The organism is Burkholderia sp. BCC0405 (genome assembly GCF_902833075.1).
In the GTDB taxonomy this organism is placed as follows: Bacteria; Pseudomonadota; Gammaproteobacteria; order Burkholderiales; family Burkholderiaceae; genus Burkholderia.
On record NZ_CADFEO010000017.1, the window covers coordinates 111,755 to 167,921 of the forward strand.

The 56,167-nt window shown below is 66.6% G+C and carries 54 protein-coding genes and 1 other RNA gene (2 of these 55 cut by a window edge); 41 read left to right on the forward strand and 14 right to left on the reverse strand.

The genetic code is table 11. The annotated features are described in order from the left end of the window. The 3 genes in view from glp to HWX36_RS25845 are tightly spaced (at most 19 nt apart) and all read left to right on the forward strand, a layout consistent with a single transcriptional unit that may run on beyond the window. Window positions 1-989 carry the 3' portion of a gephyrin-like molybdotransferase Glp gene (glp, locus tag HWX36_RS25835; RefSeq protein WP_175955954.1) on the forward strand. It extends 259 nt beyond the left edge of the window, so the window shows 989 of its 1,248 coding nt (coding positions 260-1,248); its start codon lies beyond the left edge, outside the window; it ends in the stop codon at window positions 987-989. A gap of 19 nt (window positions 990-1,008) precedes the next feature. Continuing rightward, window positions 1,009-1,266, forward strand: a complete 258-nt coding sequence (moaD, locus tag HWX36_RS25840) for a molybdopterin converting factor subunit 1 (protein ID WP_175955956.1) — start codon at window positions 1,009-1,011, stop codon at window positions 1,264-1,266. Between the two features lie 10 nt (window positions 1,267-1,276). Further along, the gene (locus tag HWX36_RS25845; RefSeq protein ID WP_175955958.1) at window positions 1,277-1,753 is read left to right on the forward strand and encodes a molybdenum cofactor biosynthesis protein MoaE; all 477 of its coding nucleotides are present in this window, start codon (window positions 1,277-1,279) and stop codon (window positions 1,751-1,753) included. A gap of 66 nt (window positions 1,754-1,819) precedes the next feature. Here the strand turns inward: HWX36_RS25845 and HWX36_RS25850 are convergent, their stop codons facing one another. Then, entirely contained in the window at window positions 1,820-2,380 is a 561-nt protein-coding gene (locus HWX36_RS25850) for a group III truncated hemoglobin (RefSeq protein WP_175955960.1), read from the reverse strand. Between the two features lie 250 nt (window positions 2,381-2,630). On the opposite strand from HWX36_RS25850, the gene HWX36_RS25855 reads away from it, so the two are divergent. Both HWX36_RS25855 and clpB read left to right on the forward strand, forming a co-directional pair. Then, a complete protein-coding gene (locus HWX36_RS25855) occupies window positions 2,631-3,146 on the forward strand; it encodes an Rrf2 family transcriptional regulator (RefSeq protein WP_175955962.1) in 516 nt (171 codons plus the stop codon). Window positions 3,147-3,303: 157 nt separating this feature from the next. Continuing rightward, entirely contained in the window at window positions 3,304-5,901 is a 2,598-nt protein-coding gene (gene clpB / locus HWX36_RS25860) for an ATP-dependent chaperone ClpB (RefSeq protein WP_175955964.1), read from the forward strand. A 93-nt stretch (window positions 5,902-5,994) separates the two neighbouring features. On the opposite strand, the gene HWX36_RS25865 is transcribed toward clpB, so the two are convergent. Both HWX36_RS25865 and HWX36_RS25870 read right to left on the reverse strand, forming a co-directional pair. Next, window positions 5,995-6,432 (reverse strand): YidB family protein, encoded by a 438-nt coding sequence (locus HWX36_RS25865; protein WP_175955966.1) that lies wholly within the window; start codon window positions 6,430-6,432, stop codon window positions 5,995-5,997. Between the two features lie 88 nt (window positions 6,433-6,520). Beyond that, window positions 6,521-7,129 carry a helix-hairpin-helix domain-containing protein gene (locus tag HWX36_RS25870; RefSeq protein WP_175955967.1) on the reverse strand — a complete coding sequence of 203 codons (609 nt, stop codon included), beginning with the start codon at window positions 7,127-7,129 and terminating at the stop codon, window positions 6,521-6,523. Between the two features lie 286 nt (window positions 7,130-7,415). On the opposite strand from HWX36_RS25870, the gene HWX36_RS25875 reads away from it, so the two are divergent. After that, window positions 7,416-7,877: a MerR family transcriptional regulator gene (locus HWX36_RS25875; protein ID WP_175955969.1), complete on the forward strand. Its 462-nt coding sequence runs from the start codon at window positions 7,416-7,418 to the stop codon at window positions 7,875-7,877. Next, entirely contained in the window at window positions 7,861-8,310 is a 450-nt protein-coding gene (locus HWX36_RS25880) for a carboxymuconolactone decarboxylase family protein (RefSeq protein WP_175955971.1), read from the forward strand. Before HWX36_RS25875 ends, HWX36_RS25880 begins: the two co-directional genes overlap by 17 nt. 20 nt (window positions 8,311-8,330) lie before the next feature. Here the strand turns inward: HWX36_RS25880 and HWX36_RS25885 are convergent, their stop codons facing one another. Then, window positions 8,331-10,247, reverse strand: coding sequence for a sigma-54-dependent Fis family transcriptional regulator (locus tag HWX36_RS25885; protein WP_175955973.1), 1,917 nt, complete (start codon window positions 10,245-10,247; stop codon window positions 8,331-8,333). A gap of 534 nt (window positions 10,248-10,781) precedes the next feature. On the opposite strand from HWX36_RS25885, the gene HWX36_RS25890 reads away from it, so the two are divergent. From HWX36_RS25890 to lipA, 6 genes are all read left to right on the forward strand, one after another. After that, entirely contained in the window at window positions 10,782-11,840 is a 1,059-nt protein-coding gene (locus tag HWX36_RS25890) for an NAD(+)/NADH kinase (RefSeq protein WP_175955975.1), read from the forward strand. 59 nt (window positions 11,841-11,899) lie between these two features. Further along, window positions 11,900-12,676 (forward strand): SDR family NAD(P)-dependent oxidoreductase, encoded by a 777-nt coding sequence (locus HWX36_RS25895; protein WP_175955977.1) that lies wholly within the window; start codon window positions 11,900-11,902, stop codon window positions 12,674-12,676. A gap of 77 nt (window positions 12,677-12,753) precedes the next feature. After that, window positions 12,754-13,737 carry a thiamine pyrophosphate-dependent dehydrogenase E1 component subunit alpha gene (locus tag HWX36_RS25900; protein ID WP_175955979.1) on the forward strand — a complete coding sequence of 328 codons (984 nt, stop codon included), beginning with the start codon at window positions 12,754-12,756 and terminating at the stop codon, window positions 13,735-13,737. A gap of 54 nt (window positions 13,738-13,791) precedes the next feature. Continuing rightward, window positions 13,792-14,796, forward strand: coding sequence for an alpha-ketoacid dehydrogenase subunit beta (locus HWX36_RS25905; RefSeq protein ID WP_175955981.1), 1,005 nt, complete (start codon window positions 13,792-13,794; stop codon window positions 14,794-14,796). Between the two features lie 4 nt (window positions 14,797-14,800). Beyond that, the gene (locus HWX36_RS25910) at window positions 14,801-15,916 is read left to right on the forward strand and encodes an acetoin dehydrogenase dihydrolipoyllysine-residue acetyltransferase subunit (protein ID WP_175955983.1); all 1,116 of its coding nucleotides are present in this window, start codon (window positions 14,801-14,803) and stop codon (window positions 15,914-15,916) included. A gap of 2 nt (window positions 15,917-15,918) precedes the next feature. Beyond that, on the forward strand, window positions 15,919-16,884 hold the full coding sequence (lipA, locus tag HWX36_RS25915) for a lipoyl synthase (protein ID WP_175955985.1): 966 nt from the start codon (window positions 15,919-15,921) through the stop codon (window positions 16,882-16,884). Window positions 16,885-16,895: 11 nt separating this feature from the next. On the opposite strand, the gene HWX36_RS25920 is transcribed toward lipA, so the two are convergent. The 8 genes from HWX36_RS25920 to trxA form a co-directional block, all read right to left on the reverse strand. After that, a complete protein-coding gene (locus HWX36_RS25920) occupies window positions 16,896-18,257 on the reverse strand; it encodes an MATE family efflux transporter (protein WP_175955987.1) in 1,362 nt (453 codons plus the stop codon). Between the two features lie 2 nt (window positions 18,258-18,259). After that, entirely contained in the window at window positions 18,260-20,092 is a 1,833-nt protein-coding gene (locus HWX36_RS25925; protein ID WP_175955989.1) for a glycosyltransferase family 39 protein, read from the reverse strand. Window positions 20,093-20,236: 144 nt separating this feature from the next. Beyond that, the gene (locus HWX36_RS25930) at window positions 20,237-20,497 is read right to left on the reverse strand and encodes a type B 50S ribosomal protein L31 (protein ID WP_006753671.1); all 261 of its coding nucleotides are present in this window, start codon (window positions 20,495-20,497) and stop codon (window positions 20,237-20,239) included. A gap of 157 nt (window positions 20,498-20,654) precedes the next feature. After that, complete coding sequence (locus tag HWX36_RS25935) at window positions 20,655-21,488, reverse strand: M90 family metallopeptidase (protein ID WP_175955991.1); 834 nt, start codon at window positions 21,486-21,488, stop codon at window positions 20,655-20,657. Window positions 21,489-21,526: 38 nt separating this feature from the next. After that, complete coding sequence (locus HWX36_RS25940) at window positions 21,527-23,083, reverse strand: MFS transporter (protein ID WP_175955993.1); 1,557 nt, start codon at window positions 23,081-23,083, stop codon at window positions 21,527-21,529. After that, window positions 23,080-23,580, reverse strand: coding sequence for a MerR family transcriptional regulator (locus tag HWX36_RS25945; protein WP_175955995.1), 501 nt, complete (start codon window positions 23,578-23,580; stop codon window positions 23,080-23,082). Before HWX36_RS25945 ends, HWX36_RS25940 begins: the two co-directional genes overlap by 4 nt. 131 nt (window positions 23,581-23,711) lie before the next feature. Beyond that, entirely contained in the window at window positions 23,712-24,974 is a 1,263-nt protein-coding gene (gene rho, locus HWX36_RS25950) for a transcription termination factor Rho (RefSeq protein ID WP_006478662.1), read from the reverse strand. A 193-nt stretch (window positions 24,975-25,167) separates the two neighbouring features. Then, complete coding sequence (trxA, locus tag HWX36_RS25955) at window positions 25,168-25,494, reverse strand: thioredoxin TrxA (protein WP_006402348.1); 327 nt, start codon at window positions 25,492-25,494, stop codon at window positions 25,168-25,170. Window positions 25,495-25,899: 405 nt separating this feature from the next. On the opposite strand from trxA, the gene ffs reads away from it, so the two are divergent. From ffs to HWX36_RS26005, 10 genes are all read left to right on the forward strand, one after another. Next, window positions 25,900-25,998: signal recognition particle sRNA small type (gene ffs, locus HWX36_RS25960), an RNA gene on the forward strand. 127 nt (window positions 25,999-26,125) lie between these two features. Continuing rightward, window positions 26,126-28,480 (forward strand): DNA polymerase III subunit gamma/tau, encoded by a 2,355-nt coding sequence (locus HWX36_RS25965; RefSeq protein WP_175955996.1) that lies wholly within the window; start codon window positions 26,126-26,128, stop codon window positions 28,478-28,480. Window positions 28,481-28,572: 92 nt separating this feature from the next. Further along, the gene (locus HWX36_RS25970) at window positions 28,573-28,899 is read left to right on the forward strand and encodes a YbaB/EbfC family nucleoid-associated protein (RefSeq protein ID WP_014896896.1); all 327 of its coding nucleotides are present in this window, start codon (window positions 28,573-28,575) and stop codon (window positions 28,897-28,899) included. A gap of 31 nt (window positions 28,900-28,930) precedes the next feature. Next, entirely contained in the window at window positions 28,931-29,527 is a 597-nt protein-coding gene (recR, locus tag HWX36_RS25975; RefSeq protein WP_006478665.1) for a recombination mediator RecR, read from the forward strand. 48 nt (window positions 29,528-29,575) lie between these two features. Continuing rightward, entirely contained in the window at window positions 29,576-30,781 is a 1,206-nt protein-coding gene (locus HWX36_RS25980; protein WP_175955998.1) for a CaiB/BaiF CoA-transferase family protein, read from the forward strand. A gap of 222 nt (window positions 30,782-31,003) precedes the next feature. After that, the gene (surE, locus tag HWX36_RS25985) at window positions 31,004-31,765 is read left to right on the forward strand and encodes a 5'/3'-nucleotidase SurE (RefSeq protein WP_175956000.1); all 762 of its coding nucleotides are present in this window, start codon (window positions 31,004-31,006) and stop codon (window positions 31,763-31,765) included. Continuing rightward, the gene (locus HWX36_RS25990; protein WP_175956002.1) at window positions 31,762-32,694 is read left to right on the forward strand and encodes a protein-L-isoaspartate(D-aspartate) O-methyltransferase; all 933 of its coding nucleotides are present in this window, start codon (window positions 31,762-31,764) and stop codon (window positions 32,692-32,694) included. The genes surE and HWX36_RS25990 overlap by 4 nt, the downstream gene beginning before the upstream one ends. 5 nt (window positions 32,695-32,699) lie before the next feature. Continuing rightward, window positions 32,700-33,602 carry a peptidoglycan DD-metalloendopeptidase family protein gene (locus tag HWX36_RS25995; protein WP_175956004.1) on the forward strand — a complete coding sequence of 301 codons (903 nt, stop codon included), beginning with the start codon at window positions 32,700-32,702 and terminating at the stop codon, window positions 33,600-33,602. Between the two features lie 11 nt (window positions 33,603-33,613). Continuing rightward, window positions 33,614-34,702, forward strand: a complete 1,089-nt coding sequence (rpoS, locus tag HWX36_RS26000; protein WP_175956006.1) for an RNA polymerase sigma factor RpoS — start codon at window positions 33,614-33,616, stop codon at window positions 34,700-34,702. A gap of 3 nt (window positions 34,703-34,705) precedes the next feature. Beyond that, complete coding sequence (locus HWX36_RS26005) at window positions 34,706-35,482, forward strand: 3'-5' exonuclease (protein ID WP_175956008.1); 777 nt, start codon at window positions 34,706-34,708, stop codon at window positions 35,480-35,482. Window positions 35,483-35,512: 30 nt separating this feature from the next. Here HWX36_RS26005 and HWX36_RS26010 read toward each other — a convergent pair whose 3' ends face one another. Further along, complete coding sequence (locus HWX36_RS26010; RefSeq protein WP_175956010.1) at window positions 35,513-36,367, reverse strand: endonuclease/exonuclease/phosphatase family protein; 855 nt, start codon at window positions 36,365-36,367, stop codon at window positions 35,513-35,515. Window positions 36,368-36,588: 221 nt separating this feature from the next. Here HWX36_RS26010 and rlmD point away from each other — a divergent pair, with 221 nt between their 5' ends. After that, window positions 36,589-37,986 carry a 23S rRNA (uracil(1939)-C(5))-methyltransferase RlmD gene (gene rlmD, locus HWX36_RS26015; RefSeq protein WP_175956018.1) on the forward strand — a complete coding sequence of 466 codons (1,398 nt, stop codon included), beginning with the start codon at window positions 36,589-36,591 and terminating at the stop codon, window positions 37,984-37,986. A 64-nt stretch (window positions 37,987-38,050) separates the two neighbouring features. Here the strand turns inward: rlmD and HWX36_RS26020 are convergent, their stop codons facing one another. After that, the gene (locus HWX36_RS26020) at window positions 38,051-38,749 is read right to left on the reverse strand and encodes a Bax inhibitor-1/YccA family protein (RefSeq protein ID WP_006761414.1); all 699 of its coding nucleotides are present in this window, start codon (window positions 38,747-38,749) and stop codon (window positions 38,051-38,053) included. Between the two features lie 250 nt (window positions 38,750-38,999). Here HWX36_RS26020 and ndk point away from each other — a divergent pair, with 250 nt between their 5' ends. The 17 genes from ndk to HWX36_RS26110 form a co-directional block, all read left to right on the forward strand. Further along, window positions 39,000-39,425, forward strand: a complete 426-nt coding sequence (gene ndk, locus HWX36_RS26025) for a nucleoside-diphosphate kinase (protein WP_006478674.1) — start codon at window positions 39,000-39,002, stop codon at window positions 39,423-39,425. 55 nt (window positions 39,426-39,480) lie between these two features. Further along, complete coding sequence (gene rlmN, locus HWX36_RS26030) at window positions 39,481-40,620, forward strand: 23S rRNA (adenine(2503)-C(2))-methyltransferase RlmN (protein WP_089445762.1); 1,140 nt, start codon at window positions 39,481-39,483, stop codon at window positions 40,618-40,620. 164 nt (window positions 40,621-40,784) lie between these two features. Continuing rightward, entirely contained in the window at window positions 40,785-41,804 is a 1,020-nt protein-coding gene (locus HWX36_RS26035; RefSeq protein WP_175956020.1) for a helix-turn-helix domain-containing protein, read from the forward strand. A gap of 112 nt (window positions 41,805-41,916) precedes the next feature. Continuing rightward, entirely contained in the window at window positions 41,917-43,221 is a 1,305-nt protein-coding gene (gene ispG, locus HWX36_RS26040; RefSeq protein ID WP_175956022.1) for a flavodoxin-dependent (E)-4-hydroxy-3-methylbut-2-enyl-diphosphate synthase, read from the forward strand. A gap of 16 nt (window positions 43,222-43,237) precedes the next feature. Then, on the forward strand, window positions 43,238-44,578 hold the full coding sequence (gene hisS, locus HWX36_RS26045) for a histidine--tRNA ligase (RefSeq protein ID WP_175956024.1): 1,341 nt from the start codon (window positions 43,238-43,240) through the stop codon (window positions 44,576-44,578). Between the two features lie 54 nt (window positions 44,579-44,632). Further along, the gene (locus tag HWX36_RS26050; protein ID WP_174941083.1) at window positions 44,633-45,262 is read left to right on the forward strand and encodes a tetratricopeptide repeat protein; all 630 of its coding nucleotides are present in this window, start codon (window positions 44,633-44,635) and stop codon (window positions 45,260-45,262) included. Window positions 45,263-45,303: 41 nt separating this feature from the next. Next, window positions 45,304-46,449: an outer membrane protein assembly factor BamB gene (bamB, locus tag HWX36_RS26055; protein WP_175956025.1), complete on the forward strand. Its 1,146-nt coding sequence runs from the start codon at window positions 45,304-45,306 to the stop codon at window positions 46,447-46,449. A 247-nt stretch (window positions 46,450-46,696) separates the two neighbouring features. After that, complete coding sequence (gene der / locus HWX36_RS26065; protein WP_175956026.1) at window positions 46,697-48,034, forward strand: ribosome biogenesis GTPase Der; 1,338 nt, start codon at window positions 46,697-46,699, stop codon at window positions 48,032-48,034. Between the two features lie 154 nt (window positions 48,035-48,188). Next, window positions 48,189-48,428 (forward strand): RNA chaperone Hfq, encoded by a 240-nt coding sequence (gene hfq, locus HWX36_RS26070; protein ID WP_006399927.1) that lies wholly within the window; start codon window positions 48,189-48,191, stop codon window positions 48,426-48,428. Between the two features lie 72 nt (window positions 48,429-48,500). After that, entirely contained in the window at window positions 48,501-49,676 is a 1,176-nt protein-coding gene (hflX, locus tag HWX36_RS26075) for a GTPase HflX (RefSeq protein ID WP_175956048.1), read from the forward strand. A gap of 47 nt (window positions 49,677-49,723) precedes the next feature. Continuing rightward, window positions 49,724-51,064, forward strand: a complete 1,341-nt coding sequence (gene hflK, locus HWX36_RS26080; RefSeq protein ID WP_175956027.1) for an FtsH protease activity modulator HflK — start codon at window positions 49,724-49,726, stop codon at window positions 51,062-51,064. A 15-nt stretch (window positions 51,065-51,079) separates the two neighbouring features. Further along, window positions 51,080-51,979: a protease modulator HflC gene (hflC, locus tag HWX36_RS26085; RefSeq protein WP_175956028.1), complete on the forward strand. Its 900-nt coding sequence runs from the start codon at window positions 51,080-51,082 to the stop codon at window positions 51,977-51,979. A gap of 36 nt (window positions 51,980-52,015) precedes the next feature. Next, a complete protein-coding gene (locus HWX36_RS26090) occupies window positions 52,016-52,207 on the forward strand; it encodes a DUF2065 domain-containing protein (protein WP_011352254.1) in 192 nt (63 codons plus the stop codon). Window positions 52,208-52,309: 102 nt separating this feature from the next. Further along, entirely contained in the window at window positions 52,310-53,458 is a 1,149-nt protein-coding gene (locus tag HWX36_RS26095) for an ATP phosphoribosyltransferase regulatory subunit (protein ID WP_089440226.1), read from the forward strand. 113 nt (window positions 53,459-53,571) lie between these two features. After that, window positions 53,572-54,918 carry an adenylosuccinate synthase gene (locus tag HWX36_RS26100; protein ID WP_175956029.1) on the forward strand — a complete coding sequence of 449 codons (1,347 nt, stop codon included), beginning with the start codon at window positions 53,572-53,574 and terminating at the stop codon, window positions 54,916-54,918. A 7-nt stretch (window positions 54,919-54,925) separates the two neighbouring features. After that, window positions 54,926-55,522 (forward strand): phosphoribosyltransferase, encoded by a 597-nt coding sequence (locus HWX36_RS26105; RefSeq protein WP_011352251.1) that lies wholly within the window; start codon window positions 54,926-54,928, stop codon window positions 55,520-55,522. A gap of 261 nt (window positions 55,523-55,783) precedes the next feature. Next, window positions 55,784-56,167, forward strand: partial view of a potassium transporter Kup gene (locus HWX36_RS26110; protein ID WP_175956030.1) — the 5' end (the start) only. 1,533 nt of this gene lie beyond the right edge of the window; the window shows 384 of its 1,917 coding nt (coding positions 1-384); it begins with the start codon at window positions 55,784-55,786; its stop codon lies beyond the right edge, outside the window.

Sequence of the window (56,167 nt, forward strand, 5' to 3'; positions counted from 1 at the left end):
TTCCGGCAGGCCATCCTGCCGCGCCACTGGCTGCCGGCACGGCCGCGCGGATCTTCACCGGCGCGACGGTGCCGCCCGGCGCCGACGCCGTCGTGATGCAGGAACAGACGTCGGCCGACGGCGATGCGGTCGAGATCCTGCACACGCCGAAGGTCGGTGAATGGATCACCGCACAGGGCGCGGATATCCGGCAGGGCTCGGTGATCCTGCCGGCCGGCACACGGCTCACGCCGCAGGCGCTCGGCCTGGCCGCGTCGGTTGGCTGCGCGCAACTGCCGGTCGCGCGGCGGATTCGCGTCGCGGTGTTCTTCACCGGCGACGAGCTGACGATGCCCGGCGAGCCGCTGAAGCCCGGCGCGATCTACAACTCGAACCGCTTCACGCTTCGCGGGCTGCTGGAGCGGCTCGGCTGCCACGTGACCGACTACGGGATCGTGCCCGATTCGCTCGCCGCGACGCGCGACACGCTGCGCGAGGCCGCCCGCGATCACGACGTGATCCTGACGAGCGGCGGCGTGTCGGTCGGCGACGAGGACCACGTGAAGCCGGCCGTCGAGGCCGAAGGGCGGCTCGCGCTGTGGCAGATCGCGATGAAGCCCGGCAAGCCGCTCGCGTACGGCGCGGTGCGCCGCGGCGACGATCGCGCCGACGCGCACTTCATTGGATTGCCCGGCAACCCGGTGTCGAGCTTCGTCACGTTCCTGCTGTTCGTGCGGCCGTTCCTGCTGCGCTTGTCCGGCGTGCGCGACGTCACGCCGCGCGCGCTGTCGCTGCGCGCCGACTTTTCGCAAAACAAGGGCGACCGGCGCAACGAATTCCTGCGTGCGCGCGTGAACGCGGCCGGTGGCCTCGACCTGTTCCCGAACCAGAGTTCGGCGGTGCTGACGTCGACAGTGTGGGGCGACGGCCTGATCGACAACCCGCCGCAGCACGCGATCAGCGCTGGCGAGACCGTGCGTTTCATTCCGTTTTCCGAACTGCTGTCGTAACGCGACGGCCTCCCGAACCATGAAGATTCAACTGAAATTCTTTGCAAGCGTACGCGAGGCGCTGGGCGTCGCCGACGAGCAGGCCGACGTGCCGGACAGCGTCACGACCGTCGGCGACGTGCGCGCGTGGCTGCGCGTGCGCGGTGGCGCGTGGGCCGAGACGCTCGCCGAAGGGCGCGCACTGCGCATGGCGTGCAACCACGAGATGACCGATGCCGACACGCGGCTCACCGAAGGCTGCGAAGTCGCGTTCTTTCCGCCGGTGACGGGCGGTTGAGGCACGGGCGATGACAACGGTACGAATCCAGTCCGACGACTTCGACCTGAACGCGGAAGTCGCGGCACTGCGCGCACGCAACCCGAAGATCGGTGCGCTCGCGTGCTTCGTCGGCACGGTGCGCGACCTGAACGAAGGCGATTCGGTTGCCGCGTTGGAACTCGAGCACTATCCGGGAATGACCGAGAAGGCGCTCGAGAGGATTGCCGCCGAGGCCGGCCGGCGCTGGCCGGGCATCGACGTCGCGATCGTGCATCGCGTCGGCCGACTCCTGCCGCTCGACCAGATCGTGATGGTCGCGACGGTTGCGTCGCACCGCGGCGATGCGTTCGCGTCGTGCGAGTTCGTGATGGACTACCTGAAGACCGAAGCGCCGTTCTGGAAGAAGGAAACGACGCCGGATGGCGAGCGCTGGGTCGATGCGCGCAGCACCGACGATGCGGCACTCGCGCGCTGGGGCATCGAATCGGGCAATACGCGGCGCTGAGCGCGGCGTCAGGGGAGTGCGGCGAGGTGCCGCATGTGCGCAAGCGTCGCGCGTGACGGCTGCCCGTTACGCGTCCGGATCGCTGCTGCGCCCGATGATCTTCGTCGGAAACGGCTCGCCGCGGGCACGCGACGGCAACGAATGCGGATCGGCGCCCGCGTCGCGACGGCGCGGCGAGATCGCGTCGAGCAGGGCCTGCTGCTCGGGCGGAATCGGGTAGTCCCAGCCGAACCGGCTCAACTGGAGGCTCTGCGCGATCCGCAGCGCAGGCGCCATGAAGCGGATTGCCGCGGGCGGCGCGTAGCGCGCCTCGACGGTCTTCAGGAACAATGACAGCCAGCGGCTGAAATGGGCCGGCTCGATCCCGTCGAGCGGCTGGTGCGCCTGCTGCACGTTGCCGCGATAGCCCTTGGTGCCGAGCACGAGGCTCGACCAGAAAGTGACCATCTTCGCCAGGTGGTCGTCCCAGCGACCCGCCAGCTTCGCGTCGAACACGGGCCCGAGCAGCGGATCGGCGCGCACGCGGTCGTAGAACGCGTAGACGAGCGCGCGGATGTTCTCTTCGGCCGGCTCGGTGTCGCGAAGGCGGGCCGGTGCGGTATCGGGCGAGGCGGGCAGGACGGTCATGGCAAAAGGGCCGGAGAAATAAGCAACGACGGGGCGGCGGCGCGGGCATCGGGCAGGACACCGGCCGGATTTTGACGCAAAATGGCGTGCAATAACCCTTGAAAACGTGTAAGTGTCACGCATCTTATTGCGCGCACGCCCTCCCGGCAACCCGGAGCCGCGGAACTGTGCCGTCAACCGGCCTGATGCGCATCCCGACCGGCCCGGTTCACGTAATCGGGGCACGATCGATTTTTTTCCGTATTCGCCCATGAGACTCACCGACTACACCGACTATTCGCTGCGCGTGATGCTGTACCTTGCCGTGCGCGGCGAGGGGCTCGCCACGATCCAGGAGATCTCGGACGCCTACGGCATCTCGAAGAACCATCTGATGAAAGTCGTGCAGCAGCTCGGCGAGCTGGGGTGGGTCGATACCGTTCGTGGTCGCAATGGCGGGCTGCGGCTGTTCCCCGAATCGCTGCAACTGACCGTCGGCCAGGTCGTGCGCGCGACCGAGAGCGATTTTGCGCTGGTCGGCTGCTTCTTGGCCGACGGCGAGTCGCGCGGCTGCGTGATCGAGCCGCGGTGCCGGTTGAAGGGCGTGCTGGCGGCCGCGCGCGATGCATTCTTCGCCGAACTCGACCGTCACACGCTAGGCGAACTGGTCGAACCCGCTTCGCCGCTCATCGCGTTGCTCGGCATCCGCCCGGTCGTGCGCATGCGTGCCGAGCCGTCGCCGGAAGATGCACCTGCGCCCGTCGAGCCGCCGTCGACGGCCGGCTGATGCGCGCTCGCCGCGCTTCTCGATCCGGCCGTGGCCCGTCCAGGCGCCGCTTCAAGGATATCCATCGATTTTTGCGCTGAATCAACCCGAATTTCGCTTGAAAGCCGCATAACCATCCTCATCTTGGTGTTAATCGAAAATTGGAGGTCTCGACTAAATGAGAATCGACAAGCTCACCACCAAGTTCCAGGAAGCACTCGCGGACGCGCAAAGCCTCGCGGCAGGCCGCGACAATCAATACATCGAACCCGTTCACGTTCTCGCGGCGCTGGTCGCGCAGCAGGACGGTTCAGCCCGCTCGCTGATGTCGCGCGCGGGTGTGCACATTCAGGCGCTGCAAGGCGCGCTGAACGAGGCTATCTCGCGCCTGCCGCAAGTGACGGGCACGGGCGGCGACATCCAGGTCGGCCGTGAACTGGCCGGGCTCCTGAACCAGGCGGACAAGGAAGCGCAGAAGCTCAACGACACGTTCATCGCGAGCGAGATGTTCCTGCTCGCCGTGTCCGACGACAAGGGCGACGCCGGCAAGCTCGCGCGCCAGCATGGCCTCACGCGCAAGGCGCTGGAAGCCGCGATCGCCGCTGTGCGCGGCGGCTCGCAGGTGCACAGCCAGGATGCGGAGAGCCAGCGCGAGGCACTGAAGAAATACACGGTCGACCTGACCGAGCGCGCCCGTGCGGGCAAGCTCGATCCGGTGATCGGCCGCGACGACGAAATCCGCCGTTCGATCCAGATCCTGCAGCGCCGCACGAAGAACAACCCGGTGCTGATCGGCGAGCCGGGCGTCGGCAAGACGGCGATCGTCGAAGGGCTCGCGCAGCGGATCGTCAACGGCGAAGTACCCGAGACGCTGAAGGGCAAGCGCGTGCTGTCGCTCGACATGGCCGCACTGCTCGCGGGCGCGAAGTATCGCGGCGAATTCGAGGAGCGCCTGAAGGCGGTGCTCAACGACATCGCGAAGGACGAAGGCCAGACGATCGTCTTCATCGACGAAATCCACACGATGGTCGGCGCGGGCAAGGCCGAAGGCGCGATGGATGCGGGCAACATGCTGAAGCCGGCGCTGTCGCGTGGCGAGCTGCACTGCATCGGCGCGACCACGCTCGACGAATACCGCAAGTACATCGAGAAGGATGCCGCGCTCGAGCGCCGCTTCCAGAAGGTGCTCGTCGACGAGCCGAGCGTCGAGGCGACGATCGCGATCCTGCGCGGGCTGCAGGAGAAGTATGAGCTGCACCACGGCGTCGACATCACCGACCCGGCGATCGTCGCCGCGGCCGAGCTGTCGCACCGCTACATCACCGACCGCTTCCTGCCTGACAAGGCGATCGACCTGATCGACGAAGCCGCGTCGAAGATCAAGATGGAAATCGATTCGAAGCCCGAAGAGATGGACAAGCTCGACCGCCGGCTGATCCAGCTGAAGATCGAGCGCGAAGCCGTGAAGAAGGAGCAGGACGAAGCGTCGCAGAAGCGCCTGCAGCTGATCGAGGAAGAGATCGAGCGGCTCGGTCGCGAGTATTCGGATCTCGAGGAAATCTGGACCGCCGAGAAGGCCGCGGTGCAGGGCAGCGCGCAGCTGAAGGAAGAGATCGAGAAGGTGCGGGCGGACATCGCACGGCTGCAGCGTGACGGCAAGCTGGAGAAGGTCGCCGAGCTGCAGTACGGCAAGCTGCCGCAGCTCGAGGCGCAACTGAAGCAGGTCACGCAGGCCGAAGAGCAGGAGCAGCACAACCCGACGCGTCCGCGCCTGCTGCGTACGCAGGTCGGCGCCGAGGAAATCGCGGAAGTCGTGTCGCGTTCGACCGGGATTCCGGTGTCGCGGATGATGCAGGGCGAACGCGAGAAGCTGCTGCACATCGAGGAAAAGCTGCATGAGCGCGTGGTTGGCCAGGACGAGGCGATCAGCGCGGTGGCTGACGCGATCCGCCGTTCGCGCGCGGGTCTCGCCGATCCGAACCGTCCGTACGGCTCGTTCCTGTTCCTCGGCCCGACGGGCGTCGGCAAGACCGAGCTGTGCAAGGCGCTGGCGTCGTTCCTGTTCGATTCGGAAGAGCACCTGATCCGCATCGACATGAGCGAGTTCATGGAGAAGCACAGCGTCGCGCGGCTGATCGGCGCGCCGCCGGGCTATGTCGGTTACGAGGAAGGCGGTTACCTGACGGAAGCCGTGCGCCGCAAGCCGTACAGCGTGATCCTGCTCGACGAGATCGAGAAGGCGCATCCGGACGTGTTCAACGTGCTGCTGCAGGTGCTCGACGACGGCCGCATGACGGACGGGCAGGGGCGCACGGTCGACTTCAAGAACACGGTGATCGTGATGACGTCGAACCTCGGCTCGCAGGTGATCCAGGCGATGACGGGGGCGCCGCAGGAAGAGATCAAGGACGCCGTGTGGCTCGAGGTGAAGCAGCATTTCCGCCCCGAGTTCCTGAACCGGATCGACGACGTCGTCGTGTTCCATGCGCTCGACCGCAGCAACATCGAGTCGATCGCGAAGATCCAGCTCGCGCGCCTGCACGAACGGCTCGCGAAGCTCGACATGGCGCTCGACGTGTCGGAAGCGGCGCTCGAACAGATCGGCAAGGTCGGCTACGATCCGCTGTTCGGTGCGCGTCCGCTGAAGCGCGCGATCCAGCAGGAGATCGAGAACCCGGTCGCGAAGCTCATCCTCGCGGGCCGCTTCGGTCCGAAGGACGTGATTCCGGTCGACGTCCACGACGGCACGTTCGTGTTCGACCGCGTCGTGCACTGATCGCCTGCCGCCCGGTTTGCGCCGGGCGTGCAAAAGCAAACACCCCGCCTCGGCGGGGTGTTTGCTTATGGCGCGTCGCAACGACGCTGCGCGTCAGCCCTGCTTGTTGCCGCCGAACATGCCGGCGATCTGCGACAGCGAGCCGAGCACGTTCGACGGGTCGACCTGTGCCTGGCCGTCGGCCGGCACCGTGCCGTCCGGCGTGGCGTGGTTGACGACGTGCGGCAGCACTTGCGCAAGGACGGTCGAGGCCATCGACGGATCGACGCCGAACTTGCTCGCGAGCGCGCCGATCGCGTCCGAGCCGAGCACGTTCTGCAGCGCGTCCGGCGAGATCGGCTGGTTCTGGCCGTTGCCGACCCACGAGCCGATGATGTCGCCGGCGCCGCCGGCCTTGAATTTCTCGATCAGGCCATTCAGGCCGCCCGGCTGGTTGTTGATGAATTCGAGCGCGGTCGTGATCAGCGCGCTTTGCGAGTTGCCGCCGGCCTGGCTGCCGAGCAGACCGCCAACGATGTCGAGGAGACCCATGGTTCTTCACCTTTACCGATAAGGGCGCCACGCAGTGGGCGCCCGTTGAACGAATGCCGCGCGCACGCCGTCGCGCGCGCGGCGCACATCAGGCGCCCGACGCCGCGGCGGCGGAGGCTGCCTTGTCCTTCTTGCCTTTCTTCTTCGAACCCTTCGTCGCTGCCGACGACGCCGCGGCCGGTGCGCTCGCACCCGCATCGGCGGATGCCGCCGCTGCCGCGGCCGCTTTTTCCTTCTTCGTCATGCGCTTGGCCTTGGCCGGCTTCGCCGCCGCATCCGGCGCGCTGGCCGCCGGCGCCGGTGCGGTGGCCGTCGTGCCGGCCGTCGCGGTCGTGGACGTGGACGCCGTGCCTGCCGACGTCGTTGCCGACGGGGTGGCCGAAGTCGTCGCGGCCGGCTTCGACAGCTTCACCCCCTTCGGCGGCGTCGACGAGCCGCCGATCGTCAGGCCGTTTTCCTCGAGATGCCCGACCGACTTCGTGCCGAGGCCCTTCACGCGGTTCGCGAGATCGTCCGCGTCCTTGAACGGGCCGTTCTTGGTGCGTTCGTCGATGATCGCCTTCGACTTCACGGGCCCGAGACCCTTCACGGATTCGAGCGCGGCCTGGTCAGCCGTGTTGACTTCGACGGCCGCCGCGAGGCCTGCGGCGAGCGACAGCGATAGCGCGACGAACAGCATCAGCAGCTTTTTCAGCATGGCAAAGGCTCCCTGGTTCTGACGGATGAATGGCTGTTGCAACGAACGGCGGAGCGAGACCCGGCCGGGCGTCGCCGTTAAGCATAGGACAAATGCGTGCCCTTTTTAAGACAGGCTGACCGAATCTTGCTGAAGGCTTGCGGCGCTGTAAAGGCCGAAACTCGCGCCGGGCGGCGGTTTTGACCATTCTTTACGGTGTCGGCGAGGTATCGCCGATGATCGTCGCACTGGCCGTTCGACAGGGCTTGACTTAGAGTGAACTCTAACTCCTAACCTTGTTCCTGCCATGTCGAAAACCGTAACCCAACCTTCCTCCGCCGGCCCGCTGACGATCGGCCAGGTCGCCGAAATGACCGGCTTGTCGACGCATACGCTGCGGTACTACGAGCAGGCCGGCCTGCTGCGCGCCATTTCGCGCACGGCGGCCGGGCACCGGCTCTATGCGCCGGCCGACCTTGACTGGCTGGCCTTCGTGATGCGCCTGAAGGCGACCGGTATGCCGATCGCGCAGATGCAGGCGTTCGCGGCGCTGCGCGCGCAAGGCGAAGCGACCTTCGGTGCGCGGCGCAGTCTGCTGGTCGAGCATCGCGATGCGGTGCGCGCGCATATCGCGGAGCTGCAGGCGAGCCTCGACGTGATCAGCGACAAGATCGCGTACTACGAAGCACAGGAGCGGGATGCGGCGAGACGGGCGAAACCTTCTCACTCTCCATCGGAACAGGACGGACACAATGGAACGACTCGTTGAAGACCGCTACACGCGCGGCTGGAACAAACTGAAGGAAATCGACGGCGAAGTGGGCGAGCGCGTGATCGCGGCCCTCGCGCCGGTCGCGCCGGACTTCGGCCGGCTCCTGGTCGAATTCGGTTTCGGCGACATCTACAGCCGGCCGCAACTCGACCTGAAAGCGCGCGAGATCGCGACGATCGCGGCGCTGGCCGCGCTCGGCAACGCGCAGCCGCAACTCAAAGTGCATATCGAGGCCGCGCTCAACGTGGGCTGCACGCGCGACGAGATCGTCGAGGTGTTCATGCAGATGGCCGTGTATGCGGGTTTTCCGGCCGCGCTCAACGCATTGTTCGCCGCGCACGAGGTGTTCGTGCGGCGCGATGAAGCCGAGGCGGCCGGCAAGACGGGTGACGCCGCGAACGCACGCGAAGCGGCGGCGCATGCATCGTGAGCGGTAGATGCGCCGGCGCGTCACGCGCGATGCGGCGCGACGATCCGGTGCTTCGCGATGCGCCGGTACAGCGTCGCCCGCGAGATGCCGAGCGCCTGCGCGGCCGCGTCGGGCCGCCAGCGATGCGCGGTGAGCACGGCGATGATGCGGCCGCGTTCGTCGTCGGGCAGCGTGCCGGTCGCCACGCCGCCGAGTGTCGCGGCAATATCGGCCGGCAGATCTTGCCGCGTCACGCGCGCGGCGTCGCACACCGCGCACGCGTAGCGCAGCACGTTGCGCAACTGCCGCACGTTGCCGGGCCACGGGTACGCGGCGAGTTGTTCGGCGAGCGTCGCGTCGAGCGTCAGCACGTGGCCGGTTGCCTGCGCCTCCTCGGCGAACACGGTGGCAATCACGTCGCGCACGTCGGCACGCTCGCGCAGCGGCGGCAGTTCGAACGTCGCGCCGCTCAGCCGGTAGTACAGATCCTCGCGGAACGTGCCGTCGGCCACCATGCGTGCAAGATCGCGGTGCGTCGCGCAGATCACGTCGAGATCGACGCGTACGGGCGTGTCGCTGCCGAGCGGCACGACCTCGCCATCGGCGAGCACACGCAACAGGCGTGTCTGCAGCGCGAGCGGCATGTCGCCGATTTCGTCGAGGAACAGCGTGCCGCCGTCGGCGAGCGCGATCTTGCCGCGCGCGCCATGCTTGCGTGCGCCGGTGAACGCGCCGGCCGCATAGCCGAACAATTCGCTCTCGATCAGCGCTTCCGGTAGCGCTCCGCAATTGACGGCGACGAACGGCCGCGCACGTCGTGCACCGGCGTCGTGGATCGCGCGCGCGAACACTTCCTTGCCCGCACCGGTTTCGCCGAGCACGAGAATCGGCAGCCGCTTGCTCGCGACACGCAGCGCAAGCTCGGCCTGCTGCGCGATATGCGCGTCGCTGCTGTGCAGGAACGGCGTCAGCGCGCCGACGTGGCGTTGCACGGTGCCCGGGCGGCGCGAGGCCGTGCCGGGTTCGCGGCCGGTGCGCCGAAGCGGCGCACGCAGCCGTGCATAGAGCGGCGCGCCGGTCGCGCGCAGCCGCAGCGCGACGATCGCATCGAGCCGCGCGGCATCGCGCAGCGGCATCTCGGTTGCATCGAAGATCTCGTCGATATGGCGCGGTTCGCGCAGCGCCGGCAGCGCATCGCGTGCCTGCCGGTTCGCGGCGACGATATTGCCGCATTCGTCGAACGCGATCAGCCACTCGGGTTGCGCTTCGACGTAGTGACGATTCGGATGCCCGAACAGGATCCAGTGGTGCGCGGTGCTGTGCACGAAGTAGCCGTCCTCGATCAGCGCCGCGCTCTGCCGCACGAGCTGATAGACGAGACGCTGGCTGTCGCGGCCGTCGGGCGAATGAACGGCCGACGCGTCGAGCACGCCGATCAGTTCGCCGCCCGGCGAGAAGATCGGCGCCGCGCTGCAGGTGAGCGTCGTGAATGCCGCGCGAAAGTGATCGGTCTTGTGCACGGTAATCGGCGCGAGATCGGTCAGCACGTTCGCGACACCGCACGTGCCTTCCTCGCTTTCCGACCAGCACGAACCGATATGCAGCCCGGCGTGGCGGAAGTCGTTGCGGCGCTCGCGGTCGATCCGGTAGTCGATCGTCACGCCGTGCGCGTCGGTCAGCATCACGCAGTAGTCGGCCACGCGGATCATGTCGTGCAGCCGCGTCAGGCACTGGCCCGACGCGCGCAGGAACGCCTCCTCCTTGTCGCGCACTTCGCGCAGCTCGGCCGCGGTCAGCACGCGCGGACCGATCGACGAAGCGGGGTCGAGACGGTAGCGCTCCAGCGACCGCTGCCACGACGACACGAGGCGCGACGATTCGGCCGGCGCGGGCAGGCGTCCGGCGAGCGCGCCGAGCACACGGTCGGCGTGCTGGGCCTGGGGGACGGCGTAAGGCATGGTCGGCTCCGGTTCCGTACGGCGGGGAATGCGCTGTTCTTGTAGCACATCCCGTTCGACGGATCACATTGCATCGCAGCACGTGACCGGCGTGAGACGTTCGTCTCACCGGTATCGCGGGCCGTCTCGTGATGTTGAGACGCGTTCGTGTGCGACTTGCGGAGATCGTCCCGCATGACGTGGCATGCGTGGTGCCGCGATACCACGGGGTTTGCGAGCGCAACGGCATGCTTGCGCCGGTGGCGCGAGGACCGTTTCGTCGCATCGGCGATGTGAGACGCACGAGCCGAATTGCCGCGTGCTCCGTCCTGCCTGTCGCGAACCGGGGAGCGCCTGCATCCCCGCCGCGTCAACATTCACAAGGGTTTCACGTGCATCGCACGCACGATGGCACGCCGCTTGCAGAGATCACGGGCAAGTCGGCGCGGTCGCGTCGACGACGATCCGCCGCCCGGCGATGGCAGCGGACGAGACAGGCAAGGCTGCGGCGCACGCCCATGCACCGGGGCCGGCCAACCGGATGGAGACGAACCCGTGACGACGCCCGTTACCGTCGGCGTGATCGCGAACCCCGCATCGGGGCGCGATATCCGCCGCCTCACGACGCATGCATCCGTATTTCCGACGGCGGAGAAGGCGAACATGATCGTGCGCCTGCTGGCCGGCCTCGGCGCGATGGGCGTCGAGCGCGTGCTGACGCTGCGCGACCGGACGGGCATCGCGACGCTGCTGCTGCGAGCGCTCGACACGCATCGTGCGGTTGCGCCGCACGAGCGCTGGCCCGAAGTCGAATTCGTCGACCTGCCGATCACCGACACCGTCGCCGATACACAGGCCGGCGCCGCGTACCTGCACCGGATGGAGGTCGCGCTGATCGTCGTGCTCGGTGGCGACGGCACCCATCGCGCCGTGGCGGCGCACTGCGGCGCGACGCCGCTCGTCGCGCTGTCCACCGGCACCAACAACGCGTTTCCCGAGCATCGCGAAGCCACCGTCGCCGGGGTCGCGGCAGGACTCGCCGCGACCGGCGCGGTGCCGGCCGAAGTCGCGTTCACGCGCAACAAGCGGCTCGTCGTGCGCTGCGTGGCGGGCGCGCAGCCGGGGCGCGAGGAGATCGCGCTCGTCGACGTCTGCGCGGCACGGCTGCGCTTCATCGGCGCCCGTGCGATCTCGGGGTCCGACGACATCGATTCGCTCTACCTGACATTTGCGGAACCTGACGGGATCGGCCTGTCCGCGCTCGGCGGCGCGTGGGCGCCGCTCGAACGCAGCGCGCCGCACGGGCTCGCGATGCGCTTCGCGGCCGAAGGCCAGACGGCCGGCACGCCACTCGTCGCACCGATCGCGCCGGGCCGCGTCGATCGCGTCGTGATGCGCAGTTGCGAGCGGCTCGAGCCCGGTGCATGGCAGGCGATCCCGTTCGAGCGCGGCACGCTCGCGTTCGATGGCGAGCGCGAGATCGAGGTCGCGCGCGGCGATCGCTACGAGATCTCGCTCGACTGGCGCGGGCCGCTGACGGTCGACGTCGGCCGCACGCTGCGCTACGCGTCGTCACGCCAACTGCTGCGCGATGCCGGCGAGCGGCGCTATTGAGGCGCCGTGTTGCCGAGCGACATTTCGACATCCATAACGATCACCCAGGAGACATCGCCATGACAACCCCACTCGACGGACAGGTCGCCATCGTCACCGGAGGTGCGCGCGGTATCGGTCGCGGCGTTGCATTGACGTTCGCAGGCGCGGGCGCCGACATCCTGCTCGCCGACCTGCTCGACGACGCACGCGATGCCATCGCGCGCGAGGTACGCGCGCTCGGCCGCCGGGTGGCGGTCGCGAAGGTCGATGTCACGCAGGCCGCGCAGGTCGATGCGATGGTTGCGCAGGCGCTTGCCGAACTCGGCCGGCTCGACATCCTTGTGAACTGCGCGGGCGTGATCAGCATTCATCCGGTCCGCGAACTGACCGAGCGCGACCGGGGTTTCGTGATGGACGTGAACGCGAAGGGCACGTTCCTCGGCTGCCGCGCGGCGCTCGCGCCGCTGAAGGCGCAGGGCCGCGGCCGGATCGTCGACGTCGCGTCGATCGCCGGCAAGGAAGGCTTTCCGAATCTCGCGCATGACAGCGCATCGAAATTCGCGGCTGTCGGCTTCACGAATGCACTCGCGAAGGAGGTCGCGCGCGACGGCGTGACCGTCAACGCGATCTGCCCCGGCATCGGGCGTGCCTGCATGTGGGACCGCCTGTCCGACGAATGGAAGGCCGATGGCGAATCGGTCGAGGCGTCGTGGCAGCGGCACCCATTGACGCTGATTCCGCAGGGCCGCCCGCAAACGCCGGAAGACCTGGACCGGCTCGCGCTGTTTTTCGCGACGATGGACAACGTGACGGGCCAGGCCGTGAACATCGACGGCTGCTTCACGTTCCACTGACGGCCGCAGGCCGTGCAATCCGTCGCCACGGCCCGGCCGAGTCGGCATTCGCAGTCAGACCTACCCAGGAGACACACATGACAGCTTCGACACAGCTCAGCAGGGACAAGCTGCTGGACGCCTACCGGCTGATGCGCACGATTCGCGAATTCGAGGAGCGCCTGCACGTCGAATTCGCGACCGGCGAGATCCCCGGCTTCGTTCACCTGTATGCGGGCGAGGAGGCGTCCGCGGTCGGCACGATGCTGCACCTCGGCCTCGACGACTACGTGGCGACCACGCATCGCGGCCACGGCCATTGCATCGCGAAGGGCGTCGACGTGCACGGGATGATGGCCGAGATCTACGGCAAGAAGACGGGCGTCTGCCACGGCAAGGGCGGCTCGATGCACATCGCCGACCTGGCGATGGGGATGCTCGGCGCCAACGGGATCGTCGGTGCGGGCGGCCCGCTCGTCTGCGGCGCGGCGCTCGCGGCGAAGCACAGGAAGACCGGCGGCGTCGGCGTGTGCTTCTTCGGCGACGGCGCATCGAACCAGGGCGTGATCTTCGAATCGATGAACCTCGCGTCGGTGTGGCGGCTGCCCGCGATCTTCGTGGCCGAGAACAACGGCTATGCGGAAGCGACGTCGTCGAGCTGGTCGGTCGCGACCGACAACATCGCCGATCGTGCGAACGGGTTCGGGATGCCGGGCGTGATCGTCGACGGCTTCGACTTCTTCGCGGTGCACGAAGCGCTCGGCGAGGCCGTCGATCGTGCGCGCAACGGCGGCGGCCCGACGCTCGTCGAGGTGAAGTTCACGCGCTACTTCGGCCATTTCGAGGGCGATGCGCAAACCTATCGTGCACCTGGCGAAGTGCAGAAGCTGCGCGACGAGAAGGACTGCCTGAAGCATTTCGAAACGCGCGTTGTGCGGGCCGAAGCGCTGACGACCGCCGATCTGCGCGCGGTCGATGCACAGGTCAAGGCGCTGATCGACGATGCGGTCGCGCAGGCGAAGGCCGCGCCGGTACCCGATGCAGCCGACCTGCTGACCGACGTCTACGTGTCGTACCCGTGAGCACGGCCTGACACCGCAGCCGGCACGGCGAACCGAACATTCCAGGAGACAGACATGGCAAGGAAGATCACTTATTCGCAGGCGATCAACGAGGCGCTCGCGCAGGAAATGGCGCGAGACGACAGCGTGATCGTGATGGGCGAGGACAACGCAGGCGGCGCGGGTGCGCCGGGCGAGGACGACGCGTGGGGCGGCGTGCTCGGTGTGACGAAAGGGCTGTTCCACAAGTTTCCGGGCCGCGTGCTCGATACGCCGCTGTCCGAAGGCGGCTACATCGGCGCGGCGGTCGGCGCGGCCGCGTGCGGGATGCGGCCCGTCGCGGAGCTGATGTTCATCGATTTCATGGGCGTGTGCTTCGACCAGATCTTCAACCAGGCCGCCAAATTCCGCTACATGTTCGGCGGCAAGGCGGTGACGCCGGTCGTGATTCGCGCGATGTACGGCGCGGGCTTGCGCGCGGCCGCGCAGCATTCGCAGATGCTCACGTCGCTGTTCACGCACATTCCGGGGCTGAAGGTCGTGTGCCCGTCGACGCCGTACGACGCGAAGGGGCTGCTGATCCAGGCGATCCGCGACGACGATCCCGTGATCTTCCTCGAACACAAGTTGCTCTATACCCGTGAAGGCGACGTGCCGGAGGAGTCCTATGCGATTCCGTTCGGCGAAGCGAACGTGATGCGCGACGGCGACGACGCGACGATCGTCACGTACGGCCGGATGGTGCATCTCGCGATGGACGCGGCCGCGAAGCTCGCGAAGGACGGCATCCAGGTCGACGTGATCGACCTGCGCACGACGTCGCCGCTCGACGAGGAAACGATCCTCGAAAGCGCGGAGCGCACCGGGCGCGTGGTGGTCGTCGACGAAGCGAACCCGCGTTGCTCGATCGCGACCGACATCGCCGCGCTCGTCGCGCAGCGCGCGTTCCGAACGCTTAAGGCGCCAATCGAGCTCGTGACCGCGCCGCATACGCCCGCGCCGTTCGCGAGCGTGCTGGAAGACCTGTATATCCCGTCCGCCGATACGATTGCGCAGGCGGTCCTGAAGACGAGGAGCTGACACGATGTCGATTCACATGATCACGATGCCCAAGTGGGGGCTGTCGATGGAGCAGGGGCAGGTCAACGGCTGGCTGAAGGCGCTCGGCGAACGCGTGACGAAGGGCGACGAAGTGCTCGACGTCGAGACCGACAAGATCTCGTCGGGCGTCGAATGCGCGTTCGACGGCACGCTGCGCCGGCAGGTCGCGCAGGAAGGCGAGACGCTGCCGGTCGGCGCGCTGCTCGGCGTCCTCGCGGCCGACGACGCGAGCGATGCCGACATCGATGCGGCGATCGCCGATTTCCAGCGCGATTTCGTGCCGAGCGCGGCTTCCGACGAAGCCGCGGGCCCGCAGCCCGAAAAGGCGCAGATCGGCGGCCGGACGGTGCGCTTCCTGAAGCTCGGCGAAGGCGGCGGCACCCCCGCCGTGCTGATCCACGGCTTCGGCGGGGACCTCAACAACTGGCTGTTCAATCACGCGGATCTCGCCGCGCACCGGCCGGTGTGGGCGCTCGACCTGCCCGGCCATGGCGAGTCGGGCAAGGCGGTCGAGACGGGCAGCCTCGATGAACTGGCCGACGCGGTGCTCGCGCTGCTCGATGCGAAGGGCATCGACAAGGCCCACCTGATCGGCCATTCGATGGGGGGCGCGGTCGCGATGGCGGCGGCCGGGCGCGCACCGCAACGCGTCGCGTCGCTCACGCTGATCGCGAGCGCGGGGCTCGGCACCGACATCAACCGCGCTTACATCGACGGCTTCGTCGCCGGCAACAGCCGCAACACGCTGAAGCCGCATCTCGGCGCACTGTTCGCGGACAACGCGCTGGTCACGCGACAGCTCGTCGAGGATCTGGTCAAGTACAAGCGGCTCGAAGGCGTGCAGGCTGCGCTGGAGAAGATCGCGCATGCCGCGTTCGACGGCGCCGCGCAGCGGCGCGTGTTCCGCGACCGGCTCGCGACGCTTGCGCCCCGCACGCTCGTGATCTGGGGCGAGCGCGACCAGGTGATCCCGGTGCAGCACGCGCAGGGTTTGCCGGATGGCGTACGTGTCGAGGTGATCGCCGGCAGCGGGCACATGGTGCAGATGGAGGCGGCCGCCGATGTGAACCGCCTGATCGTCGCGTTTCTCGGAGACTGACGATGGCCGCCGCGCTCGAACGACCCAGCCTCACGGCGCTCGGCCAGCCGGGTGCGAGAAGCCGCGACAAGCTCGCGCGCATTCCGGTGCGCGTCGAGCCCGCGGCCGGTGCGGCATTGCCGAAGCCGCCGTGGCTGCGCGCCCGGCCGATGATGAGCGCGGCGGTCGCCGGCATGGCGGCCATGCTGCGCGACCATCGGCTGCATTCCGTCTGCGAGGAGGCGATGTGTCCGAACATCGGCGAATGCTTTGCGCAGCGCACGGCGACCTTCATGATCATGGGCGGCCTGTGCACGCGGCGCTGCCCGTTCTGCGACGTCGCGCACGGCCGTCCCGAGCCGCTCGATCCCGACGAGCCCGCGCGGCTGGCCGATGCGGCTGCCGCGCTCGGGCTGCGCTACGTCGTGATCACGTCGGTCGACCGCGACGACCTGCGCGACGGCGGCGCCGCGCATTTCGCCGCATGCATCGCGGCGGTGCGCGCGCGCGTGCCGGGTATCGGCGTCGAAGTATTGACACCGGATTTCCGAGGCCGCGTGGGCCGCGCGCTCGATGCGTTGTCGGCGGCGTGGCCCGACGTGTTCAACCACAACATGGAGACGGTGCCGTCGCTGTATCGCGCAGCGCGACCGGGCGCCGACTATCGCGGCTCGCTCGAACTGCTCGCGCAGGCGAAGCGGGCGCGGCCGGAGCTGGTGACGAAATCGGGGTTGATGCTCGGCCTTGGCGAGTGCGACGACGAAGTGCGCGACACGCTGCGCGACCTGCGTGCGCACGACGTCGACGTGCTGACGCTCGGCCAGTATCTCGCGCCGTCCGCGCACCATCTGGCGGTGCGGCGCTACGTGAGCCCGGACGCATTCGCCGCGTGGCGCGACGAGGCACGATTGCTCGGTTTCAGGGAAGTCGTCGCGGGCCCGCTCGTGCGGTCGTCTTATCACGCGGCCGACGTGCTGGACGAGACGTAGCGGGCAGCGCGTCAGGCGGACGCGAAAGCGGAGGCATGCGCGCGACCGACGCGGCGCAGGTACAGCACGAGCCCGGCGCCGGCGAGCATCAGGCTGATCGTGTTCGCGAACCAGAAACCGCGCGCGCCAGTCAGCCACGCGGGCGCGATTCCGCCCACGTCGAAACCGAGCACGTAGCCGCCGCTGAGCCCGACGCCCCACAGCGCGACCGCATAGATCACGGTCGGCACGACCGCGACCTTGTACGCGCGCAGCACGAACGCCGACGTGACCTGCAGCGCATCGAAGACGTGGTAGCACGCGACGATCGCGACGAGCGGCATCGCGGCCGCGGCGACGGCCGGGTTCGGCGTATAGCCGCCGATGATCAGCGGGCGCAGCACGAACACGAGCAGGCCGTAGGTCGCGGCAATGCCGCACGCGAAAATCACGCTGTGCCGGCCGAGCAGCCGGGCTTCCTCGGGCTGCCCGGCGCCGAGCGCGCGCGCGACCAGCGTCGACGCCGCCACGCCGATCGACAGCGGCGTCATGTACAGCACCGCGCCGATGTTGCCGGCGATCTGGTGGCCGGCGAGCGTCGTCGTGCCGAACTGCGCGATGAACAGCGCCATGCACGTGTAGGACGTGACCTCGATCAGGTACGACAGGCCCATCGGCACGCCGAGCTTCAGGATGGCCTTCTGGCGTTCCCAGGCCGGCCAGCAGAAGCGCGAGAAGATCGCGAGCGGCGCGAACACGTCGAGCTTCGCGAGCAGCGTGTAGCCGATCAGCGCGAGCGCCCAGTTGATCAGCGTGCTCGCGAGCCCGCAGCCGGGGCCGCCGAGGGCCGGCACGCCGAACCCGCCGAAGATGAACCACACGTTGAGCGGAAACTTGAGCAGCAGCGCGCCGATCTGCAGCATCATCGCGAGGCGCGGCTTGCCGGCCGCGTTGGTCAGCGCGTTGTAGATGCGGAAGACGAGGCTGGCGGGCAGCCCGTACGACAGGATGCGCAGGTAATCGACGGTGCGCTCGTGCAGCGCGGCGGGCGTGTGCGCGACGCGCAGCAGCGGTTCGGGAAAATGCAGCAGGAGAAAGCCGGGCACCGCGAGCAGCAGCGCAAGCCACAGCGCCTGGCGCACTTCCTCGCCGATCTCGGCATAGCGTCGCGCGCCGTACAGTTGCCCGGTGATCGGCTGCAGTGCGGACAGGATGCCCGTCAGGCCGATATAGATCGATATGTAGATCGACGAGCCGAGCCCGAGCGCGGCCAGATCGACGGCCGAGTAGCGCCCGACCATCGCGGTGTCGATCACGCCGAACGCGATGATCGCAAGCTGGCCGACGAGCACCGGCCACGCGAGACCGACGATCCGGCGGATGTCGCCGAACATCGTCAATTGGCCGGCTGGCGGCGCGGCGGACGTCGCTTGACGGGCGTCTTCGGCCGTTCGATGCGCTCGTACAGGCGGAAGCGCTCGTCGCGGTCGGCGGCGCGGCGGCCTTCCCACACGAGACGCCACACATATTGCGACACCGAGCTCGGCTCGCCGAAGTCCGCGCGGTCCTGACGCAGGATCACGTCGCAGTCGCCGGAGAAATCGAAGCGCATGTTGCCGAAATACGCGAAGGTCGCGATCTGCGCGTCACCGAGCCGCACCGGCGAGATGCACTCGTAGTCGGACGGCAGGTGCACCGCGATCTGCTGCGCGACGTCGCGATAGGTCCGGCCGTAGTTGACGATCGGCAGCCACAGCGTCATCAGCAGCACCCACATCAGCGTGGTGCCCGCACCCGACAGCACGACGCTGCGCCACAGCACCTTCGGCTGCCGCGAGATGCGCCAGCGCACGAGGAAGCACCAGCACACGGTGGCGATCACCGCACAGATGAACGACAGGATCTTGAAATGCGGTTCGTAGCCGGGCACGAGGCGCGCGAGGTTGCGCGCGAGCGGATGCGGGAAGCCCGTGAGCGATGCGAGCCACACGAGCCACACGAAGGTGCCGAGGATCGTGAAGCTCAGCACCGCGAACCAGTCGATCGCGTTGATCGCGCCGCGCTTGAGGGTTGGCAGCGCGAACGTCGCGAGCACTGCGAGCGGCGGCAACAGCAGCATGTACATGCGGTTCGACTGCTGGCTCTGCAGGATCACGAGCGCGACGAGCGGCACGGCGACCGACAGCGGAATCGCGACGTGCGCACGGCGGCGCATGCCGGCCCAGCTCCACCACGCCCAGATCGCGAGCGGCCACGCGGGCCAGGTGAACAGCGGCAGGTTCTTCGCCGCATAGCCGAGCACGGCGGTCGGCGGCCCCGAAAAGCGCATCAGGCTGCCGTGGATCCACTGGTTGAAGAACCATGCGGCGTCGTCGGGCGCCGCGACGAACGCGGCCAGCGGCCACAGCGCGAAGATCGCGGCTGCGAGCGGCACGCCGACGAGCGGCAGGCTCAGGTTGCGCATCTCGGGCGTGACGATCCACAGCACGGCCGTGCCGACGAGCAGGGCGACGACCAGTACCGGATTGCCGGACAGCGCGACGAGGCCGATCGCGACGCCCCACCACAGCGCGCCCTGCATCGGCTTGTCGATGCCGCGCACGATCCCGTAGACGAGCATCGCGATCCACGCAAACTGAGCGAGTTGCGGCGTCGTTTCATGCCCGCGCTCCGCGAGACCGAAGCAGGCGACGAGAACCAGCAGCGCGCCGTCGGCGAGCGTGCGGCCGTAGTCGCGCGGCTCGGGCTCGCCGCCGAATGCGTATTTGAACGGCTGGACCTCGGCACGCCGGCCGAGCAGGTAGGCCGCATACCAGACGAATGCACACGCGACGCAGAACAGCACGCCGGTTTCGACGCGCGACGCGTTGCTCGCGTCGATCCACGGGCCCAGGCCGCGGATCGACAGCGCGCCGAACCAGTAGCCGAGCGGTCCGTCGGTCGTGATGAACTTGCCGACCAGGTTCGGCAATAGCCAGTCGTGCCAGCCGCCCTTGGCCATCGTCCACATCACGCCAAAGCCCGCCGCATCCTCGTTCTTCCACGGGTCGCGGCCGAACAGGCCGAACGCTGCGTAGACGAAGCAGAGTGTGAGCAGCAGCCAGCGCGGCAGCGCGCGCGTGGCGGAGGCGGTGAGACGGACGACAGGCTTCATGCAGATGAGCGATTTGTTATGGGCGGGCGGCCGGCGCGGAGGTGCGCGGTCGAGCCGGTTTCGAGCATCCGGCATTGTAGACGCGCCCGCTGTTGCGCGTCAGGTCGATGCCCGGGCGCCGCCCGGCGCCTGCCGGGCGAGCGGAGACAAAAAAGGGCAGCCTGGGCTGCCCTTTTGTGCGACACCGGTGCGTTGCAACCACCGGATGCAATGCGAAGCTTACTTCGCCTTGCCGCTGGCGCGTACGCCGAACTTGTTCTTGAACTTCTCGACACGGCCTGCCGTGTCCATGATCTTTTGCTGACCCGTGTAGAACGAGTGCGATTCCGACGACACTTCGATCTTGGCGAGCGGGTAGGTCTTGCCGTCGAGTTCGATGTTTTCGCGCGTCTGGATCGTCGAGCGCGTGATGAACTTGAAGCCGTTCGACATGTCTTGGAAGACGACTTCGCGGTAGTTCGGGTGGATGCCTTCTTTCATGGTCTTTCCTTGGTGAGAGCGGTAGCCAACCCGCCGCTTGCCGTGCCGGCGCGCGCACATTGCGCAAACCAGGCGACGCCAAGCCCGGCGCGAGCCACTTGCCTAAGGTCGAAAAACGGCGATTATGCCAGAAAATCAGATGGTTGACGAATAATTTTCACGGTGCGTCGAGTGCGCCGGTGCCGGCCGGGTCTTGCCGGTAGTAGCGCGCGAGCAACCGGTACAGCTCCGGAAATTCGGACTCGAACGCTTTCGGCCGCACGAACAGCGCTTCGCTGCATACCGCGAAGAATTCCGACGGGTGGTCGGCCGCATACGGATCGATCAGCGAGTCCCGCTCGAAGCGCGCCCACGCGCGGTCCGGCACAGCGTCGACGCGCGCGCAGAACTGGTCGTACGCGTGCTCGAACACGTCGGCCCAGGCCTGCGCATCGAGGTGAGGCGCGTGCCAGCGTCGAAATAGGGGCGGATAACCGTCGGCTGCGCCGTTGACCATGTCGATCTTGTGCGCGAACTCGTGGATCACGACGTTGTACGCATCGCGGCCGTCCGTCATCTGCGCGTCTTCCCAGGACAGGATCACGGGGCCGCCTTCCCAGGCCTCGCCGCTCGCATCCTGCTCGACTTCGTGGACGACGCCGTCCTCGTCCTGCACCGTCTTGCGGATCACGAATTCGCCTGGATAGACGACGACGCCGACCCAGCCGTCGTACAGCGACAGGTCGAGATTCAGCACGGGCAGGCAGGCCTGCGCGGCGATCGCGACGATCATCGCGTCGGTCAGCTCCAGCCCGTGCGCGGTCGAGAACGATTTCTTCGCGACGAACAGGCTCGTCAGTTCGCGCAGCCGGCCGAGCGCGTCGGGCGACAGCGCCGCGAGGAACGGCAGGCGCTCGACGGTGTCCTGCCACAGCGCGTCGGGGATCGGGTGGCTGCGCAGCGCGCGGTCGCGGCGGCGGTCGTCGAACCAGCGGGTCAGTTTCGAGAGCATGAAGGCGGCTCGCGGAAATCCAAAGCCTGTCTTTTAACTCAATCGATCTCTTTTTGCCATGCCGCGAAGAGGCCGCCGACCAGCGCCACGCCCGCCAGGAAGTAAAAGCCGTCGAGCGACGCGAGGAACGACGCTTGTTGCGCGACCATGCGCGCGATCGACGCGATCGCGAGGCCGTGCGCCTCGTTCAGCGCGTGGCCGGCGGCTGCATAGCTGCGCGTCAGGGCGTCGACGGTCTGCTGGAACGCGGGGTCGAACACGTTCGCGCGCTCGACGAGACGCGTCTGGTGCACGGCCACGCGGTGCTGTTCGACGATGATCACCGACGACGTCGCGAACGAGATCGTCAGTTGCCGCACGATGTTCTTCAGCCGGTAGCCGTGCGTATATTCGTCGATCGCGAAGATCCGGAACGTCAGGTTGGCCACTGGCAGCACGATGAAGAGCAGCAGCAATCCGCGCAGCAGCAACGGGACGATCAGCGCGGCTTCACCGACCTGCGGCGTCATCCGCGTCATCCACAGCGCGGCCGTGATGGCGATCGCGAAGCCCGGCACGACGAACCACTTCTTGTGCGTGACGAATTTCGCGTAACGCAGGTACGCGAACAGCGCGGTGGCCGAAATCAGCGACATCGCGCCCACCAGCCGCCCGGCGTTCTCGACCGGATAGCCGAGCCCGCCTTCGAGAAACCGTGACGTCAGGTAACTGAAGCCCGTCGACTCGTAGTAATAGAACATGTAGAGCAGCAGCCCGACCTGGAACGTCCGCTCGCGGAACGCGTGCAGCCGCACGAGCGGCTTCGGATGGTTCCACTGGTGATACGCGAACCACGCAAGCGCGCCGAGCCCCGCGATCGTCAGCAGGATCAGCATCGGCGAGCCGCTGTAGAGCTGGTAATGCACCTGCTGCAGCACGATCTGCAGCGCGCCTTGCGCGAGCGCGAACACGACATACGGCCAGAAGTGCCCGGATCCGCGTTCGTCGTCGGGTGTCCGGCCCGAATCGGGCAGCGTGAGCAGCGCGAGGATCGCGAACGCGATGCCGGCCGGCGCCGAGCACGCGAACAGCGCGCGCCACGTCGAATGCGCGACGAGCAGGCCGCCGACGATCGGCGCGAGCGCGCTGCCGAGCAGGATCATGATCAGGAACGCCCGCGTCGCGGGCGGCCGTTCCTGCGGCTTGAAGCTGATCTGGATCAGGATCCGGCACGCGCCCATCATCGGGCCGATGAAATATCCTTGAAAACCGCGCGCGAACGCGAGTTCGAGCGAGGTGTCGGCGAGCGCGGCCGCGATCGCGCCGAACGAGAACATCAGCATGCAGCCGGCGACGTAGCGGCGATGCCCGAGCCGGTCGACCCACCATTGCTGCTGCAGGATGCCGAGCACGGCCGTGACCGCATACGCGCTCGACGACCACACGAGTTCGTCGGGCGACGCGTTGATGCCGCCTGCGATGTAGCTCGCGAAGAACGAGAAGGCCGCGTTGTCGAAATAGTCGATGCCGGTGACGAGTGCAAGCGCCCACGGGAACAGGTCCGCGCGCAGGTTGGCGCGGCTCCACAGTGGCGAGCGGCCGGGCACCGCGTTCATTCGCGGTCCTTGCGCGTGCGCCGCGAGCCGGCCTCGGCCTGCCGCTGCGCGATCAGCGCATCGGGGCTTTCTCCGGCGAGACGCCGCTCGACGTAGTCGATGTCGTGCTGCAACTCCTTGCGCAGCGTGACGGCTTCCTTCAGTTCGCGCTGGACGGCCGCGATCCGCCGGTCGAGCGTGTCGATCTGCTCGGCAAGGCCGGTACGGATGTCGCGCAGCGACGCGTCCGAATAGCGGCGCCGGCCGTCGCCCGTTTCTTCCAGTGGGCGCTTCAGCATTTCGGTGATGCCGTGCAGCGAGAAGCCGAGCGCGCGCAGCCGCAGGATGCGCGCGAAGCGTTCGAGATCGGCTTCGTCGTAGAGACGGTAGCGGCCTTCGCTGCGCGATGGCGTGACGAGCCCGCGTTCTTCGTAATACTTCAGCGTGCGCGGCGTGACGCCGAGGCGCGATGCGGCGTCGCTCACGGTCAGCAGCGGGGTGGAGGCGTCGTTCGGCATCGGGAGACGGGGAATCGATCGGGGCGATGACGCGATTATAGATCAACCTGTACGTTCACGTTCAGGTTGGGATCGAAAAACGGCCGCCGGGCAGGATGCGCGGGCGGCCGTTCGTTGCGGGGCGAGGGCGATCAGCCGCCGCGGCGCATCAAATCGAAGAACTCGGAGTTGCTCTTCGTCTGGCGGATCTTGTCGAGCAGGAATTCCATCGCTTCGACTTCGTCCATGTCGTGGATGAACTTGCGCAGCACCCAGATCTTCTGAAGGATTTCGGGCTTGATCAGCATTTCTTCGCGACGCGTGCCCGACTTGTTCAGGTTGATCGACGGATACACGCGCTTTTCCGCGAGACGGCGCTCGAGGTGCACTTCCATGTTGCCGGTGCCCTTGAACTCTTCGTAGATCACGTCGTCCATGCGGCTGCCGGTTTCGATCAGCGCGGTGCCGATGATCGTCAGCGAACCGCCTTCCTCGATGTTGCGCGCCGCGCCGAAGAAGCGCTTCGGACGCTGCAGCGCGTTCGCGTCGACACCACCCGTCAGCACCTTGCCCGATGCCGGGATCACGGTGTTGTATGCGCGTGCGAGGCGGGTGATCGAATCGAGCAGAATCACGACGTCATGCTTCATTTCGACGAGGCGCTTGGCCTTCTCGATCACCATTTCGGCGACCTGGACGTGACGCGTGGCCGGTTCGTCGAACGTCGATGCGATCACTTCGCCGGCGACCGAGCGCTGCATTTCGGTCACTTCTTCAGGGCGCTCGTCGATCAGCAGCACGAACAGGATCACGTCCGGGTGGTTCTGCTTGATCGCGTGTGCGATGTGCTGGAGCATCACGGTCTTGCCCGACTTCGGCGACGCGACGAGCAGGCCGCGCTGGCCCTTGCCGATCGGCGCGATCATGTCGATGATGCGGCCCGTGACGTTTTCCTCGCCGCGCATTTCGCGTTCGAGCGACAGCGGCTTGTTCGGGTGCAGCGGCGTGAGGTTCTCGAACATGATCTTGTGTTTCGAGGCCTCGGGCGGCTGCCCGTTGACTTTGTCGACCTTCACCAGCGCGAAGTAGCGCTCGCCGTCCTTCGGCGTGCGGACTTCACCTTCGATGGTGTCGCCGGTGTGCAGGTTGAAGCGGCGGATCTGCGACGGGCTGATATAGATGTCGTCGGTGCTCGCGAGGTACGACATTTCCGGCGAGCGCAGGAAGCCGAAGCCGTCCGGCAGCACTTCGAGCGTACCGTCGCCGAAGATCGTCTCTCCCGTCTTGGCGCGCTTTTTAAGAATGGCAAACATCAACTCCTGCTTGCGCAGGCGGTTCGCGTTTTCGATCTCCAGGCCATTGGCCATTTCGATCAGTTCGGAGACGTGCAGAGACTTGAGCTCGGATAAATGCATACGGAGAACCCGCCAGGGAGGAGACGACGAAAGAAATAAAGGGAGGAGGGCGAGCGGAAGCGCTCAGAGACTTAAATGCGTCTTGTAGACGTTTTTTAATTCTAGCATAGGCCGATTCGCGCTTGAGCGAGCGATCGGCGGCTTGTCGACGGACGTGTTGCCGGTTGACAACACGTCCGCGGAACTGCCTGTATTACAGGTGGCTGTCCAGGAATGCGGTGAGCTGCGACTTCGACAGCGCGCCGACCTTCTGCGCGGCGGCCGCGCCGTTCTTGAACAGGATCAGCGTCGGGATGCCGCGTACGCCGAACTTCGCGGGCGTTGCCTGGTTGTCGTCGACGTTGATTTTCGCGATCTGCAGCTTGTCGCCGTAGTCCTTCGCGACTTCGTCGAGGATCGGGGCAATCATCTTGCACGGGCCGCACCATTCGGCCCAGAAATCGACGAGCACGGGCTTGTCGGACTTGACGACGTCCTGTTCGAACGATGCGTCGCTGATGTGTTTGATCTGTTCGCTCATTGGGTCAATACCTCTTACGGTTCGGGGACTGCCTGCTTGCGCGTTGCGGCGTATCGGCTGCCGTTGGCTGCCGTCCGCTGCGGCAGGTCACTCCGCTCTCCGGAATGGAGGGGTGTAAGCGCTGCATGCCGCGGCTCGCGGGTCGTTCGGGCGTCATATTAGCCTAAATCGCTATCTGCTGCGGGCGGCGATAGTAGTCGCTATGCGAGTAGGGGTACGACGCGCCGTTCGGCCGTTGTATCCGGCAGGTGGAGGCCGGCCCGCGAATTACAAGGGTGGGCGCGCAGGCAATTTGCTTCCGGGTGAGTTTCGTGCCGCCCGATGCGCGCCGGTTTGCCCGGTCAAATTGGCATTGGTGCGAACAAACGGTCGCATTCGTCCGGAAGCGGTGATAGAATATGCCGTGACGGGCCTCCTCGCATGGTGGGGCGGTGAACCTGGTCAGGTCGGGAACGAAGCAGCCACAATCGTTTTCCGCCAGTGCCGAGGGTTGGGCTCGTCACCTTCCTTCTCGCCCCGTTCGCCGGGCGTTTTTTATTTCTGCATCACACTTCGTTTTACCTGCGCGTTGCCTGTCTTCCGCACCGTTTCGCGTGTCGGCGCGACGCAGCGTTACTGATACAATTTCCCGATGACCTATCAAGTTCTCGCACGCAAGTGGCGTCCGAAGGATTTCGCTTCGCTCGTCGGCCAGGAGCACGTCGTCAGGGCGCTTACGCACGCGCTCGACGGCGGGCGTCTCCATCACGCCTATCTGTTTACCGGAACCCGCGGTGTCGGCAAGACGACGCTGTCGCGGATCTTCGCCAAGGCGCTCAACTGTGAAACCGGCGTCACGTCGCAGCCGTGCGGCGTGTGTCGCGCCTGTCGCGAGATCGACGAAGGGCGTTTCGTCGATTACGTCGAGATGGACGCCGCGAGCAACCGCGGCGTCGATGAAATGGCCGCGCTGCTCGAGCGCGCGGTGTACGCGCCCGTCGATGCGCGCTTCAAGGTCTACATGATCGACGAAGTGCACATGCTGACGAATCACGCGTTCAACGCGATGCTGAAGACGCTCGAAGAGCCGCCGCCGCACGTCAAGTTCATCCTCGCGACGACCGATCCGCAGAAAATTCCCGTTACCGTGCTGTCGCGCTGCCTGCAGTTCAACCTGAAGCAGATGCCGGCCGGACACATCGTGTCGCATCTCGAACGGATTCTCGGCGAAGAGCAGATCACGTTCGAGCCGCAGGCACTGCGCCTGCTCGCGCGTGCCGCGCAGGGCAGCATGCGCGACGCGCTGTCCCTCACCGATCAGGCGATCGCCTATTCGGCGAACGAAGTGACCGAGTCGGCTGTGTCGGGCATGCTCGGTGCACTCGACCAGACATACATGGTGCGTCTGCTCGACGCGCTTGCCGCAGGCAGCGGCCCGGAAATCCTCGCGATTGCCGACGAGATGTCGTTGCGCAGCCTGTCGTTCTCGACCGCGCTGCAGGATCTCGCGAGCCTGCTGCACCGGATTGCGTGGGCGCAGTTCGCGCCGGGCTCGGTGCTCGACGAATGGCCGGAAGCGGGCGACCTGCGCCGCTTCGCAGAGACGCTGAGCCCCGAGCAGGTCCAGCTGTTCTATCAGATCTCGACGGTCGGCCGCGCTGAGCTCGGTCTGGCACCGGACGAGTACGCCGGTTTCACGATGACGCTGTTGCGGATGCTCGCGTTCGAGCCGGCGGTTGCCGCCGGGAGTGCGCCGGGCGGCCAGCCGTCTGTGCCGCGTGCGGTGCCGGGTCCGCGCGTTGCGGCGGCATCGGCCGCAGCGGCAAAGCCGGCATCGGCTGCACCTGCCGAAGCAGCGCGGCCGCAGGCCGTTGCACCGGCAGCGCCCGCGGCACCGGTTGTGCGTGCAGCGCCGGTACAGCCCGGCGACGAAGCAGACCGGCCGGCCGTGAAGCCGGCTGCCGTCCGGGCGGCAGCGCCGGTTGACGTGCCAGCCATCGAAACGCTGCAGCCGCAGACGTCTGCAGCACCGCAAGCAGAGCCTGCCGGCGATAACCCGGCGCCTGCCCGCACGGAACCCGAGCCGCCTGTTGCCGTTGCGCAGCAAAGCGACGAACCGGCTGCGCCGGCCGAACCGGTGCCGCGTGCCGCGCCGCCCGAGGCTGCCGCCCGTTCGGCGGCGCGTTCCGGAGGAGCCGCCGCCGCGCTTGACGTGCTGCGCAATGCGGGGATGCGTGTATCGTCCGACCGCGGGCGCGCAGGCGCCGCCGCTAAACCGGCAGCCCAGCCGGCCGCCGAGAAGCCGGCGGCACCGCGTCCCGCCGCTGTGCAGGTGCCGACGCCGCGCGCTGCGGCCCGTGCGCCGCAGGCAGCCGATTCGCGCCAGGCGTCGCCCCCGTGGGAGGACATCCCGCCCGACGACTACGTACCGCTCAGCGCCGACGAGATGTTCGGCGGCCCGCCTGACGATGGCTTCGTGCCAGTGTTCGACAGCGGCCCCGACGATGTGCGCGTGACGCCGAGGTCGGCGGAAACCCGTCCTTCCGCACCGGTCGACACGCGTCCGTTGCCGCCCGCGATCGCACTCGATCCGGTCGGCTTCGACGGTGAATGGCCGGCGCTGGCCGCGCGGCTGCCGCTCAAGGGCGTCGCGTACCAACTCGCATTCAACAGCGAATTGACGGCCGTCGATGCGACGACGTTGAAACTTTCCGTGCCGGTGCCGCAATATGCGGACGCCGCGCAGGTGGCGAAGCTGAAGGCCGCGCTGGCCGATGCGCTCGGCAAGCCGGTCGAGGTGGACGTCGAAGTCGGGCCCGCGCGGCGTACGGCGGCGGCGCTCGATGCGGCCGCGCGCGCGGCACGTCAGCGCGAGGCCGAGCAGGAGATTCACGGCGATCCGTTCGTCCAGCAGCTCGTGCGCGATTTCGGTGCGCGCATCGTCGAGGGTTCGGTGCGCCCGCTCGCCGACGCGGCGTCGGATGGCCCGCCGCCGACGCTGCATTGAACTGACCGCCCGGCGACAGGCACAATCACGCCCACACATTGGCTGGCACGCGCCGCGTGCCGGTTTTTACACGATCAAGAAGGAGTATTCCCATGCTGAAAGGCAACCTCGCAGGACTGATGAAGCAAGCGCAGCAAATGCAGGAAAACATGAAGAAGATGCAGGAGCAGCTCGCACTGATCGAAGTCGAAGGGCAGTCGGGCGCCGGCCTCGTCAAGGTGACGATGACGTGCCGCAACGAAGTGCGTCGCGTGGCGATCGACCCGAGCCTGCTCGCGGACGACAAGGACATGCTCGAGGATCTCGTCGCGGCCGCGTTCAACGACGCCGTGCGCAAGGCCGAAGCGACGTCGCAGGAAAAGATGAGCGGCATGACGTCGGGCCTGCCGCTGCCCCCGGGCTTCAAGCTGCCGTTCTGAGCGCAGCGTCCGTGCCACTTTTTGCTGCCGTATGAAACAGCCGTCCGCCCTGTCCGCTCTCGTCGAAGCGTTGCGCGTGCTGCCCGGCGTCGGGCCGAAATCCGCCCAGCGCATGGCGGTCCACCTGATGCAGCACGATCGGGAGGGCGCGGAGCGGCTCGGCCGGTCGCTGCTGTTCGCGACCGAGCACCTGCAGCACTGCGAGAAGTGCAACACGTTCACCGAAGCGCAGATCTGCGAGGTCTGCAGCGACGAAGAGCGTGATCCGACGCTGCTGTGCGTCGTCGAGACCCCTGCCGACCAGATCATGCTCGAGCAGACGATGACTTACCGCGGGCTGTATTTCGTGCTGATGGGGCGGCTGAGCCCGCTCGACGGGATCGGCCCGAAGGAAATCCATTTCGACCGTCTCGTGCGGCGCGCGTCCGACGGCGTCGTCAAGGAAGTCGTGCTCGCGACCAACTTCACGAACGAGGGCGAAGCCACTGCGCACTACCTCGGTCAGACGCTGAAGGCGCGCGGGCTCGCAGTCACGCGCCTCGCGCGCGGCGTGCCGGTGGGCGGCGAGCTCGAATACGTCGATGCGGGCACCATCGCTCGCGCGATGCTCGACCGCCGCACGATGTAAGCCGGGCGCCGCTGCCAGGCGGCGCCGTTCCTCATGCCAGGGAGACACATGAGCACCAGCCAGGGCCCGCTCGCGGGCGTCAAAGTGCTCGAATTCGGAACGCTGATCGCGGGACCATTCGCGTCGCGGCTGTTCGCCGAATTCGGCGCGGAAGTGATCAAGATCGAGGATCCGAATGGCGGCGACCCGCTGCGCAAGTGGCGCAAGCTCCATCCGGAGCAGGGCGGCACGTCGCTGTGGTGGTCCGTCCAGGCGCGCAACAAGAAATCGGTTACGCTCAACCTGAAGGCCGACGCCGGCAAGGCGATCGCGCGGCAGCTCGCGCGCGAGGCCGACATCGTGATCGAGAACTTCCGCCCGGGCTTGCTCGAAAAGCTCGGGCTCGGCTACGACGTGCTGTCGGCCGACAACCCGGGCCTCGTGATGGTGCGCCTGTCCGGTTACGGGCAGACGGGTCCGTACCGCGACCGGCCCGGATTCGGCGCGATTGCCGAGTCGATGGGCGGGCTGCGTCACATCACCGGCTATCCCGAGCTGCCGCCGCCGCGCATCGGCATCTCGATCGGCGATTCGATCGCCGCGCTGCACGGCGTGATCGGCGCACTGATGGCGCTGCATCACCGCAAGGTCAACGGCGGTGCGGGGCAGGTGGTCGACGTTGCACTGTATGAAGCCGTCTTCAACATGATGGAAAGCGTGGTGCCCGAATACGGCGTGTACGGGATGGTGCGCGAGCGCACCGGCGCGTCGCTGCCGGGCATCGTGCCGTCGAATACGTATGCGTGCCGCGACGGCAGTATCGTGATCGGCGGCAACAGCGATCCGATCTTCAAGCGGCTGATGAAGGCGATCGGGCGCGACGACCTCGCAGACGATCCCGCGCTCGCGCAAAACGATGGGCGCGTGCCGCGCACCCAGGAGATCGACGACGCGATTGCCGCGTGGCTCGCGCCGCGCACGATCGACGAAGCGCTCGTCGTGCTCAACGCGGCCGACGTGCCGGCCGGGCGCATCTATAGCGCCGCCGACATGTTCACCGATCCGCAGTTCGTCGCGCGGCAGATGATCCAGCGTTTCAAGCTGGCCGACGGCACCGACATTCCGCTGCCGAACATCACGCCGAAGCTGTCCGATACGCCGGGAGAGACGCGCTGGCTCGGGCCCGAGCTCGGCGAGCACACGGACGAGGTGCTGCGCAGCCTCGGCTACGACGCGCAGGCGATTGCCGCACTGCGCGACGCGGGCGCGATTTGAGCACCCTCGGGCCTGTCGATTCGAGCCAGGCTCCCGGAATAGGGCGTTCCCCAAGGGGGCTTCGTTGGCGGGGGGAAACCCGGGGCGGCGCGGCGTTTTCCTGAGCCCGCGGAACGCCGCACCGCAACGCAATGGCGCCGCGTGTCCGGGTGTCCGCAACCGTCCATCCGCAGTCGCCGGACTGTCGCTCTCGCGCCATCTTTCCTCGGTTACAATCGCCGGATGCGAATCCTACTCAGCAACGACGACGGCTATCTCGCCCCCGGTCTCGCCGCGCTCAGCGACGCGCTGCAGCCGCTGGCCGACCTCACGGTGATCGCGCCCGAGCAGAACTGCAGCGGCGCGTCGAATTCCCTCACGTTGTCGCGGCCGCTGTCGGTGCAGCGCGCGGCGAGTACGGGTTTCTTCTACGTGAACGGCACGCCGACCGATTCGGTACACGTCGCGTTGACGGGGATGGCCGACGCCACGCCGGACCTCGTGGTTTCCGGGATCAACAACGGCCAGAACATGGGCGAAGACACGCTCTATTCGGGGACAGTTGCGGCCGCCACCGAAGGCGTCATGTTCGGCGTGCCAGCCATCGCATTTTCGCTGGTCGACAAGGGTTGGGCCCATCTGGCGGACGCCGCGCGCGTCGCCGCGGAAATCGTCGAGCACTATCTCGCGCATCCGCTGCCGGGCCAGCCGCTGCTGAACGTCAATATTCCGAACCTGCCGTACAACGAACTGAAAGGCTGGAAGGTCACGCGCCTCGGCAAGCGTCATCCGTCGCAGCCGGTGATTCGCCAGACCGACCCGCGCGGCGAACCGATCTACTGGATCGGCGCGGCGGGTGAAGCGCTGGACGCAAGCGACGGCACCGATTTTCACGCAGTGGCAAACGGTTTCGTGTCGATCACGCCGCTGCAGCTGGATCTCACGCATACGCAGATGCTGCCCGCGACGCGCGAATGGGCGCGCGCTGGAGGGCGGGCTTCATGAGCGGCGAGCGCGCGAAGCGGTTCCCGCTCGCGCTCGAGGATCTCAAGCGAGCGCCACGCAAGTCGGAAGGTCGGGCCGGCGAACGCCATGCGGCGGTCGCGGTATCGAAGGCCACCGACAAGCCCGCGGCCGTGCTGAAGCCGGTTGCGGTGAAGCCTGCTGCGGCGCGCACGGCATTGCCCGGCTCCGCCGCCGCGAAGCCGGCGAGCGCACCGAAGCCGACCGTGCTGAAGCCCGCGATGCCGAAACCGGCCGCGCCGAGCGCCGCGCCGGCCGGCGCGTTTGCACTCACGTCGGAACGTGTGCGCGAACGGATGGTCGAACGGCTGCGCACGAACGGCGTGACCGATGCGCGCGTGCTGGAAGCGATGGCCGCGGTGCCGCGACATATGTTCGTGGATCCGGGGCTCGCGACGCAGGCTTACGAGGATTCGGCGTTGCCGATCGGCCACCAGCAGACCATTTCAAAGCCGTCGGTCGTCGCGCGCATGATCGAGCTCGCGATGGCCGGCCGCACGCTCGAGCGCGTCCTCGAGATCGGCACGGGCTGCGGCTATCAGGCCGCCGTGCTGAGCCACGTGGCACGCGACGTGTATTCGATTGAACGCATCAAGCCGCTCTACGAGCGCGCGAAGCTGAACCTGCGGCCGCTGCGCGTGCCGAACATCCGTCTGCACTACGGCGACGGGCGTGTCGGCCTGCCGTCCGCGGCCCCGTTCGATGCGATCGTGATCGCGGCGGCGGGGCTCGACGTGCCGCAGGCGCTGCTCGAGCAGCTCGCGATCGGCGGGCGGCTCGTCGCGCCGGTCGGCGCGCAGAGCGGGCAGCACCAGGTGCTCACGCTCGTCGAGCGCGTCGCGCACGCGCAATGGCGAGAGTCACGGCTTGATCGCGTTTTCTTTGTCCCTTTAAAATCCGGAGTAATTTGAAACCGATGAGTATGTTGCGCGCGATGCAAAACAACCGTTCCAGGGAGCCGCTCACGCTCGCCCAGCGCGCGATCTGCGTGGCTGCGTTCTCCACGCTTCTGGCCGCCTGTGCGACGCGGCTCGACAACGCGCCCGTCGTCGATCGCTCCGGTTCGCTCGGCACGACCGGCACGACCGGCACGACCGGCACCGCGCAGCCCGCGGCGCCGCTCCCCCCGGCGCCGCCGGGTTACTACCGGGTGAAGCCGGGCGACACGCTGTACCGGATCGCACTCGAAAACGGGCAGAACTATCGCGACATCGCCGCGTGGAACAACCTGGCGAACCCGAATCAGATTGAAGTCGACCAACTGCTGCGCGTTTCGCCGCAGGCCGGCGCCGCCGTTGCGGGCACGCAGGTCGCCGCGCCGATCGCGGGCGCCGCCGTTGCGACCGCGCCGCTCAGCAGCGGCCCGGCAACGCCGGGCGCCGGTACGTCGTCGGTCGCGACGCCGCCTGCCGCGGCAGCCGCATCGAGCGATACGGCTGCCGCGCCGAGCGGCCCCGTGACGTTCGCGTGGCCGGCGCGCGGCCCCGTGCTGAACGGTTTCGACGACGCGAAGAACAAGGGCGTCAATATCGGCGGTACGGCCGGCGAGGCCGTGAAGGCGGCGGCCGACGGTCGCGTCGTCTATTCCGGGAATGGTCTGCGCGGCTACGGCAACCTCATTATCATCAAGCACGATGCAACTTACCTCACGGCGTATGCACACAATCGCGCTTTGATGGTAAAAGAGGGGGACGCGGTAACGAAGGGGCAGAAGATCGCCGAGATGGGGAGCAGCGATTCCGACCGCGTGATGCTGCATTTCGAGGTTCGCCGGCAGGGTAAACCTGTCGATCCGCTGAAGTATTTGCCGCCTCAATAACCGAGACGACCATGCCGAAATCGAAGCGCCACGAGCCGCAAGCCGAGTCTGAGAAAATCAGTCGTGCCACGCAAGCATCGGTGGGGCGAGCTGGTGCTTCGACGGACGATGAAGACGATGTCGCGGACAACGAGCGTGACCTCGAGGCACGCGACTCGGACGCGGAAGGCGGCGACGACGAGCGCGAAGGCCGCGCGGAGGCGTCGCCCGACGTCGACGATTTCCGTACGCTGCTCCAGGCCGAACTCACGGCCGACACGATTCAGCATTACCTGAACCGCATCAGCGTGAAGCCGCTGCTCACCGTCGAGGAGGAGCAGCGCTATTCGCGTCTGGCCAAGGCCGGCGAATTCGAGGCGCGGCAGGTGATGATCGAGCGCAACCTGCGCCTCGTCGTCAGCATCGCGAAGGGCTATCTGAATCGTGGCGTGCCGCTGCTCGACCTGATCGAGGAGGGCAACCTCGGCCTGATGCATGCAATCGAAAAATTCGACCCGACGCGCGGCTTTCGTTTTTCTACGTATGCGACGTGGTGGATCCGGCAGAGCATCGAGCGCGCGATCATGAACCAGGCCCGCACGGTGCGCCTGCCCGTACACGTGATCCGCGAGCTGAACCAGGTGCTGCGCGCGAAGCGCCACCTCGAAAAGAACTCGATGTCGACGGGCGAAGCGGCCGAGCGCCGCGAAGCCAGCATCGACGACATCGCCTATCTCACCGGCAAGACCGCCGAGGAAGTTACCGACATCCTCGCGCTCAACGAGCACACGGCGTCGCTCGATGCGCCGCTCGACCTCGATCCCGCGAGCAGCCTGCTCGACCTGCTGCCCGACGACCAGAGCCAGTCGCCCGATGCCGAGGTGCAGCACCGCGAGCTCGAGACGCTGACGCGCGCGTGGCTGTCGCGGCTGTCCGACAAGCATCGGCACGTGATCGAGCGCCGCTTCGGCCTGAACCACATCGAACCGGCGACGCTCGAGGAGCTGGCCGACGAGATGGGGCTCACGCGCGAGCGCGTGCGTCAGATCCAGCAGGAAGCGCTGGTGCGCCTCAAGCGGTTTTTCGCCTCCAACGGTGTGCGCAAGGACGCCGTTCTGTAACCGATGACTCCGATTCTTGTTTTTGACATCGAGACAATTCCCGATGTCGACGGCATTCGCCGTCTCGAAGACCTGCCCGCGACGCTCGACGATGCCGCAGTGGCCGAACATGCGTTCGCCGCCCGCCGCGAGAAGACCGGCAGCGATTTCCTGCCGCATCACCTGCAGCGCATCGCGGCGATTTCGTGCGTGTTCCGCGACAACAACGGTTTTCGCGTGCGCTCGCTCGGCACACCGCAGGACAACGAGGCGACGCTGATTCAGTCGTTCTATCGCGTGATCGAGAAATACACGCCGCAGCTCGTGTCGTGGAACGGCGGCGGCTTCGATTTGCCGGTGCTCCATTACCGCGCGCTCGTGCACGGCATTCCCGCATCGCGCTACTGGGATCTCGGCGAGGACGACCGCGATTTCAAGTGGAACAACTACATTTCGCGCTACCACTCGCGCCATACCGACCTGATGGATGTGCTCGCGATGTATCAGGCGCGTGCGAACGCGCCGCTCGACGCGCTCGCGAAGATGTGCGGCTTTCCGGGCAAGCTCGGAATGGACGGCAGCCAGGTGTGGCCGGCGTTCCAGGCCGGGCGGATCGAGGAAATCCGCAACTATTGCGAAACCGACGTCGTCAATACCTACCTGCTGTATTGCCGGTTCCAGTTGATGCGCGGCGGCCTGACGCCGAGCGAGTATGCGGACGAGATCCTGCTCGTGAGGAACTCGCTTGCGCAGGAGCCTGCGTCGCACTGGACCGAATACCTGGCCGGCTTCGACGCGTAACGCGGGTGGGGTGCGCAGCAGCGGGTGCGCTCAGGAGAGTTCGAGCAGCACCGGCTGGTGATCCGACGCGCGCACATCGCCGTCGATCTCGCAGCGCGTGACGCGCGGCAGCAGCGTATCGGTCACGAACACGAAGTCGCACGTGAGCGGCCCCTCCGACCATTGCACTGTATCGTAGAGGCCGGCCGTCGGCGGGGGCGTGCGGCCAGGGTGCCGTGCGATCCACGCGTCGATGAAGCGCGGCGCGTCTGGGATCGGCTCCAGGAATCGGCGATAGGCATCGCTGCCGAACGCGCTGTTGAAATCGCCGCAGACGATTGCATCGCCCGGCTGGCCGGTCGCGCTGAATGGCCCCTCGGCGGTTTCGGCGGGCGCCGGTTGTGCCGTGTGCGCGCAGGCCTCGCGGTGCCGGTCACGCAGCGCGTCGACCTGAGCGAGCCGCTGGCGCGCCGAATAGTATTCCAGATGCGTGGTGACCACCCGCAGTGGCCCGAAGGGCGCCTGCAACTCGACATCGAGCGCAACGCGCGGCATCGACGGCGCGCCGGCGTCGGCTGGCCAAGGCAGCAACTGGCGGAGCACGCGCCCGACCGGTAGCCGGGTCGCGATCGCGTTGCCGAACTGGCGGCGCGGTGCGCCGGCTTCGATGGCTGGCAGGTCGGCGCCGATCGCCTCGATGATCGTATGGCCGGGCAGCAGCGCCGCGAGTTCGGCGAACTGGTCGGCGCCGGGCCGGCCGGGCAGGGCGCCGAAGCCGCGCGCAACCTCCTGAAGGCACAGCACGTCGAAGTCGCCGAGTTCGCGGATTGCCGCGACGGTGCGCGAAAGATCGACGCTGCCGTCTGCGTCCCGACCCCATTGGATGTTCCAGTCGATCAGTCGCATGGTCGAATCTCCTGTCGGGCGAATTTCGGGCCGAGGGCCGCGTCCGATCGGCCTGTCGATCGGCACCTGGTCGTGGTGCTTCCGGGCCGCCTGCCTCGCGGCTCCGGCGCGATGCCGGACCGTCTATGCTCAAGTATCGACGCTTGCGTCATGCAAAGCGGGCGATACGGGCCTTCGTCGTCTACAATCTCGCCTTCTTCAACGTTTGTCAGGAAAAGCTGGTGTCCGAAGCCGTCCCCACTTCTGCGCGCAAATCTAGAAATGCGCCCGTCGCGCCCGGAATTGCCCCGGTTCTCGAGATCGAATCGCTCGACATGGAAGCGCGCGGTGTCGGCCGCACGATGACCGAGGACGGCGAGCCGGGCAAGGTCATCTTCGTCGAGGGTGCGTTGCCGGGCGAGCGCGTGACCTACTCGAGCTTCCGTCGCAAGCCGAGCTACGAGCAGGCGACGGTTGTCGACATTCTGCGCCCGAGCGTGATGCGCACGAAGCCGAAATGCGCGTTCTTCGGCACCTGCGGCGGCTGCTCGATGCAGCATCTCGACATGCGTGCGCAGGTGGCGGTCAAGCAGCGCGTGCTCGAAGACAACCTGTGGCACCTGGCGAAGCTGCGCGCGGAAACGATGTTCGCGCCGATCCACGGCCCGTCCTGGGGCTATCGCTACCGCGCACGCCTGACTGTGCGCAACGTCGCGAAGAAGGGCGGCGTGCTGGTCGGCTTCCATGAGAAGAAGAGCAGCTACGTCGCCGACATGACGAGCTGCGAAGTGCTGCCGCCGCACGTGTCCGCAATGCTCGTGCCGCTGCGCCGGCTGGTCGAGGGGCTGTCGATCCGCGATCGGATGCCGCAGATCGAGCTCGCGGTCGGCTCGGAAGTCACGGCGCTCGTGCTGCGCGTCCTGGAGCCGATCAACGCGGACGACGAAGCGTTGTTGCGCGCGTTCGCGGACGAGCACAAGGTGCAGTTCTGGCTGCAGCCGAAAGGGCCGGACACGGTAACGCCGTTCTATCCGCTCGACGTGTCGCTCGACTACACGTTGCCGGAATTCGGCATCCGCATGCCGTTCAAGCCGACCGACTTCACGCAGGTCAACCATCAGATCAACCGTGTGCTGGTGGGCCGCGCGCTGCGTCTGCTCGCGCCGTCGCGCGACGACCGCGTGCTCGACCTGTTCTGCGGAATCGGCAACTTCACGCTGCCGCTCGCGCGGCTGTCGCGCGAGGTGATGGGCATCGAAGGCAGCGATACGCTGACGACACGCGCGCTGGCGAACGCCCGCGAGAACGGTGTCGACGGCCATACGACGTTCGCGTGCCGTAACCTGTTCGAAGTGACGGGCGATGACATCCGCGCGCTCGGCGCATTCGACAAGTTCCTGATCGACCCGCCGCGCGAAGGCGCGCTCGCGGTGTCGAAGGCGCTGGCCGAGATCGCGCAGAGCGGTGAAGGTCCGCTGCCGAAGCGCATCGTCTACGTGTCGTGCAACCCGTCGACGCTGGCGCGCGACGCGGGCCTGCTCGTGCACGAGGCGGGCTACCGCCTGAAGGGCGCCGGTGTCGTGAACATGTTCCCGAATACGTCGCACGTCGAATCGATCGCGCTGTTCGAGCGCGACTGAGCCGGGCGGCGGACGTAAAAAAACCGGCCCGCGGGCCGGTTTTTTTCATGGTGTGCAGCAAACGTCAGTTGCGGTTGCCGCCGAAGATGCCGAGCAGCGCGAGCAGGTTCGTGAACACGTTGTACAGGTCGAGGTAGATCGCGAGCGTGGCCGAGATGTAGTTCGTCTCGCCGCCGTTCACGACGCGCTGGACGTCGAACAGCATGTATGCGGAGAAGATCGCGATCGCGAGTACCGACACGGTGAGCATCAGGGCCGGGAGTTGCAGGAAGATGTTCGCGACCGAGGCGAGCAGGATCACGATCACGCCCATGAACAGCCACTTGCCGAGCCCCGAGAAGTCGCGCTTGCTGACGGTGGCGATCGTCGCCATCGCGGCGAAGATGATGCCGGTGCCGCCGAACGCAAGCATGATCAGCGACGGGCCGTTCGAGAAGCCGAGGATGAAGCTCAGCAGCCGTGACAGCATCAGGCCCATGAAGAACGTGAAGCCGAGCAGCACGAACACGCCGGCCGCGCTGTTTTTCGTCCGCTCGATCGCGAACATGAAGCCGAACGCGATCGCGAAGAACGCGAGCAGGCTCATCATCGGGCTCGTGGCCGCGAACAGCGAGAAGCCCGTCGCGACGCCGACCCAGGCGCCCAGCACGGTCGGCACCATCGACAGCGCGAGCAGCCAGTACGTGTTTCGCAGCACGCGGTTGCGAACTTCGGCGGTGCTGACGGAACCGCCGCGGCCGAAATTGTACGGATAGTCGTTCATGGTTTCTCCTAACATTGAACGCATGGGCGTCCGGGGCCGGTTCGGCGCGCGCGATGTGCGGCGCAGCAAACCGGGGCAGCTATGGCTAAGATACGTTCCGTGCCGAGAGGTTTCAATGGCCGGGCGGCACTAAAACATATGGATTCTGAACCTTTCACGTGTGTAAGGGTTCAATCGCAATGATACACGGGATCGTGCTACAATAGCGGATTCATTTGAACCTGTAACTTCTTAATTTTTTGGAGTTTTTATGGCAATCGAGCGCACCCTGTCGATCATCAAGCCGGATGCGGTGGCAAAGAACGTGATCGGCCAGATCTACAGCCGTTTCGAAGGCGCCGGCCTGAAGATCGTCGCATCGCGCATGGCTCACCTGTCGCGTGCTGACGCAGAGAAGTTCTATGCGGTTCACGCAGCACGTCCGTTCTTCAAGGACCTCGTCGATTTCATGATCTCGGGCCCGGTGATGATCCAGGTTCTGGAAGGTGAAGGCGCGATCCTGAAGAACCGCGACCTGATGGGCGCAACGGATCCGAAGAAGGCGGAAAAGGGCACGATCCGCGCCGATTTCGCCGACAGCATCGACGCGAACGCCGTGCACGGCTCGGACGCTGCCGAAACGGCCGCGGTCGAAATCGCGTTCTTCTTCCCGGAAATGAACGTTTACTCGCGCTAAGCCCTGGCTGGCAGCAAGTAGGCAGGATTCAGCGCACGCGGCAAGGCAGCACATCATGACGAGCGAAACTTCCGTCAATCTTCTCGACTTCGACGCCGAGGGTCTTGTCGCGTACTGCGGCAGCCTTGGCGAGAAGCCGTTCCGCGCCAAGCAGTTGCAGCGCTGGATCCACCAGTACAACGCTGGCGACTTCGACGGCATGACCGATCTCGCGAAGTCCTTGAGGGAAAAGCTCAAGGGCCGCGCGTCGATCGGCATGCCCGAGATTGCCAGCGATCACGTTTCCACCGACGGCACGCGCAAGTGGCTGATCGACGTCGGAAACGGCAATGCGGTCGAAACCGTGTTCATCCCGGAAGAGACGCGCGGCACGCTGTGCGTGTCGTCGCAGGCCGGGTGTGCGGTCAACTGCCGCTTCTGTTCGACGGGCAAGCAGGGCTTTTCCCGCAACCTGTCGACAGCCGAAATCATCGGCCAGCTACGGATGGCCGAATTTGCATTGCGAGCGTCACTGGGCCGCGCGCCCGGCCCGAACGGTAAGGCTGAGCGGGTCGTCACCAACGTGGTGATGATGGGCATGGGCGAGCCGCTGCTGAATTACAGCGCGGTCGTGCCGGCGATGCGGCTGATGCTCGACGACAACGCGTACGGCCTGTCGCGCCGCCGCGTCACGCTGTCGACGTCCGGCGTGGTGCCGATGATGGACCGCCTCGGCGCCGAACTGCCGGTGGCGCTGGCCGTTTCGCTGCATGCGCCGAACGATCCGCTGCGCGACGAGCTGGTGCCGCTCAACAAGAAGTATCCGCTGCGCGAGCTGATGGCGGCTTGCCAGCGTTATCTGAAAGTCGCGCCGCGCGACTTCATCACTTTCGAATACTGCATGCTGGACGGTGTCAACGACACCGAAGCGCATGCACGCGAACTGCTGGCCGTCACACGCGACGTGCCGTGCAAGTTCAATCTGATCCCGTTCAATCCGTTTCCGGAATCGGGCCTCATCCGCTCGAAGCCGGAGCAGATCAAGCGCTTTGCACAGATTCTCATCGACGCGGGAGTCGTCACGACCGTGCGCAAGACGCGCGGCGACGATATCGATGCCGCGTGCGGCCAGCTGGCCGGCGCAGTAAAGGATCGCACGCGCCTCGCGGAACGTACGGGCGCAGCAGGAAAAATCATCGAAGTTCGGGCGATTTGACAGGGGCGCCCGGCCGGGGATGCCAGGGCCTTTGAGCGGTACAACACGCGAACAGCGATCGGTCGCGGCGCCTCGGCGTCGCGCATGGTATGGACAGTTGCGGGTGCCGGCCGGCGGGAGCCGGCGGCGGCCGCCAGTGAAGAAGAATCGACGCGAGGACAAGGATGAGTGAGCCGCAGCCGTCTAACGGCGCAGAGACGAATGGCGCGAAGCCGGCACCGGCAGGGTTGGAATCGCTTGCGGCAGTCGGTAGCCGACTGGCGCAGCTTCGGGAAACGAGAGGTTGGACCGTCGACGACGTGTCGGCGCGACTCAAGGTCGCACCGCAGAAGCTTCGGGCGCTCGAGGCTGGCGACATCAGCCATTTGCCCGGCGTGACGTTCGCGCTTGGTGTCGTGCGCAGCTACGCGAAGATGCTCGGCGTCGATCCGGAACCGTTCGCGCAGGCGTTGCGCCGCGAGCGCGGGGTGCCGGAAGTCGACCTGTCGATGCCTGCGTCGTCGGGGACGGATCTGCCGCGCGGCCGCGTGTCGATTCCGCTGGGCGGATCGTCGCGCCATCACCCGTGGCTGTGGGGCACGGGGATCGTCGTCGTCGCCGTGGTGGCAGTACTGATGTGGCACACTGGCGGCGATTCGTCGAGCCTGCTCGCGCGCTTCAAGAGCGGCGACGCGGAGCATGCGTCGGCCGCGAGCGTGCCGGCGGCGGCATCGCTGTCATCCGCCGAAGAGGCGGCCTCGAGCGGGGCATCTGCCGTGGTCGCGAATGAGGTTCCGGCCTCGGCTGTTGTGTCGGCAGCCCCGGCGCCGGCCGTTGCGCCGGCTGTTCCGGCGCCTGCGCCCGTGGCGCCGGTCGTGACGGCAGCCGCTTCACAGCCCGTCGCGGCAACGACGGCCGCAAGTGCCGCCGCGCCGGCGAGCGTCGTGGTCGCTGCCGGCCAGTCGATGGTGGAGCTGAAGGTGAAGCAGGACAGCTGGTTCAGCGTGCGCGACAAGAGCGGCAAGGAGCTGTTCTCCGGGCTGGTGCACGGCGGCGAGGCGAAGCAGGTCGCCGGCGACGGCCCGTTCAAGGTCACGATCGGCAACAAGGCGGGCCTCGACGCAATCGCGTTCGACGGGAAACCTGTCGATCCGGCAAAATATTCGGCAGCGCGGGGTAATGTGGCGCGGTTCACGTTGCCCTGACGTCAAGCGCCGTGGCGAAGGCCTGTCGTCGATATCGACAGGCCGTGAGGGCATGGCGCTTTTTCAATTCATGCGCCGCGTCGCGGCGCATTCCGCGTAAATGGATCTATCGATGCAATCCGAAGCTCAATCCCCACGCAGCAGTCAGATTTGTTCAACCGAGCCGGTGTTCGGCGGGCATCAGCCGCGCCGTGTATCGCATGCGGTGGATGTCCGCTGGGGCGGGCAGCTCGTGACGATCGGCGGCGACGCGCCGGTGCGCGTGCAGTCGATGACGAATACCGATACGGCTGACGCGATCGGCACGGCAATCCAGATCAAGGAACTCGCGAACGCGGGCTCCGAACTGGTGCGCATCACGGTCAACACGCCCGAGGCCGCGGCTGCCGTGCCGGCAATCCGCGAGCAGCTCGACCGCATGGGCGTGACCGTGCCGCTCGTCGGCGATTTCCACTACAACGGCCACCTGCTGCTGCGTGACTACCCGGGCTGCGCCGAGTCGCTGTCGAAGTACCGGATCAACCCGGGCAACGTCGGTCAGGGTGCGAAGCGCGATACGCAGTTCGCGCAGATGATCGAGGCTGCGGCCAAGTACGACAAGCCGGTGCGGATCGGCGTGAACTGGGGCAGTCTCGACCAGGACCTGCTCGCGCGCATGATGGACGAGAACGGTGCGCGTTCGCAGCCGTGGGATGCGCAGAGCGTGATGTACGAGGCGTTGATCCAGTCGGCGATCGGCTCGGCAGAGCGTGCGGTCGAACTGGGCCTCGGCCGCGACCGCATCGTTCTGTCGTGCAAGGTCAGCGGCGTGCAGGACCTGATCGCCGTGTACCGCGAGCTTGGCCGCCGCTGCGGCTTCGCGCTGCACCTCGGGCTGACCGAGGCCGGCATGGGTTCGAAGGGCATCGTCGCGTCGACGGCTGCACTCGGCGTGCTGCTGCAGGAAGGGATCGGCGACACGATCCGCATCTCGCTGACGCCGGAACCGGGCGCGTCGCGCACGGGCGAAGTGATCGTCGGCCAGGAAATCCTGCAGACGATGGGCCTGCGTTCGTTCGCACCGATGGTGATCGCGTGCCCGGGCTGCGGCCGTACGACGAGCACGCTGTTCCAGGAACTCGCGATGCAGATCCAGACCTACCTGCGCGAACAGATGCCTGTCTGGCGCAAGGAGTATCCGGGCGTCGAGAAAATGAACGTCGCGGTGATGGGCTGCATCGTCAACGGCCCGGGCGAATCGAAGCACGCGAACATCGGCATCAGCCTGCCGGGCTCTGGCGAGAACCCGGCCGCGCCTGTCTTCATCGACGGCGAGAAGGTCAAGACGCTGCGAGGCGAGCGGATCGCCGAGGAATTCCAGCAGATCGTCAGCGACTACGTCGCACGCAATTACGGCCGCGCTGAGGCCACGAACTAATTCGTCCACACACACGATGACTGAACAAAAACGCAAGATCGAGAAGCTCACCGGCGTCAAGGGCATGAACGACATCCTCCCGCAGGATGCCGGCCTTTGGGAGTTCTTCGAAGCTACGGTGAAATCGCTGCTGCGCGCATACGGTTACCAGAACATCCGCACGCCGATCGTCGAGCACACGCAGCTCTTCACGCGCGGCATCGGTGAGGTCACCGACATCGTCGAAAAAGAGATGTACAGCTTCACCGACGCGCTGAACGGTGAAAACCTGACGATGCGCCCTGAAAATACCGCGGCCGTCGTGCGTGCGTCGATCGAGCACAACATGCTGTACGACGGCCCGAAGCGCCTGTGGTACATCGGCCCGATGTTCCGTCACGAGCGTCCGCAGCGAGGCCGCTATCGCCAGTTCCACCAGGTCGGCGTCGAGGCGCTCGGCTTCGCGGGTCCTGATGCGGATGCCGAGATCATCATGATGTGCCAGCGCCTGTGGGACGACCTCGGCCTGACCGGCATCAAGCTCGAGATCAACTCGCTCGGCCTCGCCGAGGAGCGCGCCGCGCATCGCGTCGAGTTGATCAAGTACCTCGAGCAGTTCGCCGACGTGCTCGACGAGGATGCAAAGCGCCGCCTGTATACGAACCCGCTGCGCGTGCTCGACACGAAGAACCCCGCGTTGCAGGAAATCGCGCAGAACGCGCCGAAGCTGATCGACTTCCTCGGCGACGAATCGCGTGCGCACTTCGAAGGGCTGCAGCGCCTGCTGCTCGCGAACAACATTCCGTTCAAGATCAACCCGCGTCTCGTGCGTGGTCTGGACTACTACAACCTGACCGTGTTCGAGTGGGTGACCGACAAGCTCGGCGCGCAGGGCACGGTCGCGGCCGGTGGTCGCTACGATCCGCTGATCGAGCAGCTCGGCGGCAAGCCGACCGCCGCGTGCGGCTGGGCGATGGGCATCGAGCGGATCCTCGAACTGCTGAAGGAAGAGGATCTCGCACCCGAGCAGGAGGGCGTCGACGTATACGTCGTGCACCAGGGCGAGGCCGCGCGCGAACAGGCGTTCATCGCGGCCGAGCGTCTGCGCGACACCGGCCTCGACGTGATCTTCCACTGCAGCGCCGACGGTGCGCCGGCGAGCTTCAAGTCGCAAATGAAACGGGCCGACGCAAGCGGCGCCGCGTTTGCGGTGATCTTCGGTGAAGAAGAGGTCGCGAACGGCACGGCGGGCGTGAAAGCGCTGCGCGGTGCGGGCGGAGACGGGGAAAAGAACGTTCAGCAGACCGTACCGGTCGAAGGCTTGACCGAATTCCTAATCAATGCGATGGTTGCATCCGCCGAAGACGGCGACGACTGATCGCGCTGACATCCGCTCGACAAAAAAGCCTGAACAGGAAGGAATCGCTCGCCGATGAGTTATCACGACGAACAAGAATCGATTGAAAGCCTCAAGGCGTGGTGGGCCCGCTGGGGCAACCTCACCACGTGGATCGTGCTCGCGGCGCTCGTCGTCGCGGCCGGTTTCAACGGATGGAACTACTGGCAGCGCCGTCAGGCTGCCGAGGCGTCCGGGCTGTACGAACAGGTCCAGAAGGCTGCCGCCGCGAACGACAAGGCGACGATGGCGCGCGCGGCCGCCGACATGGAAGACAAGTTCGGCAGCACGCCGTATGCGCAGATGACGGCGCTTTCCGCTGCAAAGACGCTGTACGCAGCCGGCGACTCGGCCGGTGCGAAGGCGCAGCTGCAATGGGCCGTCGATCACGCCAAGGATGACGAGTACAAGCAGATCGCGAAGCTGCGTCTCGCGTCGCTGCTGCTCGACGAGAAGGCGTACGATGCGGGCCTTGCGCTGCTGTCGGGTACGCCGGTCGATGCATTCAAGGGCCTCGTGGCCGATCGCCGTGGCGATCTGCTTGCCGCGCAAGGCAAGACCGACGATGCGCGCGCGGCTTACAAGCTCGCGCTCGACGGCCTGTCGAAGGACGACCAGTCTGCGCGTCAGCTCGTGCAGTTCAAGCTGGACGCGCTCGGCGGCTGAACCCCGGTCCCCTCAACCTCTTAACTCTGCTTCGCTAACCGATGAATTTGCTGAAACGTTACGCTGTGCCCGTTGCCTGCGCGGCGGCTGTCCTCGCACTGGCGGCCTGCTCGTCGTCGAAGGACGCGCGCCGCGTGCCGACGCCGCTCACCGAGTTCAAGCCCGTGATGGACGTGCAACAGGTCTGGAAGGCGAGCGTCGGCAAGGGCGGGCGCTACCTGTTCTCGCCGGTGGCCGTGGGCGACGCCGTCTATGCAGCGGGCGAAAACGGTTCGGTCGAGAAGATCGACGCGAAGACGGGCCAGACACTCTGGCGCACGAAGGTCGGCTCCGACCTGTCGGCCGGTGTCGGCAGCGACGGCAACCTGACCGCGGTCGGCGCGCTGAAGGGCGGCGTGTTCGTGCTGGGTCCGGACGGCAAGCAACTGTGGAAGGCCAGCGTGCAGGGCGAGATCTTCTCGCCGCCGCTCGTGGGCAACGGCCTTGTGGTCGTCCGCACGATCGACGGCCAGGTGATCGCGTTCAACGCGCAGACGGGCGAGCAGAAGTGGAACTACCGCAACCGCGCGGTGCCGCTGAACCTGCGCGTGTCGGCCGGCATGACGTTCGCAGGTGACGCGGCGGTACTGGCGGGCTTCCCCGGCGGCGGGCTGGTCGCAATCAACCTGCAGACGGGCGAGCCGTTCTGGCAGACGCCGGTGTCGTTCCCGAAGGGCGTGACCGAGGTCGAGCGCATCAACGACGTCAGCGGCGCGCCGACGCTCGTGGGCGCGGAAGCCTGCGCGGTGACGTTCCAGGGGCAGCTCGGCTGCTTCGATGCAAACTCGGGGCGCCCGCTGTGGGAAAAGCCGTTCTCGAGCCGCAGCGGTCTCGCGCAGGACGATTCGGTCGTCGCCGGCGGCGACGACTGGTCGGTCGTGACGGCGTACGACGCCGCCTCGGGCAACCAGCTGTGGCGCAACGACAAGCTGAAGAGCCGTGACGTCGGTGTGCCGTATCTGCTCGGGCATGCGGTCGTGATGGGCGATTACCAGGGCTTCGTGCACTTCCTGTCGCGCGAAGACGGCAGCTTCATCGCACGGATGAAGACCGACGGCAGCGCGATTGCGGCGGCGCCGGTCCTCGCGGGCAATACGCTCGTCGTACAGACGAAGGACGGCGGCCTGTACGGGTTCCGTCCGCGCTGACGCGCAGGAAGCATGCGCGGCCGCGGCGCGGCGGGCCTGTCCCGCTCGCCCCGGACGCGCGACATGAAGGCGGCCGGTGTTCCCGGCCGCTCGGTATTTGAAAGGCAGTTCGAGACGAAAGACGACGGCGCGCAACGCGCGCCCGGCGCGCGCATCCGGCGCTGCGAGAATTCGTGATATTTTCATTCAGCGCAGCCGCCCGCAGCAGCGGGCCTCCCGCTGCTGCGCTTCACCGTAGAAAACACAGATGAAACCGGTCATTGCCCTAGTTGGGCGCCCCAATGTGGGGAAATCCACGCTGTTCAACCGGCTCACGCGCTCGCGCGATGCGCTGGTTGCCGACTTGCCGGGCCTGACGCGCGATCGCCATTACGGCGAAGGGCGCGTCGGCGAGCGGCCGTACCTGGTCGTCGACACGGGCGGCTTCGAACCCGTCGCGAAGGACGGCATCCTGCACGAGATGGCACGCCAGACGCGGCAGGCCGTCGAGGAAGCCGATGTCGTCGTGTTCATCGTCGACGGCCGCAACGGGCTCGCGCCGCAGGACAAGTCGATCGCCGACTACCTGCGCAAGACCGGTCGGCCGATCTTCCTCGTCGTCAACAAGGCCGAGGGGATGAAGTACACGGCGGTCGCGACCGACTTCTACGAGCTCGGGCTCGGCGATCCGCGCGCGATCTCGGCCGCGCACGGCGACGGCGTGACCGACATGATCAACGAGGCGCTGGAAGTCGCGTACGCGGACCAGCCGGAAGAGGAAGACGACAACGATCCGTCGCGCGGCATCAAGATCGCGATCGTCGGCCGTCCGAACGTCGGCAAGTCGACGCTCGTGAACGCGCTGATCGGCGAGGATCGCGTGATCGCGTTCGACATGCCGGGCACGACGCGCGATTCGATCTACGTCGACTTCGAGCGTAACGGCAAGAAATACACGCTGATCGACACGGCCGGCCTGCGGCGCCGCGGCAAGGTGTTCGAGGCAATCGAGAAGTTCTCGGTCGTGAAGACGCTGCAGTCGATCTCCGACGCGAACGTCGTCATTCTTCTGCTGGATGCGCAGCAGGACATCTCCGACCAGGACGCGCACATCGCCGGCTTCGTCGTCGAGCAGGGCCGTGCGCTCGTGATCGGCGTCAACAAGTGGGACGGGCTCGACGACCACGCGCGCGATCGTGCGAAAGCGGATTTGACCCGCAAGCTGAAATTCCTCGACTTCGCGAAATCGCACTTCATTTCGGCCGCGAAGAAGACGGGCATCGGCACCCTGATGCGCTCGGTCGACGACGCGTACGCGGCGGCGATGGCGAAGCTGCCGACGCCGAAGCTCACGCGCGCGCTGATCGAGGCCGTCGAGTTTCAGCAGCCGCGCCGTCGCGGCCCGGTGCGTCCGAAGCTGCGCTACGCGCACCAAGGCGGCCAGAATCCGCCGATCATCGTCATCCACGGCAACGCGCTCGATGCCGTGACGGAAACGTACAAGCGCTACCTGGAAAACCGGTTCCGCGAAACTTTCTCACTGACAGGGACTCCATTGCGCATAGAGTTCCGTTCGTCGAACAATCCGTACGCGGACAAGAGCTGAAGACGTCTGTTACACGCGTCACGCAAGGGGTTGGCCGCAAGGCCTATGCCCCGGGCGGGCCAGGCAAAATCGGCTATAGTGTAGCGATTGGCGCCGGATCTCTTTTTCTTCGCCGCCAATCCAGATCAACCTGCAAAAAAAGATGGAGTACGCCATGAGCAACAAAGGGCAATTGTTACAAGACCCGTTTTTGAACGCACTGCGCAAAGAGCACGTTCCCGTTTCGATCTACCTCGTCAACGGCATCAAGCTTCAAGGGAACATTGAATCGTTCGACCAGTACGTCGTGTTGCTCCGTAATACGGTGACCCAGATGGTGTACAAGCACGCCATCTCGACGGTCGTGCCGGCGCGCCCGGTGAATTTCCACCCGGACGCGGAAGCCTCGTCCTAACCTATCGCAGCGGCCGGCATCCGGTCGCCGCGAGCGACCGATGCCAGCCGCCTTATCTTGACACCTGAAAATTTGATCAACGCAGCGCTCGTCGGCATCGATTTCGGCAAGACCGATTTCGAAGCCAGCCTCGAAGAACTCAGTCTTCTTGCCTCCAGCGCGGGGGCCCGTCCCGCAGTCACCCTCACGGGTCGTCGCTCCAGTCCCGATGCCAAGATGTTCATCGGCAGTGGCAAAGCCGAAGAACTCCGGCTCGCCTGCGACGCACACAACGTCGAAATCGTCATCTTCAACCATGCACTGGCGCCAGCCCAGCAACGTAATCTGGAGCAGGCACTTAACCGGCGTGTGGTCGATCGCACCAGCCTCATCCTCGACATCTTTGCACAGCGCGCCCGCAGCCACGAAGGCAAGCTGCAGGTCGAACTCGCGCAGCTTCAGTATCTGTCGACGCGGCTCATTCGCGCGTGGACCCACCTTGAGCGGCAGAAGGGCGGTATCGGCCTGCGCGGCCCCGGTGAAACCCAGCTCGAAACCGACCGCCGGCTCATCGGCGAACGCATCAAGATGCTGAAGTCGAGGCTCGACCGGTTGCGCCGGCAACACAGCACGCAACGCCGCCAGCGCGCGCGTAGCGGCACGATGTCGGTGTCGCTCGTCGGCTATACGAACGCGGGCAAGTCGACGCTGTTCAACGCGCTGACGAAAGCGCAGGCCTACGCGGCCGACCAGCTGTTCGCCACGCTCGATACGACGTCGCGGCGCGTGTACCTCGGCGACGAGGTCGGCCAGATCGTCGTGTCGGATACGGTCGGGTTCATCCGCGAGTTGCCTCACCAACTGGTCGCGGCATTCCGCGCGACGCTCGAGGAAACGATCCACGCGGATCTGCTGCTGCACGTGGTCGATGCGTCGAGCGCGGTCAGGCTTGAACAGATCGAGCAGGTCAATGGTGTGCTGCACGAGATCGGCGCGGACACGATCCGGCAGGTGCTGGTGTTCAACAAGATTGATGCCGTGCCTGAGCTGGCGGCCCGCGGCGACGCGGTCGAGCGGGACGAGTATGGTAATATTTCGCGCGTCTTTTTGAGCGCGCGCACCGGTCAGGGTCTTGACGCGTTGCGTGCCGCCATCGCCGAAATCGCCTCCGCGGAACACCTTTCCAGCGCGACGTTACCCAACGGCGTGCTCGACGGCGCCCCCGCTGAACCACACGAAGACCGCACGATTTCCGAACACGGGCGCTAACCGGTCCCGGCCGGTTCGCCGGCGTCTAATCTGGTGAACAAACTCTGGTGAACGAATACAACGAGCGGAGTACCTGGCGGCGGATGCGCGCCTTGCTGTCGATCAACGATCCCCGCTGGGGACGCGGCGAAAGCAATGGCAAAGATGGATCCCGTCCCCGTCCGAACGAATCGAAGCGTCCGCAAGGCGGCGACGGCGATGGTCCGCCCGATCTCGACGAGATGTGGCGCAACTTCAACCGGCGCCTGAACGGCCTGTTCGGCGGCAAGGGCGGCAACGGTTTCCGTCCTGACAACGGGCGAGCCGCGCGAGTCGGCGTCGGCATCGTGATCGGCGTGCTGGTCGCGGTCTACGCGGGCAGCGGGCTGTTCGTCGTACAGGAAGGGCAGACGGGCGTCGTGCTGCAGCTCGGCAAGCTGTCGGGCACGGTCGGCCAGGGCGTGCACTGGCGCGCGCCGTATCCGTTCGCTTCGCACGAGATCGTCGATACGTCGCAGGTCCGCTCGATCGAGATCGGCCGCAACAACGTCGTGCGTCTCGCGAACGTGAAGGAAGCGTCGATGCTGACGCGCGATGCCGATATCGTCGACGTGCGCTTCATCGTCCAGTACCGGATCCGTTCCGCGACCGATTACCTGTTCCGCAGTGTCGATCCCGAGCGCAGCGTCTCGCAGGCCGCCCAGGCCGCGGTACGTGCGATCGTCGGCACGCGCAGCGCAGCCGACGTGCTGAACCAGGACCGCGACGCGCTGCGCGAGCAGCTCACCGCCGCGATCCAGCGCGATCTCGATCGCTACCAGTCCGGGCTCGAGGTGACGGCCGTCACGATGCAGAGCGTTGCGGCGCCGGAGCAGACGCAGGCCGCCTATGGTGAAGTCGCGAAGGCGCGCGACGAGCGCGAGGCCGCGAAGCGCGCGGCGCAGGCGTACGCAAACGACCTGCTGCCGAAGGCGCAGGGCGATGCGGCGAAGCTCGTCGACGAAGCGAAGGCGTATGCCGATCGCGTGGTCACGGAAGCCGAAGGCGATGCCGATCGCTTCAAGCAGGTCTATGCGCAGTACTCGAAGGCGCCCGCGGTGATTCGCGAGCGGATGTATCTCGAGACGATGCAGGAAATCTATTCGAACGCGACGAAGGTGTTCGTCGGCAACAAGGGCGGCAACAGCGTCGTGTACCTGCCGCTCGACAAGCTCGTCGAGCAGGGGCGACAAAACGCCGCGGCGTCCACCGGCGCATCCGCGCCCGATGCCGCGTCGGCACCGGCGGCTGTCGCGCCGGCTGCAGCGGCACCTGCGAGTGCGGCGTCGGCCGCGGGGGCGTCGGGCAACGACGTGCTGCGATCGCGCGAGGCGTTTCGCAGCCGGTCGCGCGAAGACGATCTGAAGTAACGGGGAGCGCAGAACATGAACCGAATCATTGCGCTCGTCGTCGCAATCGTGATCGTTGCCTTCGCGGCATCGTCGACAGTCCTTACCGTCGATCCGCGCCACGCGGCCGTGCTGTCGGGGCGCGATGGCGCGCAACCCGAGCTGGCTGGCCCGGGCATCCATTTCAAATTGCCGCCGCCGCTGCAGACGGCCACGCTGATCGACACGCGCCTGCAATCGCTCGAGTCGTCGGATCCGCTGCAACTGGCAACGGAAGACAAGCACGACCTGCTCGTCGCTTACGCGGTGAAGTACCGGATCAGCGATCCGATGAAGTATTTCACGACGACGGGCGGCGACCCGTCGGCAGCCGGCGACCGCCTCGCCGGCGCGCTGAAGAGCGCACTCGGTGACGCGTTCGGCAAGCGCGCGCTCGACGACGCGCTTGGCGGCCAGCGTGAGATCGCCGATGCGGCGCGCGACGAAGTGAAGGCGAAGGTGTCCGGCTTCGGCGTCGACGTGGTCGACGTCCAACTGACGCGCGTCGACTTGCCGGCCGCTCAGACCGACGCCGTCTATCAGCGGATGATCGGCGCGCTGCGCGATCAGGCGGCGCAGGTGCGTGCGCAAGGCGCGGCCGACGTCGAGCAGATCAGGGCGGACGCCGAACGCGAACAGCAGGCCGTGCTCGCGAACGCGTACAAGTCTGCCCAGACGATCAAGGGCGAGGGCGACGCGAAGGCCGCGACGATTGCCGCCGATGCGTTCGGCCGCGACCCGCAGTTCTATCAGTTCTACGCGAGCCTGCAGGCGTACCGGAACACGTTCAAGCGCAACGACATCATCGTCGTCGATCCCGACAGCGAGTTCTTCCGCTTCATGCGCAGCCCGACGGGCGGTGCCGCACCGGCGGCGCCTGCTCCCCGCAAACATTGACCTTGGGGCGCCGCGTCGAGCGGCGCCGTCGCTCGCATGGACCTGGCTGGCTCGTTGTTGCTTGCAGTAGCGCTGATGCTGATCATCGAGGGGGCGTTCCCCTTCGTGTTTCCCGTTGCCTGGCGCGACACGTTTCGTAGAATAGCTGAGCGGCCGCCGCATCATATCCGGATCGGCGGGCTGATCGTGATGGTGCTCGGGCTCATACTGCTGCTGCTCGCGACCTGATCCGGACGGCGCATCCGCCGTTTGTCCCGCCCGAATTCAGAATTTCCGATTCACATCGCGGCGCGCGTGTCGCGCGCTGTTTCCCGTCGTAGGACCGTACCGATGTCGACCTGGTTACTTCCCGAGAATATCGCCGATGTACTGCCGTCGGAAGCGCGCAAGATCGAGGAGCTGCGCCGCAGGCTGCTCGACCGCTTCCGTTCGTATGGCTATGAAATGGTGATGCCGCCGCTGCTCGAATATCTCGAGTCGCTGCTGACGAGCGGCGGCGCCGACCTGCGCCTGCGCACCTTCAAGCTGGTCGACCAGTTGTCGGGCCGTACGCTCGGCCTGCGCGCGGACATCACGCCGCAGGTCGCACGGATCGACGCGCACCTGTTGAACCGCCAGGGTGTGACGCGCCTTTGCTATGCGGGCCACGTGATGCATACGCGTCCGCGCGGCCTGCACGCGACGCGCGAGCAGATCCAGATTGGCGCCGAAATCTACGGGCATGCAGGACTGGAAGCCGATCTCGAGATCCAGCAACTGATGCTCGACGCGCTGCATCTCGCAGGCCTGTCGCGCATCCGTCTCGACCTCGGCCATGCGGGCGTACTCGCTGCGCTGCTGGCGCGCGACGCGCAGGCTGCCGAGCGCGGCGAGTCGCTGTACGACGCGCTGTCGGGCAAGGACGTGCCGCTGCTGAACGAGCTCACCGACGATCTCGGCGCGGACACGCGCGCCGCGCTGCGCGCGTTGCCGCACCTTTACGGCGACGCGAGCGTGCTCGCCGAGGCGCGCGCACGCTTGCCGGTGCTGCCCGAAATCACGCGGGCGCTCGACGATCTGGCGCAACTCGCGGCGCAGGCGAAGGGTGCCGAGGTGGCGATCGATCTCGGCGACCTGCGTGGCTATGCGTATCACAGCGGTGCGATGTTCAGCGCCTACATCGACGGCGTACCGAACGCGATTGCGCGGGGCGGCCGCTACGACCATGTCGGCCAGGCGTATGGCCGTGCCCGCCCGGCGACGGGCTTCTCGCTCGACCTGCGCGAACTCGCGCGGATTTCGCCGGTCGAGGCGCGCGGCACGGCGATTCTCGCGCCGTGGGCGCAGGACGACGCGCTGAGCGCGGCCGTGGCGGCGCTGCGCGATGCGGGCGAGGTCGTGATCCAGGCGCTGCCGGGCCACGATCATGTGCTCGACGAGTTCGCCTGCGACCGTTCGCTCGTCGAGCGCAACGGCGCATGGGTGGTCGAACCCCGATAAACAGACGTTCGCGGGACGTGCTTCGGCGTGCATATCGTTGAAGCGAAACGGAAAAATTCGGAATCGCCCGCGAACATAGGTAGAATACGTTTTTAACCAGCTAACGAATCAACATGTCTGCCAGCGCAGTGAACGTGACTCCCGGGCGCAATGTCGTCGTCGTGGGAACGCAATGGGGTGATGAAGGCAAGGGCAAGATCGTCGACTGGCTGACGGACCACGCTCAGGGCGTCGTGCGTTTCCAGGGCGGTCACAACGCCGGCCACACCCTCATCATCGGCGGCAAGAAAACGATCTTGCGCCTCATTCCGTCGGGCATCATGCGTGAAGGCGTCGCCTGCTACATCGGCAACGGCGTCGTCCTGTCCCCCGAAGCACTGTTCAAGGAAATCGGTGAGCTGGAAGAGGCTGGCGTGAACGTGCGCGACCGCCTGTTCATCTCCGAAGCCACGACGCTGATCCTGCCGTACCACATCGCGATCGACCAGGCGCGCGAAGCGCGCAAGGGCGCGGGCAAGATCGGCACGACGGGCCGTGGTATCGGCCCCGCGTACGAAGACAAGGTCGGCCGCCGCGCGCTGCGTGTGCAGGACCTGTTCGACGCGAAGACCTTCGCCGACCGCCTGCGCGAAAACCTCGATTTCCACAACTTCGTGCTGACCCAGTACCTGGGCGGCGCGGCCGTCGATTTCCAGGCCACGCTCGACACGATGCTCGGCTATGCCGACCGCCTGAAGCCGATGGTGGCCGACGTGTCGCGCCGCCTGTACGACGCGAACAATGCGGGCCAGAACCTGCTGTTCGAAGGCGCGCAAGGCACGCTGCTCGACATCGATCACGGCACCTATCCGTTCGTCACGTCGAGCAACTGCGTCGCAGGTGCGGCGTCGGCTGGCGCGGGCGTGGGGCCGCAGAAGCTCAACTACATCCTCGGTATCACGAAGGCCTATTGCACGCGCGTCGGCTCGGGCCCGTTCCCGAGCGAGCTGTACGATGCGGACAATCCGCAGCGTCAGGATCAGGTCGGCGTCACGCTCGCCAACGTCGGCAAGGAATTCGGCTCGGTCACGGGCCGTCCGCGCCGCACGGGCTGGCTTGACGCGGCCGCGCTGCGCCGCTCGATCCAGATCAACGGCGTGTCGGGCCTGTGCATGACGAAGCTCGACGTGCTCGACGGCCTCGACGAAGTCAAGCTGTGCGTCGGCTACAAGATTGACGGCAAGGATGCGGACATCCTGCCGCGCGGCGCTGCCGACGTGGCCCGTTGCGAGCCTGTCTACGAAACGTTTGCCGGCTGGAAGGAAAGCACGGTCGGCATCAAGACGTGGGAAGCACTGCCGGCAAACGCGCAGGCTTATCTGGCCCGCGTCCAGGAAGTGGCTGGCGTGCCGGTCGACATGGTGTCGACGGGGCCGGACCGCGACGAAACGATTCTGCTCCGCCATCCGTTCAAGGTGTAATTTTCAGATGACGCAGCAAATCACGATGACAGCGGCAGATTTGATGACCGATCCGCGCAACGACGACAAGAACCTGTGGGTAGGCTGGGACGAGTATCACCGTCTCATCGAGCTGCTCGCGCTGCAGGTGCATGCATCGGGGTGGAAGTTCGACCAGATCCTGTGCCTCGCGCGCGGCGGCCTGCGCGTCGGCGATCAACTGTCACGCATCTACGACGTGCCGCTCGCGATCCTCGCGACGAGTTCGTACCGCGAGGCGGCCGGCACGGAGCAGGGCGATCTCGACATCGCGCAGTACATCACGATGACGCGCGGCAACCTGGCGGGCAACGTGCTGCTGGTCGACGATCTCGTCGATTCGGGCGTGACGCTTGCGCGCGTGCAGGAGCACCTGAAGGAGCGCTATCCGTCGGTAACGGCCGTGCGCTCGGCCGTGCTCTGGTACAAGGGTTGCTCCAAGGTCAAGCCCGACTATCACACGCAGTTTCTGCCGACGAATCCGTGGATTCATCAGCCGTTCGAGGAGTGGGATACGGTTCGGCCGCACAACCTCGAGGCGTGGATCAAGCGCGGTCGCGCACAGCGCGACGGCTCGGGCGCGTAAGCGGCCGGCCAATCGAAGGAAAGCTTTGTACGGCGCCGCTTGCGGCGCCGTTTTTCATTGGGGCGCCGCGCGTATCGTGGATCCGGTAGGCAGACGGCGCCGCCCCGGCTATGATTGGCAGCCCTGCCACAGCTCGCGCCAGATTGCATGCGCAGCGTGGATCACGTGGTTACAAGGCAACAGCGCAGGGCGGCGATTCACGGGGGCGCGAGTAGAATAGCGCTCGTTTTGTCCGACCCGGACCCGATTATTACGCTTTATATGAACGACACGATCCACGCGACCGACGCAGCACACGCGCCGCATTCGACGCACCAACACTCGATGCGGGCGCTAGCGATAGCAGCCATCGGCGTCGTGTTCGGCGACATCGGCACCAGCCCGCTGTATTCGCTCAAGGAGGCGTTCAGCCCCGCACACGGCATTCCGCTCACCGAAGCATCGATTCTCGGCGTGATCTCGCTGCTGTTCTGGGCAATCATCCTGGTGGTCGGCATCAAGTACCTGCTGTTCGTGATGCGGGCGGACAACAACGGCGAAGGCGGCGTGCTCGCGCTGATGGCGCTGTCGTTGCGGCCGCTCGATTCGAAGACCCGCGTCGCGGGTGCGCTGATGGCGCTCGGCATATTCGGCGCGTGCATGTTC

Excerpts from the sequence above, each read along its gene's own strand:
- HWX36_RS25910 (WP_175955983.1), top strand. The coding sequence starts at position 14,801 with ATGTCGATTCACATGATCACGATGCCCAAGTGGGGGCTGTCGATGGAG.
- HWX36_RS26095 (WP_089440226.1), top strand. The coding sequence starts at position 52,310 with ATGTCGACCTGGTTACTTCCCGAGAATATCGCCGATGTACTGCCGTCG.
- HWX36_RS25905 (WP_175955981.1), top strand. The coding sequence starts at position 13,792 with ATGGCAAGGAAGATCACTTATTCGCAGGCGATCAACGAGGCGCTCGCG.
- HWX36_RS25925 (WP_175955989.1), bottom strand. The coding sequence starts at position 20,092 with ATGCCGGATGCTCGAAACCGGCTCGACCGCGCACCTCCGCGCCGGCCG.
- HWX36_RS25940 (WP_175955993.1), bottom strand. The coding sequence starts at position 23,083 with ATGAACGCGGTGCCCGGCCGCTCGCCACTGTGGAGCCGCGCCAACCTG.
- HWX36_RS25900 (WP_175955979.1), top strand. The coding sequence starts at position 12,754 with ATGACAGCTTCGACACAGCTCAGCAGGGACAAGCTGCTGGACGCCTAC.
- ispG (WP_175956022.1), top strand. The coding sequence starts at position 41,917 with ATGCAATCCGAAGCTCAATCCCCACGCAGCAGTCAGATTTGTTCAACC.
- HWX36_RS26010 (WP_175956010.1), bottom strand. The coding sequence starts at position 36,367 with ATGCGACTGATCGACTGGAACATCCAATGGGGTCGGGACGCAGACGGC.
- HWX36_RS25945 (WP_175955995.1), bottom strand. The coding sequence starts at position 23,580 with ATGCCGAACGACGCCTCCACCCCGCTGCTGACCGTGAGCGACGCCGCA.
- HWX36_RS25990 (WP_175956002.1), top strand. The coding sequence starts at position 31,762 with ATGAGCGGCGAGCGCGCGAAGCGGTTCCCGCTCGCGCTCGAGGATCTC.
- HWX36_RS25845 (WP_175955958.1), top strand. The coding sequence starts at position 1,277 with ATGACAACGGTACGAATCCAGTCCGACGACTTCGACCTGAACGCGGAA.
- hfq (WP_006399927.1), top strand. The coding sequence starts at position 48,189 with ATGAGCAACAAAGGGCAATTGTTACAAGACCCGTTTTTGAACGCACTG.
- HWX36_RS26090 (WP_011352254.1), top strand. The coding sequence starts at position 52,016 with ATGGACCTGGCTGGCTCGTTGTTGCTTGCAGTAGCGCTGATGCTGATC.
- surE (WP_175956000.1), top strand. The coding sequence starts at position 31,004 with ATGCGAATCCTACTCAGCAACGACGACGGCTATCTCGCCCCCGGTCTC.
- HWX36_RS25895 (WP_175955977.1), top strand. The coding sequence starts at position 11,900 with ATGACAACCCCACTCGACGGACAGGTCGCCATCGTCACCGGAGGTGCG.
- HWX36_RS25930 (WP_006753671.1), bottom strand. The coding sequence starts at position 20,497 with ATGAAAGAAGGCATCCACCCGAACTACCGCGAAGTCGTCTTCCAAGAC.
- rpoS (WP_175956006.1), top strand. The coding sequence starts at position 33,614 with ATGCCGAAATCGAAGCGCCACGAGCCGCAAGCCGAGTCTGAGAAAATC.
- HWX36_RS25995 (WP_175956004.1), top strand. The coding sequence starts at position 32,700 with ATGAGTATGTTGCGCGCGATGCAAAACAACCGTTCCAGGGAGCCGCTC.
- HWX36_RS25885 (WP_175955973.1), bottom strand. The coding sequence starts at position 10,247 with ATGCCTTACGCCGTCCCCCAGGCCCAGCACGCCGACCGTGTGCTCGGC.
- HWX36_RS25875 (WP_175955969.1), top strand. The coding sequence starts at position 7,416 with ATGTCGAAAACCGTAACCCAACCTTCCTCCGCCGGCCCGCTGACGATC.
- HWX36_RS25980 (WP_175955998.1), top strand. The coding sequence starts at position 29,576 with ATGAGCACCAGCCAGGGCCCGCTCGCGGGCGTCAAAGTGCTCGAATTC.
- HWX36_RS25870 (WP_175955967.1), bottom strand. The coding sequence starts at position 7,129 with ATGCTGAAAAAGCTGCTGATGCTGTTCGTCGCGCTATCGCTGTCGCTC.
- trxA (WP_006402348.1), bottom strand. The coding sequence starts at position 25,494 with ATGAGCGAACAGATCAAACACATCAGCGACGCATCGTTCGAACAGGAC.
- HWX36_RS26100 (WP_175956029.1), top strand. The coding sequence starts at position 53,572 with ATGTCTGCCAGCGCAGTGAACGTGACTCCCGGGCGCAATGTCGTCGTC.
- moaD (WP_175955956.1), top strand. The coding sequence starts at position 1,009 with ATGAAGATTCAACTGAAATTCTTTGCAAGCGTACGCGAGGCGCTGGGC.
- lipA (WP_175955985.1), top strand. The coding sequence starts at position 15,919 with ATGGCCGCCGCGCTCGAACGACCCAGCCTCACGGCGCTCGGCCAGCCG.
- HWX36_RS25855 (WP_175955962.1), top strand. The coding sequence starts at position 2,631 with ATGAGACTCACCGACTACACCGACTATTCGCTGCGCGTGATGCTGTAC.
- HWX36_RS25865 (WP_175955966.1), bottom strand. The coding sequence starts at position 6,432 with ATGGGTCTCCTCGACATCGTTGGCGGTCTGCTCGGCAGCCAGGCCGGC.
- HWX36_RS26105 (WP_011352251.1), top strand. The coding sequence starts at position 54,926 with ATGACGCAGCAAATCACGATGACAGCGGCAGATTTGATGACCGATCCG.
- recR (WP_006478665.1), top strand. The coding sequence starts at position 28,931 with ATGAAACAGCCGTCCGCCCTGTCCGCTCTCGTCGAAGCGTTGCGCGTG.
- HWX36_RS26005 (WP_175956008.1), top strand. The coding sequence starts at position 34,706 with ATGACTCCGATTCTTGTTTTTGACATCGAGACAATTCCCGATGTCGAC.
- hisS (WP_175956024.1), top strand. The coding sequence starts at position 43,238 with ATGACTGAACAAAAACGCAAGATCGAGAAGCTCACCGGCGTCAAGGGC.
- bamB (WP_175956025.1), top strand. The coding sequence starts at position 45,304 with ATGAATTTGCTGAAACGTTACGCTGTGCCCGTTGCCTGCGCGGCGGCT.
- der (WP_175956026.1), top strand. The coding sequence starts at position 46,697 with ATGAAACCGGTCATTGCCCTAGTTGGGCGCCCCAATGTGGGGAAATCC.
- hflC (WP_175956028.1), top strand. The coding sequence starts at position 51,080 with ATGAACCGAATCATTGCGCTCGTCGTCGCAATCGTGATCGTTGCCTTC.
- HWX36_RS25965 (WP_175955996.1), top strand. The coding sequence starts at position 26,126 with ATGACCTATCAAGTTCTCGCACGCAAGTGGCGTCCGAAGGATTTCGCT.
- rho (WP_006478662.1), bottom strand. The coding sequence starts at position 24,974 with ATGCATTTATCCGAGCTCAAGTCTCTGCACGTCTCCGAACTGATCGAA.
- HWX36_RS26050 (WP_174941083.1), top strand. The coding sequence starts at position 44,633 with ATGAGTTATCACGACGAACAAGAATCGATTGAAAGCCTCAAGGCGTGG.
- HWX36_RS25920 (WP_175955987.1), bottom strand. The coding sequence starts at position 18,257 with ATGTTCGGCGACATCCGCCGGATCGTCGGTCTCGCGTGGCCGGTGCTC.
- HWX36_RS26020 (WP_006761414.1), bottom strand. The coding sequence starts at position 38,749 with ATGAACGACTATCCGTACAATTTCGGCCGCGGCGGTTCCGTCAGCACC.
- HWX36_RS25850 (WP_175955960.1), bottom strand. The coding sequence starts at position 2,380 with ATGACCGTCCTGCCCGCCTCGCCCGATACCGCACCGGCCCGCCTTCGC.
- HWX36_RS26035 (WP_175956020.1), top strand. The coding sequence starts at position 40,785 with ATGAGTGAGCCGCAGCCGTCTAACGGCGCAGAGACGAATGGCGCGAAG.
- rlmN (WP_089445762.1), top strand. The coding sequence starts at position 39,481 with ATGACGAGCGAAACTTCCGTCAATCTTCTCGACTTCGACGCCGAGGGT.
- HWX36_RS25935 (WP_175955991.1), bottom strand. The coding sequence starts at position 21,488 with ATGCTCTCGAAACTGACCCGCTGGTTCGACGACCGCCGCCGCGACCGC.
- clpB (WP_175955964.1), top strand. The coding sequence starts at position 3,304 with ATGAGAATCGACAAGCTCACCACCAAGTTCCAGGAAGCACTCGCGGAC.
- HWX36_RS25970 (WP_014896896.1), top strand. The coding sequence starts at position 28,573 with ATGCTGAAAGGCAACCTCGCAGGACTGATGAAGCAAGCGCAGCAAATG.
- HWX36_RS25880 (WP_175955971.1), top strand. The coding sequence starts at position 7,861 with ATGGAACGACTCGTTGAAGACCGCTACACGCGCGGCTGGAACAAACTG.
- ndk (WP_006478674.1), top strand. The coding sequence starts at position 39,000 with ATGGCAATCGAGCGCACCCTGTCGATCATCAAGCCGGATGCGGTGGCA.